Origin of the sequence: Sphingomonas sp. CCH21-G11, from assembly GCF_001555965.1 — a bacterium.
GTDB lineage: Bacteria > Pseudomonadota > Alphaproteobacteria > Sphingomonadales > Sphingomonadaceae > Sphingomonas.
The window spans coordinates 111,220-167,897 of sequence record NZ_LSHX01000036.1; the positions used below are offsets into that span (position 1 = coordinate 111,220).

Here is a 56,678-nt window from a genome sequence, read left to right on the forward strand (position 1 = left end):
TGGTCGATCGGTTGACCGACGACATTCGCCTGCTCCTCGCCGAACAGGACGGCTCTGAGATCAGCACGGCCAATCTCGAGGAGAAGATCGAGCTGGCCAAGAAAGTGGAGGAATGCGCTGGGTCCTTCGAAGTCATGCGCGACGTCGCCGCCGCGCACTATATCCGCGAAACCGGCAAGTCCTGGGTGCCATCGTCCGGCAACCGCATATCGCTCGGCGTCACCGCCGGGATCGTCGATGGTCATGCCTTCCTTCGCGCGCGCCGGGAGCGGGCTCTGAACGCCAACACGGCACAGGGGACGCCGGTGGTGTTCGCCGGTGGCCGCCTGACCTTCGCCACTGACGACGACATGAAGACATTTGCCGACAATCTGCTTGCCACCCTCAACAAAGTTCGCGCCCATGTCGGCGATATGTATCTGGTCCATGGCGGCGATATGAAGGGAATCGAGCGGCTCGCGGCATCTTGGGCCGATCAGAACGGAATCCCGCAAGTGCGGTTCGGCCTCGATCGCAAGCTCGGCGATCGCGCGGGCTTCCGCCGCAATGAGCAGATGCTCTCGCTCAAGCCGAGGTTCGTGATCGCTTTTCAAGGTAACGGCGTCACCGAGCGCCTCGTGATCGAGGCCAAAGCCCGCAACATCCGGGTCGTGGATCGTCGTGGTCCGTTGGGCATAGCGCCTGCATCACTCAATGCCGGACGCCAACAGCACTCAAGCTAGGCTCGCTTGGGGGCACCGTATTTCCGGTGCCCCCTACTGCGATATTTGATTGTACGGCAGAACTCGCGGTGGCGATGAAGGGCATGAAACGACCAAGTATTGTCGTTCGCGGTCTCTGGCTCGAATGTCTGAATTTGACAAAAGCGGCCGTCGGCGCGTGGCAAAGCTGCCGGTCGGCAGTCGCCCAGATGTTGCCGTTAAACGGAAATCTCCAGCGCCCTAAGCCTGCCATTCCCACCCAACCGTTGCTCCGCGAATTTTGGCGGTAGCGGACTGGCGGAATTTCGGAATAAATCCACAATCGCAGCCGCTCCTACATTCCGACTCGGACTGGACGCTCACGTTGCCGCAGCAAGGTGAAGCGAGACTTCCCCACGCGAAGGAGACCTCAGTGGCAAAATAAAAATCGCCATAGGTTGCCGTGCGCCAAACACTTTTGTCAGCGATGTCGCCACCTCGGATGGCGATCTGCCGCCCATCTGCCGATCGACCACCAGGCGACAGCCCAAAGCGTGCCGAACGACCATCCGGCAAGGACGTCGCTTGGCCAGTGCACGCCGACATAGACGCGGCTGAACCCTATGAGTCCGACAAGTAAGACCGCTGCTGCGCTTATATACACCCGCCCGATCCGATCGCTCACGGTTCGATTGATCAGAACCGCCATCGTTAGGTAAACGATCGCGCTATTGGCGGCATGCCCGCTGGGAAAACTCAGTGACGATACCTGAACGAGATGATCGGTGAGCGTGGGGCGCGCACGCCCAACCAGATTTTTTATCAGAACGACGACAATCGATCCGCTAACCGTTCCAACAAGCACCAGCGCTAGCGTGAACCAATAATGCCGGATCATCAGGAACCCTGAGACCAGCGTGACAATCAGAACAAGGGCGGTTGTGCCTCCTAGGGCGGTGATGTCCACCATAGCGGCTCTGAACCAAAGCGGGCCTACGGGTGTACCGTTTGCAATGCCTCCTCGGGCCCACAGCAGTATATTCTGGTCGAACGCAAAATGGGCACCGTCTGAAATCATATCGCCCAACCACGCGACCAGCAGGATTGCGCCCGCGAACATACCGGCTGCGGCGATGAGCCAAGGCCTACTCGTTACGTCGGGCTGCATTCCAAGGCTGGCAGGGTCACGCTCGGAACTGCTGTGCATCAATGACATTGTCGGCGTTCGCTTGGGGATAATACGTTAGGTCAGTTTCGATCTCGGATGTCGAGAATGGTCCGGCCGACTTAGCCACCGCTCTAATGGGCATGCTCACTCGCGCGCTGTCGAAACAGCATCAGACAAGCGATGATGAATGCCCCGAGGACGACGGTTGCGATTGGACGACTTAGATCGAGGCCGCCCTTGTCGAGCGGCTTATCCAGAAAGTCGCCAACGGTAGCCCCTAGCGGTCGGGTCAAGATGAACGCCCCCCAGAACAGCGCGACGCGAGATGCATTTGTCCAGAAATACAGGGCGGCAAGGATCAACAACGGGATCGAGAAGACGACCGCGCCGCCGAGATAGCCGACCCCTGGTTGGTCAGCGACCCAATCTCCCAATGCAGTGCCAAGCGTTTGCGAGAAGGTGATGGTGATCCAGTAGAAGATTTCGGCTTTCGGCGTCGCCACACTCTTCACTGAGATCGTGCCAAGCGTTGCGCGCCAGGCGATGAGTGACGCCGCAAGGCAAGCTGCCAGCAGGATTGATCCGCCCGGATATCCAATGCCCAAAGAGCGGTCAGCAAAGTCGGCGAGCGTGGTCCCCGCTGTGGTCGAGGCAATAATCGTCGCCCAATACAGTGGGGGATGGAAGCGCGACGCTCTGATCTGGAGAACGACAAGCACGATGAGCACGGTTGCGAACAGAGCAGTTCCGACGAGATAGCCGAGGCCCATCGACATCGAGACAGTGTCGCCGCCGGTCTCGCCGAGCGTTGTCGCTGCAATCTTGATGATCCAAAACAGCAGCGTGAGTTGCGGCACTTTGGCACCGTTGTCGGTTAGAGCCGGAGATTTCATAGAATTGTTACCTCTGTATGCTGCAACCAAACGCCGGGACGCGGCTTTCGCCCCGCCCCGGCATTTTCAGCAACGCTCGATCAGTCGGGATGGGGACCCTCGGCCTTGTTTTCGAGGACCGCGCCGTTGGCGGCATCGACGCCGACTTCGAAAGTCTTGCCGCCGCTCTTGATGTCGAACGAATAGCGCAGGCCGCTGCCGCCGCCTTCGTTTTCAAGTTCGGCATCGGTAACCTGGCCTGGACGGGCCTTCAGCGCAATGGCTCGAGCCTGGGCCATCGTTACCTTGGCTTTGGGAGCGAGCGACTGGCCCACATAACCATGCGTAGGAGCAGCGAGCGCCACCGAACCGACACCAGCCAACGACAGCGCGAGAATTGCAGATGCAACATATTTCATCAGATTTACTCCTGAGGGGAAAGAGCCTCGACGCCGCTTCTACGCCGCCGATCCTGCGCTGAAGATGAGCCGAACATTGTTTATTGGTTATTTGTAATCCCCGGTCTCCGCGCGTCTAACTGGACGTGACCATAGCTGTCCGCTTTGGTTCGATTGGATACGCTCCTTGAAAATCTTGCTCCTCGAAGACGACAGCGCAACGCGCGACCATATCCGGCGCAGCCTCGAAGCAGCCGGGCATGTCGTGGATGCGTGCGCCGAGGGACGCGATGCCATCTTCCACGCAACCGGCGATGCTTATGGCGTCCTGATCGTCGATAGGATGGTGCCGGGGGTTGATGGCCTCAGTGTCGTCAAGGCTCTCAGGATCAGCGGCGTGACCACGCCCGCTTTATTCCTAACCGCGATGGGCGGCGTCGAAGATCGCGTCGAAGGACTTGAAGCCGGTGGCGACGACTATCTGGTCAAGCCGTTCGCCATGACCGAGCTGCTCGCGCGCGTGGCAGCCCTCGGTCGACGGCCACCAATTTCTGAAGCGACCACGCTTTTACGCGTCGCGAATCTCGAAATGGATCTGATCAAGCGGACGGTCACGCGCGCAGGGCAGCGGATCGAGCTTCAGGCGCAGGAGTTCAAGCTCCTCGAATATCTGATGCGCCACGAAGGGCAGGTCGTCACGCGGACGATGCTGCTCGAAAATGTCTGGTCGTTTCACTTCGATCCGCAAACCAACGTGATCGAAAGCCATGTGAGCCGACTGCGCGCCAAGGTCGATCGCGGGTTCGGCGTCGAATTGATCCACACGCTGCGCGGTTCGGGTTACCGTCTCGATGCCACTGTTTAGGACCATTCGCAGCGGTCCGTTTCGGCTCGCACTGCTGTTCGCCGCGATCTTCGCGGTCGGCTCGATCGGACTTGTCATCGCGGTCGAGACGGCGGTCGCGTCCTATGCGCAGCAGGTGACGTCGGATACATTGATCACCGAGGCTGGCAGACTTGCAATCATCGCGCGGCGATCCGGGACGCGCGGCGTCACCAATGCCATCCGCGACCGCGCCGCATCGCACCAGCGCGCTTTTCGATATCTGCTGATCGACAAGGCAGGTAAGCAACTTGCAGGCGATCTGCCCCGGTCCGCAGACAGGATCGGCTGGGCGACGATCAGCATCGCCGAGCCAGAGACCGGGGGTGATCCGCCTGACGAGCCTGCACCGATGAAAACATTTGGCGTCACCCTGTCGGGTGGCGGTCAGCTCGTTGTCGGCTCGGATATCTATGAAATCCAGGAATTGCGTGAGTGGCTCGATACCGTCGCCTTGTGGAGCGGGATCGGGATCACGTTCCTCGCGCTGATCGCTGGCTATGTGATTGCAGCGACTTTCACGCGGCGGCTCGAACGGCTTAACACGTCGATCAACACGATCATGGGCGGCAGGCTCGATGAGCGAGTGCCAGTCATCGGCATGGGTGGCGAGTTCGACCGGCTGTCAGCTAACCTCAATCGTATGCTCGACCGTATCGAAGCGCTGATGATGGGGGTGCGGCAGGTCTCGACCGACATCGCGCACGATCTGCGGACCCCTATAACGCGACTTCGGCAGCATCTCGAAAGTGCTGTCACCGACGAGGGTGTCCCCGTGCCACAGCACGTCATCGAAGAGGCACTGACGCAAATCGACGGCATCATGACGATCTTCGGTGCGCTCCTTCGGATCGGCACGATCGAAGCCGGTGCCGGGCGTGCACGGTTCAAGCCTGTTGATCTGAGCGAGATCATGGAGCGGGTTTTGCTCGCCTATCAGCCGGTCGCCGAAGACAGCGGCAAGACGATCACCGGCGCAATCGATCCTCGAACCCTGGTCGATGGCGATGCCGACTTGCTCGCTCAGATGTTCACCAACCTGGTCGAAAATGCGCTGACGCATACGCCGTCCGGCACGGCGATTACGATGACACTTCGCAAAGGCTCCCACGATGTCATCGCTTCAGTGAGTGACAACGGATTGGGCATACCGGCGGAAGAGCGCGAAAACGTACTGAAGCGGCTCTACCGCCTCGATAACAGCCGCTCGAATATGGGTGCTGGACTCGGATTGGCACTTGCGGCTGCCATTGCCGATTTGCATGGTGCAGACTTCATAATCGGCGATGCCGGCCCGGGATTGCGGGTCGGGATCGTTTGGAAAACGGCAAGCTTCTCCGAAAGCTCCTACAAGTGACGACGGCTCGCCCCGGCAACGAGATCCGCATCGGCCTGCGCGTCAGTCTACAACGCTATCTGCGCCACTGATGGCAACCGCGCGCCCTCCTATACCAAGGACGGTCTGGGCGCTCGGACTGGTGAGCCTGTTCATGGACCTGTCGTCGGAGACGATCCATGCGCTGCTGCCACTGTTCCTGACGGTGACGTTGGGCGCAAGCGTTGCACTCGTCGGGCTGATCGACGGAATGGCTGAGGCAACGGCCTCGATTGCCAAAGTGTTTTCAGGTTATCTCTCGGACCGGCTACGCAAGCGCAAGGCACTGATCCTGATCGGCTATGGCCTGGGTGCCGTCACCAAGCCGCTGTTTGCGCTGGCAGGGGCGCCCGCCGTGGTCTTCGGCGCGCGTTTTGCCGACCGCATCGGCAAAGGCTTGCGCGGCGCACCGCGCGACGCACTCGTCGCCGACGTCACCCCACCCGAAATACGTGGGCGAGCATTCGGGCTGCGCCAGTCGCTCGATACCGTCGGAGCGTTCGCTGGGCCGCTGCTCGCGATCGGGCTGATGGTGCTGTTCGCCAATGACATTCGGATGGTGTTCTGGATCGCAACATTCCCGGCGGTGCTCGCGGTGGCGTGCGTCGTGTTCGGCGTGAAGGATGCGCCTGCCGCGATCTCACCGGTGGCCGCGCCGCCCGTCCAGCTCAACGACCTGAAGCGCCTGCCCCGAGCGTTCTGGATGGTCACGTTGATTGGCGTCGTCTTTACGCTCGCCCGGTTCAGCGAGGCGTTTCTGATTCTGAAAGCAAGCGCCGAGGGGCTGCCGCTGGTGCTTGCACCGCTCGTGCTCGTCGTGATGAACATCGTCTACGCGCTCGGTGCTTATCCGGCGGGAATATGGTCGGACCGCGTGCCCGCGCAGCGGCTGTTCGGATGGGGCTTAGTCGCGCTGATCGCGGCCGACTTGTCGCTCGGACTGCTGCCGGGCCTCGGTGGCGCGTTCCTCGGCATTGCGCTTTGGGGTGTTCACATGGCGCTGACCCAAGGGTTGCTCGCGAAACTCGTCGCCGACCACGCCCCGGCGGACCTGCGCGGCTCGGCGTTCGGCGCGTTTAACCTGGTGACCGGCGTCGCGATGCTGTTCGCTAGCGTCATCGCCGGACTGGTCTGGGATTGCTTCGGCGCTGATGTGACCTTTCTGGTCAGTGCCGGGTTTGCGGCTGTCGCAATGCTAATAGCTGCTCGGTTGACGGCAGTCGCTAAAGTGGTCTGATCAGAACAGCATCTTTCGGTGTCCGCGATGTAATTTGCTGCGTCAGGAAGCGGGGCGACAGCGATTGGCCCAATGCTTGTCATCACGGCAAAGTCCGCTTTCGTCGATGGCGGCCCAATTGCAGACAGTCCGGAATCCACCAGACCAGGGGGTAGGAGGCGAAAATGGCTCCAGCCGGTGAACGTCCGCTTCCGTTCAGACCTGCCGTACGGCGCTCGCTGCCGCTAAGGCCGCTTCGTCCCATCGGCCGTCGTTTAGCCGTCGCCGCAAGAACGCTGATCGCCATTACGCACGTGGTCGTTTCCCCAACCGTATCGACCGGCCGGTCGGCTGATGGTAACAGGGCAGTCTTCTTCTCAGCCGCTGGCTCGCAGTCGGTTTCGCCCAGATCATGCCGTGTCGAATGCCCGAGGAAACCCACTTTCTGCGTTGTCAGCCAATCGGCTCGAAACTGCCACCGCGTGGTTGGCGGCCGGTCTCCACAGTGTCCTCCGCCGAAGCCGGAGGCAATCCAGATGACGAGCGCTCGGTCTTCGCCCGGAGGTTGGCAGGACATGGGGAGCTGGTGCCCGTGTCTCGAATTCCGGGGCGCCGGCCAGGCGAGGGTAGATTACCGAACTGCATAGTTTCCCGTCGTCATGACGGCACAACGAGATAATCCCTTCTCTTTCACCTGACCCCTAAGTCGGCCGTCCGCTGCCTCCAACCCGCGATCCTACGGGCCGAGTTGCCGTGTTCCACAGCTGCCCGCACCACCCCTTGTCTCGGGGTTCCCCTTGCGCGCTCGCGCGCGCTGCGGTGGAGGCACCGTCCTGGCCGCCCTTTTCGGGGATCAGTCGAAGGGATCATCCCTCGGCCGATAGATAAGGAAACCTCGACATGCAGAACATCGTCATCCTCGCCGGCAACGTCGGCGCAACCCCGGAAGTCCGCACCACGCAGGGCGGCACCAAGATCACCCACTTCTCCCTCGCCACCTCACGGCCCAAGCGCGACAGCGACGGCAAGGTCATCAAGGATCGCGACGGCTACCGCGTCGAGGACACCGAGTGGCACCGGATCACCTGCTTCAACGGCGTCGGCAAGACCGTCGAGGAGTATGTCGCCAAGGGCATGAAGGTGATGGTCCGCGGCCGCATCCACTACACCAGCTGGACCGACCAGGACGACGTCAAGCGCTACGGCACCGAGATCATCGCCGACGAGGTCACCTTCCTCACCCGCGCGCGCCAGGCATCCGAACAGTCGGGCAACGGCAACGACACGACCGAAGACGACGACATCCCCTTCTGAGGCGGGATGGCCCGGTGGCGATAGCTACCGGGCCTTTTCGCATGTTCGCGGCCGGATTTCTCAATGCGAACTCGACAGGGTGCCAGGGAGTGGCCTCGCTAGCATGCCGCAATGTCACGTTCGGATCGGCAGTAGCGAAGCGCTCGCGCGCATTGCGAAGTGATGGCAATTCTGCCATCTTGCTATCAACAATTTCAATCACCGCGGGAGTGCTATCAACCATGGCTGCCGTCACAATCCGCAACCTGTCCGATGAGACATACCGCGCCTTGAAGGTGAGAGCGGCCAATCACGGTCGCAGCGCTGAGGCCGAAATGCGCGAAATCCTCGAGCTGGCCGCGCGGCCGACAGATCGTGTCAGGCTGGGATCTTTGCTGGCCGCCATCGGTCGCGAGGCTACTATGAGCGATGCAGAAGCAGAGCATTTCGCGCAGCTACGGGACAAGACGCTCGCCGCGCCGATGCGCTTCGAGTGATCCTGCTCGACACCAACGTGATATCGGAGCCTTGGAAACCCTTGCCGGACCCGCGTGTCCTGGCATGGATCGATGCTCAAGCGATCGACACGCTCTACCTTTCGGCCGTAACCGTGGCCGAGCTTCGTTTCGGCATTGCCGCCATGCCGGCCGGCAAGCGACGCGACACGCTCGATCTGCGGTTGGAGCAGGACGTATTGCCCCTGTTCGATAATCGCATCCTGCCGTTCGACCTCAGTGCCTCACGCGCATTTGCCAAAGTGATGGTCCTGGCGAAGGAGGCAGGAAGAGCGATTGCAACGGCCGATGGCTATATCGCCGCCACCGCGGCCGCACATGGCCTGATGGTTGCCACCCGTGACACGAGCCCGTTCGAGGCCGCCGGGCTGGGCATCATCAATCCCTGGAACACAGCGCTCTGATTTCGGACAATCGCCAAGCGCGGCGCGCTGCGTGTTCCAGCTTCTTCTGGCGCCGACCAAGCTTCATCGCAGGGTTCGTCAATGATGCCCCTGAGAGGCAGACAAGCCTCAGTGCGCGGTAAGCGCTGATCCGGGCCGGGCTCCGTCAACACGGGGGAGCATCGTTCCGACCAACCCGGCAGCTTCACCCGCTCTTTGAGGCGCAATCCTTGGTCGCTCCCGCGGCCTTATACGATCAACCCGTAAAGGGTCCGTACGCTCGCGCTACGGCCTTTTGCCGTGCCGCCAAAAGATGATCGCGGCCACGAGATCGAAACTTCGGGCGCCAGTCGAGCGGGATGAACCCGCCGGCTTAGCCAAGGAGCCTCGATATGTTTACCGACATCTGGACCGCCCGCCGCAGCGCACTCAGCCTCTCGAAGAACCTCATGGTCGCAACGATGGTCATCGCCATCGGAACCCAGTTTGGCGTCATCACCGCGGACGATTGCGACGGCGACGTTTCGATCGTCAACGAATATGATCCCTTCGCCTGACCTCAAGGCGGGGGCTTCGCCCCCGCCCCTTCTCGTGTGAGATTGCCCTTGGATGATGTAACCGACCAAGCCAGCGCACATTTTATCAACTCGACCCCTTCGGGAACGCACTGTCGAACATGTTTTCGTTGGGGAAGCGCTGCCGCGGCTCTGGCAGTTGGGCGTGCCCTGCGTCGAGGTGCTGCGATCCGAGTGCGATGCCGGCGGCTAGCCCCAAGTGATGGGCTATCGAAACGTCACGCGGCATATCCAGTTTAAGACCAAGACGGTGGACGGCCAGACCGATGCCGTAAGGATCAACGTCAGGCTAATGGACAAGCCGAGCGGGTGTGTCCTGTGGATCGTCGTGACGCCAGACCTCGTATTCGACCATTATCTCTGGTTCGGGGGTGAGCCGGGTGAACCGCTGCCCGATATCAGCGCGAACATGATCGCCAAACACAGCAAGGGGACGTCGCTGGGCAAGAAAAACGAACGGCCGATGCACCGGGTGATCGCAAGGGGGAAATTCGAGAGGATCCAGGCGCTCGACCTGATCCTGGGCAAGCTGTTCGGACAATTGCCTTAAGGGCGTTCGGGCACCGGCTGCGCCGGACCGGGCTCTAGGCTGGCGCCCCGAGCCCCGTGCCGGGTCTCGGCCCTGCGGGTAACGATCCCTTGCTGAAAAGGTACGAGCGCCTCCGCGGTGACCGGCGCCGGACCTTCGGCGAGCGTCTCCTTCAACGCTTCGTCACCCAGCAGCACGCGCCACGGCGCGCCGTACGTGCGGGATGCGAGATAGAAGACCGCGCCGTCACAAGCGACCATTCGGCACCTTTCCTGGGCATCGATCAGCGACCATCCAGCCCCCTGCCGCGCGACGAGGTCCACCGGATCGACCCGCATCAGGGCTCCGCACCGCCGGCATTGGCTGCGGACAAGGACGTTGCGTCGCTGCATGGCGCCGACGGTTCTCACCCAGATCGGCCAGAGGGTGTGGAGCGCTGCGGTCATCACAAGCGGAGGATAGTCTTTCTGCGCAGCACCGGTCCAGCAATCCCGAACGGCCCCGCGACAGCCTGACGTTCAGGGTCGCCGAATGGATGGGGTCATCACCATGCCCGGTTCTTGCCGAGGCGTAGGCTCGCGCAAACCCGTGACCGGGTTTCTCCTCTGCGTTCCGACCCTGCGGGTGCGCGCGCCCACTGTGCCCCGGCGCGCCGGTCCTTGTTGAAAGACCCCGATCGGCGGGGTTTGGAACAGCACAGGATATTCGCTTATGTCCGACAACCAAGCTGCCCCTGCCCCAGCTGCAGATCGCACTTCCACCATCGCGCATTTGAACGACGCGCTTCGGCAGCATCTCACCCAGCCCGGCCACAATCGGGTCGTTATGACCATCGGTGTCCAGGAGCTGATTGGCGACGTCAGCCTCTTTCGCAACTTTCGTGCCCAGGCCGAATTGCTGCGGAGCATCCGCGACTATGACGCATTCGGCCCCGACGTCGATCCGCACGGCGAGCACGACTTTGGCCGCTTCGAGTTTCGCGGTGCCGCGCTCTATTGGAAGATCGACTATTATGATCGCGCGCTGGACTTTGGCTCTCCCGATCCCGCGGACCCGGATGTCACCGCCCGGGTGCTAACGATCCTCCTCACCAGCGAATACTGAAATGTACTGGCCCCGACCCTGGTCGGGGCCACCTGCTTGTGTGGGGGTCAGATAGGACCCAGCAGCCTGTCTGCGCGGCGCCGGTCGAACCCTGACGCTCGCCCACTGTCCGAACGCAAAAGTCTGCTCAAGCAGACTTGAGCCCGCGCGTGTCGTCGCAGATCCCCATCCACTCATCGCCTCTGTATTGAATTCAATACGATGCGGCGATAGTTTTCGAGCCGTCATGTGAGAGGAGAGGTCGCCCGTGGCGGGGGAAGGGCAGGGGAGTGACGTTAGGCGTTCGGCCTTTTTGCAGCTTCGGGTAACCCCGACGATGCACACGGCCATCACGCGTCTCGCACTCGATCAAGATAATCTGACCGTGCGCGCACTGGTGATGAACGCGCTCAAGCAAACCTATGGTCTCGATGTTCCCGACGAGGAGCTTCGTGACCGACGCGGCCGCCAGCCACGACCCGCGAACCAGAAGGAGACAGATCATGGCTGAGTATTTTTCGCGCCATCCCGATCATGCGCTCGTGTTTGCGTTCGCGTGCTTCGCGCTCACCGTCTATCTCTTCCGCTATGTCGGACCCAGAGTCGGCGCGCGCGGCGACTGGTCGGCGCGGGACCATTATGAACGCAACCTCCGCAATGGCGCCGACGACTATTGAGCGCGGTTGCACGATACGAAAGACAGACGTGAAGACCATCGTGATCAGCCTCCTCAAAGGGGGCGTCGGCAAGACCTTCTTCGCGACCCATCTCGCTTGGTATCTCGCCGAGCAGGCGGGCCGGCGCGTCGCGTTCCTCGATCTGGATCCGCAGGGCTCCTCGACGCGGCGGCTCGCCAAGGAACGGACCGGCCTGTTCTCGGCCGACCTGTTCGATCCCGACGAAAAGCTCGTTCTCGAGGACGCGCCCGGCATCACGGTGTTCGGCGCTGATCCGCGCCTCCAGATGGTCAAGGCGGCGCAGGACGTGCACGATTTCATCGTGCGCTTTCGGGGCTTGTCCGCGCATTTCGATTATTGCGTCATCGACACTGGCCCCAAGTGGGACGAGCTCACCTTGAGCGCGATGGCGGTCGCCGATGAGGTGATCGCGCCGGTCCAGGTGGCCGAGGATTCGCTCGAATGCGCCAAGATGCTGCTGACCGCGCTCAAAAAGGCCGAGGCCGCGCGTGGCGGGCGCAAGGTCAATTTTCTTGGGCTTCTGCCGTCGATGGTCAACGCGTTCGACAAGCGTGACATGGACAATGCGGTGAAGCTCACCCAGGCGGTCGGGCCGGCGATGATGTTTCCGGCGTTCGTCAAGGCGCGCCCGACCTACAAGCATTCGGCCGAGAACCATCATGCGGTCTGGCATGAAAAGGGAAGCGGCGCGAAGGCCGCCGCAGACGAGATCCGCTCGATCCTCGCCGAAGTGGAACGGCGGGTCGAAGCGCGTGCCAAGGAGACCGCTTGATGGGTAAGTTTGACCAGCGGGCCGAGGAGTTCGGGATGCTGATGGGTGCGCACGACAGTGCGCGCCGCGTCGAGGACTTGCCGCTCGACTGGCTGATGCCCGATCCCGGCAATCCACGCACGCATTTCGATGAGGCTGAGCTGGCCGAATTGGCGGCGTCGATCGAAGCGCGCGGCGTTCTGCAGCCGATCATCGTTGGCCCCAAGAATGGCGACGGCAAGCATGTTATCCGCATGGGCGAGCGGCGCTATCGAGCCTCGCTTGCGGCGGGTAAGAAAACCATCCCAGCGATCATCGAGGCGGGGGAGGGGGGTGACACGCTCGCCGACCAGATCGTCGAGAACGATCAGCGTGCCGGCCTGTCCGCCAAAGAGCTGGCGCGTGGCGTCGAGCGAATGCTGGGCGAGGGAAAAAGTCAGGCCGAGATCGCCACGGCGCTCGGCCGGTCAAAGCAGTTTGTCTCGCTCTACGCGGCTTATGGCGAGATGGAGCCCTATCTGAGGGACGCGATCGACAAGGCCCCGATCCGCGTTCTTTACGACCTCCATCGTGCAGCTCGCACGCATCCGCTTGAGGTTCGTGCGTTCGTCGGCGAGTTCGGCGACAAAGGCGTCACCCTTGCTGAGGGATCGAAATTCGTTGCGTCGTTAAAGGCTCCTGCCGAAAGCGCGCCGCCTGTTGCCAAGATCGAGCCGGCCTCCGCGCCTGTGAATGTGACACCAACGGTCGCCAAGGGCAGGGGAGGGCGGGCTGCTTCGTCTGTTCAGGCGAGCCCGTTCAAGGTCATGTTCGCAGGCCGCCCCGGTCGGCTTGTCCTGCCCGATCGGGTGCGCGTGGTGTTCGATGATGGCGAGGAGGGCGAGGTTGCATCGACCGACCTTTCGTTCGGGTAAGCGCTCGCCCACACTGACCCCTCACTCCGCGTCCATATTTAGATCTTTTCAGATCATGTAATGGCGGCATCCCTTCTTCCAGGGATGCCGCCATTTTCATTTCAACGCGAATTCCGGCTTGCTTGCGGAACGGACGAGGCGTTTTTTGAGACAGGGCCCAAGTCTGCTTGAGCAGACTTTAAGACGAGTGGTTTTAGGTGAGGGCCGGATAGGCTTGGCGCCGGGATTGTTTAACAATATGATTGGGCATGGCTTTTTTCGGCCTTCGCCTGCCGGACGATCTCGCGGCGCGCTTCGATGCGATGGCGGCCTCCCATGGCGGTCGGTCCGCTGTGCTGCGTCAACTCGTCGATCGGGCGCTAAGGGCGGGGGATGAGAGTGTCGTCATTGCCGAACCGCGCGAACGCACAACGGCCCGCGTCGAGGTTAGGCTTACCGCCAGCGATATCGAGCGGCTGGATGCTGCGGCGAGCGAACGCGGTCTCAAGCGCACCGAATGGATCGTCGCGCTTCTACGGCGTCGGCTCTATGGCAGGTCGCCGCCGCCGCGCGCCGACCGCGCGCTGATCGCGCAATCCTGGCGCGAGCTCAACCGGATCGGCATCAACCTCAACCAGGCGGTGCATGCGCTCAACGCCGCGACGATGGTGGATTCCCGTCTCGACCTGGCACGCGAGGCCAAGCGTGTCGCATCATTCCAACAGGAGATCGACGCTCAGTTGCGTGCGCTGGGTCGCGCCCTCGCCGGCGATGTCGCCTATTGGGATACACCGTTGTGAGTGACGACGACATCCTGCCGCTGCCCAGTCTGATGGAAGCCTGGCGACCGCCGACTGGCGGTAAGCGCACGCTGAAGGGGGCAACGCTGCGGGTTCGATCAGGCGGGCGGGGTAGGGGAGGGGGCGAGACCGCGCCGGCTTTGTCGCAGGCCGAAGCGCGCGCGAAGCTGGAGCGGATCGTACGCAAGGCGCCAGAGGTCATGGTCAAGATCTCAGGCAAGCAGCGCGGGGCGGCGCATCTGGGCGAGCATTTTGGTTATATCTCGCGGCACGGAAAGCTCGAGGTGCGCAGCAGCGAGGGTGAGATCATCACCGATGAGAAGCGGTTGAAGACGATCGCCGCGGACTGGGACATGCTCGACCAGGCGATGAACCCGACCGGCCGGGATCGTCCGACCTCGATGTCGATGGTGCTATCGATGCCGGGCGGCACGACCGACGCGGCGACCGTCCATGACGCCGTGCAAGCGTTCGCGCGGGTCGAGTTCGAGGGTCAGTTCGCCTATATGGTGGCGCTTCACACGGACACCGACCATCCGCACGTTCACCTGACCGTCGCCACCCAAGGGGAGGACGGGTCGCGGTTCAATCCGCGCAAGGCCGATCTCCATTATTGGCGCGAGAGCTTCGCGCACGAACTGCGCCAGCGCGGGGTCGCGGCAGAGGCGACCCCGCGCCGCGCGCGCGGTCACGTCCAGAAGCGGGTGCGCTCGTCGGCCCGGCATCTCGAGGCGCGGACGGCGGGGCAGGGGAGGGGGCTGGATATCACTCGCCTGAACGAAGAACGCGCTGCCGAATTCGCGCGCTCGGTCGATCCGGAACGCCGGCCGGAAGACGTGGCGGCGCTCGGCCGCCAGAGGTTCATTCGCGGCGCCTACGCGCAGGCGGCCGCTGCGCTCGCGGCGACGGGCAAGGAAGACGATCTTGAACTCGCCAACGACGTCGCCAGTTTCGTAGCCGCCATGCCGCCCGCTGTGTCGCGACGGCTGGAGCGTGCACGCGAGATCATGATGGCGGAACGGGCATCTGGGGGCGGAGTCGAGCGCGCGCGCGAGGGTGAGGAGGGCGCTGCGACCCCCGACCGTCAGAAGTCCAAGCCGCGCGATCGCGATCGTTAGCGAGGTCGGCTGCGTTCCAACGGCCGATCAGTTCTTGTCGTGACGAGCGCTCGCCAGTTCGTGCAGACCCAATACCCACTGCGCGATGACGGCGGCCTGTTCGGGATCGGTCTCGTTGGTCGCAGCGCCATAGATACTAAGGGCGCCGGCAAGCTCGTCGATCGTCGCAATGTTCGCGCGCTCGAGAAACGCGCCGACAATGCCGAGCGTGCCACCGATGGCCCCGATCACAGGATCGCTTTCAGACCGATCCATCAGTACCAGACACGATCGGCTAGATATCCGGCGGTGGGAGACCCCACCATGTTGATGCACCCGCTCATCCGTCAATCCGTTCGCTCAGTACAGCATCCGTCGATCTGCTGCAGACAGCCGGCGGCACGCCCAGGATTGTGAGGCGTGCCGGCGTTGGAACCGGGTGTTCGAAACCTGAAACGAGACAGGCGCGGCCGCCTTTGGGCCGGGTGGCCTTGGACATACGCGTCCGCCACCCGGTCTCCACAGCTGGGACCGGCTCTCGTTTCGAAGGTTTCGACGCCTCCGCCCACGTCTCCGCAGGCAGGGCCAGTTAGGCCAGATTTGGCCAGTAACGCAATCGCGAAGGCGATATCGTCAAAGCACTGTCCGTGCTTTGGGACGCTGCCTCCCCTCCCCGAGCGAATCGCTTCCGGATTTTGGCTTCGTTGTCCGCAAGAATCAGGCGAAAGGCACAACGAGTGCGGTGGCTGGCGGCGCCATATCTTGTTGATTGACTCGACCTCGCCGGCCTTTCCAGCCCAGCGAAAGCTGAAACTGACTTTGTCGCCAACCTTTAAACCGTTGAGCTGATTTCCGATTGCATCGAAACCCATGGTCATCGCGGTCCAGTGAAGTTCGGCAACGGGACCGTGCGCGTGGTCAGCACGGGGAATAGCCCCGCAAGGATCATTGCGACCGTCATCGCCTTGGGGCGAACGGCAACAATGCGCCCAGACGGACGGCCATCTCAACACCGGCGGGCGACAGATCGTTGCCGCGAACGGCAGGCGCGTGCTTGCGATAGATGAGCATCACCACCAAACTCCGCCGCGACGCCTGCCAGCGCAATGAACCCGACGGCGGTCGCCACCGATTGGTTATATTCCAGCAGCCAGTGCAACCAGAACCCGCCGGTCAGCGCGAAGGGCAAGGTCGCCATGACCAGCAACGCCTCGTCGAACCGGCCGAACCTGACATAGAGCAGTACGAAGATGATCAGCAGTGTCGCGGGCACCACCGTCAACCGTTCACCGGCGCGTTGGCGGGATTTGAACTATTGCGCTAACTTACGGATATGTTGAAATATGAGAAATGGGGTTTTATGAAATTCCTCGTTTTGCACCCCGTCGCTTCCCGCACTTTCTTTATTATGATTTCAACGAGCGATTGACGGTTCTGAGATATAGCCGAGGCTAGCAACGCATATGCGTCCCTCGAACCCAATCAAATGAGCGACGGCTGGATGTCGAAATCTACCGTCCGCGGGGCGTCTACAAGCGCACCCGATTCAGTCGCAGTGCATTCGCCACCACCGTAAACGACGAAAGCGCCATCGCCGCGCCTGCAAACATTGGCGACATCAGCAACCCGGTCACTGGATAAAGCACGCCGGCGGCGATGGGCACGCCGATACCGTTGAACAAGAACGAGAAGAACAGGTTTTGGCGAATATTACCCATCGTTGCCTTAGCTAGCTTGCGCGCGCGTACGACCGCAGCCAGATCCCCCTTGGTGAGCGTGATCCCGGCGCTTTCGATGGCGACGTCGGTTCCCGTTCCCATTGCGAGTCCGACATCGGCGGCAGCCAGCGCAGGGGCATCGTTAATGCCGTCGCCAGCCATCGCGACCTTTGCGCCCTTGGCCTTCAACTCGCCGACGATGCGCGCCTTGTCTTCGGGTTTGAGTTCGGCATGAACACCATCGAGGCCGCCGACCGCATCAGCCACGATCTGCGCGGTCGTTGGGTTGTCGCCCGTTAGCATGATGACCCGCAAACCCTGTTCGCGGAGCGCCACGATCGACTCGCGTGCGTTTGCCCGGATCGGGTCGGCGACCGCAATGAAGCCTGCCAGCGCGCCGTCGATGGCGACGAACATAATGCCAGCGCCTTCGCGGCGCTTGGCTTCCGACGCGTCGAAGAGCGGCTGTGGATCGGTATCGACCCGTTTCATCTGTGCGGTGTTGCCAATAACGACGGTGCGACCATTTACCTTGGCGCTGATACCCATCCCGACCTGAACCTCGAAGTCGAGTGGTTCACCAAGCGACAGTTTGCGTTCGGTGGCGGCGGTGACGATGGCGTGCGCCAGAGGATGCTCGGATCGAGCCTCGACCGCAGCAGTCAACGCCAGCAATTCGTCTTCGGCAACGGCACCGAGCGTTTCGATGCCGACCAGTTTGGGTTTGCCTTCGGTCAGCGTGCCGGTCTTGTCGATGAGAAGCGTATCGACACGCTCGAAGCCTTGCAGCGCCTCGGCGCTTTTGACCAGCACGCCCGCCTGCGCGCCGCGCCCGGTGCCGACCATGATCGACATCGGTGTCGCCAGGCCGAGCGCGCAGGGGCAGGCAATGATCAGCACCGCAATCGCGTTGAGCAGCGCGTGACCGATGCGCGGCTCGGGGCCAACCAGGCTCCAAACCATGAAGGTGATGATCGCGACGGCAATAACGAGCGGCACGAACCAGCCCGAGATTTGATCGGCCACCGCCTGGATCGGCGCGCGGCTTCGCTGTGCCTCGGCGACCATCTTGACGATCCGCGCGAGCATCGTGTCGCTGCCGACCGCTTGCGCTTCCATGATCAAGCTGCCGGTCCCGTTGACGGTGCCGCCCGTTAGCGCGCTCGCTGCCTCCTTGGCGATGGGCAAAGGCTCACCAGTCAACATCGACTCATCGACCGATGAGGAGCCGTCGAGGACGATGCCATCGACCGGCACCGCTTCGCCCGGGCGAATGCGCAAATGGTTTCCGGTAACGACATCGGTGAGCGGGATTTCGGTTTCGGTGCCGTCCGCCGCGATACGCCGCGCTGTCTTGGGCGCAAGATTAAGCAGCGCACGTATCGCCTTGCCGGTTGCTGCACGCGCGCGCAATTCGAGCACCTGGCCGAGCAGCACCAACGCGACGACGACGCCCGCCGCCTCATAATAGACCGGCACCATGCCGTGCATTTTGAATGCTTCGGGGAACAGGCCGGGCGCGAGCGTCGCGACCAGACTGTAGAGAAATGCCGCCCCCACGCCGATAGAGATCAACGTGAACATATTGAGGTGCCGCGTCTTGAGCGACGTCCAGCCGCGCGCGAAGAAGGGCGCACCAGCCCAAAGGACTATCGGCGCCGCGAGCGCGAGTTGAATCCAGGGCGAGATGGCAGCGTTGACCAGGTAGAGGCCGAGCAGGTCGGTGCCCATCGTCAGGACAAGCAGCGGCACCGCGAGCGCCGCGGACACCCAGAACCGTCGGGTGAAATCGATCAGTTCGGGATTGGGCGCATCGTCGAGCGAAGGCTCTTCGGGTTCGAGCGCCATACCGCAGATGGGGCAAGTTCCCGGCCCTTCCTGACGGATTTGATGGTGCATCGGACAAGTCCAGATCGCGCCCGGCGTAGCTTCTGGTTCTGGACGCGGTGCATCGGACAGATAGTGCGCCGGATCGGCAACGAATTTCGTCCGGCACCCGGTCGAGCAAAAATGATAGGCGCGACCGTCATGGTCAGCATGGTGCAAGGTCTTCTCGGGATCGACGGTCATGCCGCATACCGGGTCGATCACGCTGACAGAATGATGAGGGGCTTTTACCCCGTCGTCACGAGGTGCTTCGGAATGTCGGATCATATCGGCCATGAGGTCGCCTCTCTTGAGTCGCTTGTTGTCTGGTGCTGTGGTGGGTTTCAGGTAAAACGCGCTTGACTGTGCTAAGACGCATTCGTCCTCATAATTTGTTCGAAGTTGCCATCAGTTCTCGGAGCCGTTGCCGCGCTCGGCTGATCCTTGTCTCGACCGCCTTTTCGCTGATCCCCAGGAAATCCCCAATCGCCGCCTGCGGCCAACCATCGAGGGCGCTCAAAATCAACGGCTCTTTGAGGTTGGCGGGCAAGGAGGCGAGGGCAGCAATCGTGAAATTGAGGGCGGCTCGATCTGCTACGAGAGTATCTGCACCGGGTGCGTCGTCCGCGATTGAAGCCGCTATGTCGGGTGTCAATGGCAGTGCCATCGAGAAGAACTGACGCACCGTGCGCCGTCGCCGCCAATCGCGTGCCTTGTTGATCGCGACCCGGGCGAGCCAGGGGCGCATCGGCCGTGTCAGATCGAGCTGGCCGAGGCTCGCAAAAGCCGCGACGAAACAGTCCTGAAGGACATCGACGGACTCGTCATTGGCGCCGGTATGCGCGCGGATCAGGCGAAGCAGCGGTTCACGGTGACGCCGCATGATCTCGCCATAGGCAGCTTGACGTCCTGCCAGCGCGAGACTCGCCAGCTCTCCATCAGAAGCGGTAGCGAGATCAATCGTCACCGACGCTCTTCGGTCAGCGCCCGAACGACCGCCGCATCGAAGCGCACTGCCTGTGCCGGTCGCAGGATTTTGCGCATGGCAAAGACGTGCGCAAGTGTATCTTTTTGCAGTTCGCCCATCGCGACATGCGCCTGATTCACCGCGGCGGCGACCTTCGGCCCGGCATCATGCTCCTCGGCGATTGCTTCGGCCAGCCGGGCATTGTCACGTCGCAATTCCAGCTCGCGCGCGCGTCGGCGGGCGGCAAAGCGGAGTTCAAGCTGTTCGAGTGCCGAGCGTTGATCGGCGTCGAGATCAAGACCCTCATGGACGAATTGGTGGAAATCGATGATGGCAGGAGCGGCTGTTGGCAGAAGTGCGCGCCCGATCACAACACCAGCGATGCCGGCGAGCAGGGCAATCCCGGCGATGGCCAGCCACTGGCGAAGCCGCAAGGAGATCATGCGCCGAACAGCGTGGACAGGGCATAGGGCGGCTCGCCGAACAGCCCTGCCACGTCCTGGCGTGCTACCTCGCGACGAGGTAGGTCTGCCCCCATCGTTACGCCGAGGATGAGGGCGAATATTGCCGCGCCGCCGCCTGCCATCATCAGTGACGGGGCACGCGTGCTGCCGATCGCGCCAATACGCGCCAGCACACGGTCTTCCAGGCCATCGAGCGATGCCGGGATAGGCGCGTGTGCCAGCCTGGCCAGTGCCATGTCGAGGTCGTCCATCTTCATTCTCCTCGTTCGACTGTGACCGTCAGGGTGCAACATTTGCCGTAAACGGGACGATCGTCTCCCGTCCATTGGCTCGGACTTGCGCAAACAATTTAAGAGTGCCCGATTGCTCGGGCTGGATGTGGAAGTTGATCGCCGGGCCACTCCGCTCGCCTTCCGACTTCGGTTCTTCTCCGAGCGGGTGGACATGCTCGATCGAGTCCCAGTTCCCCGCAAACGCGACGATATGGCCAAATGCGCCCATGATCGGTTGCAGTGCGGCGAAGGGCTTGCCCGTCTTGGTATCGACGATCGCAATGCTGCCCTGCGCGGCCTGCCCGACCTTCAGCGGCGTTGAGAAGGACAGCGAGAATTTGAGACCGTCCTTTTCAGCCGTCATGACCGTCGCCGCGCTCGGTAGAGGCGCCTTCTCGGCACCGGCCACAAGCTCGGCGCCGATATATTCTTGCGTGCCGTCAGGGAGCGTCGCGTCCGCCCAGACCTTGTACGTGCGCCCTAATAGAGGCGTGAAATCGAAGCGCCACTGGCCGGGTTTTGCCGGATCGACGACAGGATGGATATGCTGGTAGTCGGTCAAGCTGCCATCGACGATCAGCAGATGGAGCCGCTTGGTATGCGCGAGCGCAAGGTCGCTCGGTCCGAGCGGCTTGCCGCTGGCGATATTGGTCAAGGTGAGCGTTACGCCTTGCGCACGCCCTGGCGCCAACGGGCCATTGGGCGACAGCGCAAGCTTCATCGTTGGCGCGTGAGTTTCATCGTCGTGGCCACCCATCGCCATGCCTGCATGCTTATCAGCGACGCTGGTGGCGGTTTTAGCGGTGTCGACCTTGGTCGCCGGGCCGCACCCGACGAGCGCCAGCGAGAGCGCGGCGGCGGTGAGAAGAGATGTTTTCATGCGGGCTCCTTTGGGATTGGTCATTTCAAAAGGCTTCGGTCGAACCGGTTGCGCGGGCATCGGCAACGAGACGGTCGAGGGGTTTGCGGCCATAGAGCCGGAACAGGATCGGCGTGACGAGCGCATCGAGCAGCGTCGCCGAGAGCAAGCCGCCGAAGATCGTGACCGCGACCGGGTGAAGGATTTCCTTGCCGGGTTCGTCGGCACCGATCAGCAACGGCGTAAGTGCCAGACCTGCGCCCAGCGCAGTCATCAGCACGGGCGTCAGGCGTTCGAGCGTGCCGCGCACGATCATCGCATCGCCCCAAGTCTCGCCTTCATGGAGCACGAGGTTGATGTAATGGCTGACCTTGAGGATTCCGTTGCGCGCGGCGATTCCGGTCAGCGTCACGAACCCGATCAGGCTGGCAACCGACAGTGGTAACCCGAACAACCACAGCGCCAGCACCGACCCGACCAGCGCCATCGGCACGCCCGCCATGATGATCAGCGCCAGCCGTACCGAACGGTAGCGCGTGAAGAGCAATGCGAAGATCATCGCGAACGAGATCAGTGACAGGCCGCCGATCGTCAGCGTCGCTTCCTGCTGGGCCTGGAATTGACCTTCGACGCGGACGAACCCGCCATCGGGCAGTTTGAGCTTCGCAACCTCGCCGTTGATGACCGCGATGATGTCGCCGAGATTGGCGCCCGGCGCCCCATTGGCGGATAGTACGATCCGGCGACGGCCGTCTTCGCGCAGAATTTGGTTAGGTCCTTCGGTTTCCTTGACGTCGGCTAGGTTGCGCAGCGGCACCGGCCCCTGCGGTGTTTCGATCAACAGATCAGCGAGGCCAGTCGTGGAGCGTTCCTGATCGGGCAGCCGCAGCACCACGTCATAGCGCTTGAGACCATCGACGATGGTGCTGACGATCTTGCCGTTCGATAGTGTCTCGACCGCCTCGGCAATCGCGGCAGGCGCGACGCCATAGGATGCGGCGCGGTCGTAATCGATGTTGAGATCGAGCTGCGGCACGCGCACCTGCCGTTCGACTCGCAGATCGACGATCCCAGGTGCCTTGGCGATCCGGCCTTGAAGCGTTTCGGCGGTCGTGCGTAGCGCATCGAGATCCTCGGCGAAGATCTTGACGACGATCTGTGCGGTCACCCCGGAAAGCAGGTGGTCGATGCGGTGCCCAATCGGCGCGCCGACCGTGACAGAGCCGGGCAGGATTGCGAGGCGTTCGCGGATGGCGCGCGCCACGATTTCGCGATTGGCCGTGTCGGGCTTCAAAGCGACGTCGATCTCGCTCGAATGGACGCCTTCGGCGTGCTCATCGAGCTCGGCGCGGCCGGTGCGGCGGCTGACGCTGGCGACGTCGGGGATTTGCAGCAGCAGTTTTTCGGCGGTGCTTCCAAGCTTGCTCGATTGTTCGAGCGAAATCCCCGGCTGGAACGCGAGGCTGACGACGAAACTGCCTTCGTTGAAGGTCGGCAGGAATGCCTTGGGCAAGTTCGCCGCACCAAGGACCGCGATCGCGGTGGCGATTCCACCGGCGATAAGAATGCCCTTTGCGTGGCGGAAACCCCAGCCGAGCAGCCGACTGTTACCGTTTTTGAGCCTTCGGACGAGCCCCGATTCCGCCGCTTCGCCGCGCGTCGCCGCCAATTTGGGCAGCAGATAATAGCAGAGCACCGGCGTCAGGGTGATCGAGGTGACAAGACTGGCGAGGATCGAAATGACATAAGCGACGCCGAGCGGCTGGAAGAGGCGGCCCTCGACCCCGCCGAGGAAGAACAACGGCAGAAAGACGAGAATGATGATCGCGGTGGCATAGATGATCCCGGACCGGACTTCGCCGGTCGCGTGCGCAATGACGGCCAGCGCGGGCTTGGGTTCCGCGTCGAGTGCATTTTCGCGCAGGCGACGATAAACATTCTCGACGCCGACCACCGCATCATCGACCAGTTCGCCAATCGCGATCGCCAGCCCGCCGAGCGTCATCGTGTTGATCGATAGCCCGAACGCTTCGAAGACGACGGCGGTTATAAGGATCGATACCGGCAGCGCCACAAGCGAAATCGCGGTCGTGCGCCAGTTGAGCAGGAACACGAACAGCACGATCGAGACGACGATCCCTGCCTCGATGAGCGCGCGTTCCAGGGTCCCGATCGAAGTCTGGATGAAATTCGCCTGACGGAACTGTACGCGATCGGCGCGCAGCCCGTTGGGCAGCGTGGCGGTAATTTCCTTGAGCGCCTTCTCGACCTCGTCGGTCACGGCCACAGTCGCGGCGTCTGGCTGTTTCTGGATCGCGATGACTACGGCGGGTTGGCCGTCATAACCCGCATCGCCGCGCCGGAACGCGGCGGCGAAGTCGACCTTGGCAATCTGCGACAAACGGACTGGACCATTGGCGTTGCTGGCGACAACGAGCTGCTGCAGATCCTCGATCCGCGTCGTCCGAGCAACGTTGCGGATAAGAAACTCGCGTTCATATTGATCGACGAAGCCGCCGCCGGTGTTGGTCCCAAAGGCACGAAGCGCGTCCTCCATGTCCTTCAATTTGACGCCGACGGCATTCATCGCCGCGAGATCGGGCGAAACGCGGTACTGCCGAACCTCGCCACCGATCGGAATGACCTGCGCGACGCCGGGGATCGCGAGCAGGCGCGGCCGTATCTGGAAATCGGCGATCTCGCGGGCCTGCATCGGACTTGCCCGCCCATAGGGGATCGCGACCAGCATGATCTCGCCCATGATCGAGGTGACCGGCCCCATTTGTGGGACGACAGCGGGCGGTATCTGTTCGCGCACCAGCGTCAGTCGTTCGGCGACCTGCTGGCGCGCGCGGTAGACATCTTCCTTCCAGCCAAACTCGACATAGACGATAGACAGACCGATGCCCGAGACCGAACGGACCCGCTCGACCCCGGGGACACCGCTCATCGACGTCTCGATTGGGCGTGTCACCAGCGTTTCGACTTCGGGCGGGGCGAGACCGGGGGACTCTGTTAGGATCGTAACGACCGGCCGATTGAGATTGGGCAGCACATCGACGGGCAGCCGGCTCACCGACAGCCCGCCAAACGCCATCAGCGCGAACGCGAGAAACAGTGTAAGGACACGGTTACGGAGTGAAAAGGCGACGAGCCGGTCGAACATCGCCTAGCGCACCTGACCGAGCAGTTCGGCTCCCGCCGTCACGACGCGCTCGCCGGGCTTCACGTTCGAGAGGAGCGCAACGCGACCCGCATCGACGGGTGCAGATTTCACGCTGCGTTGCTCGAACAGCTCGGCGTGGGTTTTGACGAAAACGGAAGGGAGTCCGTTGGCGCTCGACAGCAAGGCAGTTCGCGGCACGATCACCCCCGCGACGGTGCCACCGAGTGGCGCGTCGATCGTAATCGGCTCACCGATCCGGAGATTGGCGGGAACACCGATTACCCGAAACAACGCGGGCGCGGCACGTCCGCGATCGATGAGCCCCGCCCCTTGGAACACGAGATCGAAGGTCGTGCCGTCGGCGGTCTTGCCAATGGCTTTCGCGCCGGGTCCCAGCGCGCGGCGGTCGAACAAATTGGCCTCGACATAAAGCCGCGAGCGATCAACGATTTCGAACAGCGTGGTTTCAGCACTCACCACCTGCCCGACGCGTACCGAGGATGACGCGATCACACCATCGATCGGCGACACCAGCACTTCGCGCGCGCTGCGCGCTTGACCGAGCGCCGCGCGACGGCGCTGGAGGCCCTGCAGGGTAATTCCGGCCTCTTCGATTTGCCGACGCGGCACGACGCCTTCTAGACGGCGTAAACGCGCTGCACTGTTGGCGGCGAGGGCGATCTGCTGGTCGAGATCGCTGAGCTCGCGTGCCAGGTCAGCGCGATCGATTGCCTGCAAGGGCGGCGCGACAAAGCCCAGCACCTGCCCGGCACGCACCGCCTGCCCGATAATCGGTAGTCCCGATGCTGGCGCACCGATTCGCCCGCCAGTTGCGCTCTGAATGAGCCCGCCGCGCTGCGGATCGGCTACGATCTTGCCGGTCAGGCTCGTCGTCGGCTGCGCTTCGCCCGCCGCCGCGAGCACGGTTCGGATGCCGATGATCCGCTGCACCGATTTCGGGCAGAACAGCTTGCCGTCTGACGTTTTCACAGCAGCTTCGCCCGATCCGGCAGGGACAGCAGGTGCCGCACCATGATCTTCGTCACCATGCGCGGCAACTGGGGCAGGCCCAACGGGCACGCCGAACAGCAACTGCACGCCAACAAGCACGGCCAACCCAGTGGCGATCAGTCGGCGCGAGCGCCAATACCAAGCACCGGCCAGCACAATCACCACCAATGCCGCGATCAATAACCATCGCCAGATTGGTGGTCCCGCCGTCGTGTCCGCGGCGGATGTAGGAACCGTCAAAGTGCCGGAAAGTGATTCGAACGCCCCGTCATGGCTCACCAGAAATGACAGTTCATGCGCGCCCGGCTTTTGAAGGCCATCGTCAGAATAGGTATAGATGCCGTTCGCCGCCTTCGCCTGCCCGGTCTTACCATCGACGGTGACGCTGACAGTCGCGCCTGTCACCGGTACGTTGTCGGCAAAGCCGTCGATCCAGATCGTCAGATCGTCCGCCTTGGCGGCCGCGACCAGTTCGAGCGCATCGGTTGCCGCTTCCATGCGCGGCGCGATCGACACGCCGACCGGCGTAGCGGCAGCACCGTGATCTTCATCCCCGTGAGCCATCGCCAAAGAGGAGCTCGCGACCATCGCCAGCGCGGCCAGCGCCATCCAGATGCGTTTGATCATGGCAGAACGCCCATCGCTTGATTGAAGGAAGATATTGCCGCGAACCGGGCGACCTTCGCGGCCGCAAGGTCGCGTTCGGCCTCGGACAACGCCTGTCGCGCGCGAAGCGCCTCGATGAAACCGATTTCGCCCTCGCGACGGCCACGTTCGGTGAGTGACAGCGCCTCGGCGAGCGCATCCCGGCGCGACCGTGCCTGGTCGAGCGAGCGAGTTGTGGCATCCAGTCGAGCCCGTGCGGCGCGTTGCTCGGCAACAAGACGAAGCCGCAAGCGGTTTGCCTCAGCACTAGCGCCGAGCGCAGTGGACCGCGCCGACGCCGCATCGGCCACCGCCGACTGATTGCGCCCGAGCGGCACCCGAATGCCCAGGAGCAGTGCGTTACGAAATGGCTCTGTCGGCACGTTCGGATCGCCGACCCCGCCACGTTCGCGCCTGATCCCGACCGTCCCTTCCAGGCGCAGACGCGCGCCATAAGTCAGGCTGGTCGCGCGCGCATCGGCGAGTGCTGCGCGATCAAGGGCGGCGCGCAGGGCCGGGCTATTTTCCGGATCGGTGACGTTGGCTTGGCTTTCCGGCGGTAACTCGTCGGGCGGTGGCCCAGCAAGCGCGGCATAGGCAGCTTCGGCCCGCGCCAGTTCGGCTTGCGCTTGCGACAGCCGCGATTCCGCTGCCGACGCCTCGGCTTGGGCGAGCAACATATCGCGCCGCGCCTGCTCGCCGGCACCCACCAGCCGTGCCACCTGGCTGGCGGTGGTCGCGGCGATGCCGACCTGATCGCGATCGACCGCGACCGATGCGCGCGCCGCCGCCAGCGACCACCAAGCGTCGCGCACGTCGCCCGCGATCCGCAGGCGGGCCGCCTCGATGCCCGATTGTGCGGCATCGCCTGCGCGACCGGCATAGCTGCGGATGGCCTTGCCTTCTCCGGGCCAGCGAATGCCGGCCGAGACCGACGTCTCCTCCTCGATGATGCCTTGAGACCGGGTCAAAAGATCTGCGGAGAGGACGGGCGGGCCGACGAACGGCCCGCGGCCGCTTCGGCGCAGTGCTTCGGCCTGCGCGCGAAGCGCGGGCAGGCCGGCAGCCTCGGAAGATTGCGCAACGGCCACCTCGACCGCATCGCGCAAAGTCCTCACTGCAATCGGGGCCGCCGCTTCCTGAGCATCGGCCATCGTGGGTGCTGACATTACTGCCATAACCAATATCGCAGCCGCCCGGAGGCCAGTGTGGTGCATTGAGGGTGATCTTCCAGGTTCTCAAAGCCATTACGCAGCCCGACGACCCAGCCCTCAATATTTTTTGTAAAAATGTGAATGGCGTTGCGCAAGAAGTGAGGGATAGGCTGTTGCGCTGCGTATTGCGTTGTAGAGCAGCTCTTCAAAGGATCTCCGAAATGCGGTATTTCAATGCATCGCTCATCGCCATCGCAATTGCGGGGGGATCGCTTTCAGCAGCGTCCGCGAATGCCCACGCCAAACTGACGGCGTCAAGTCCTGCCGCCAATGCGACCGTCGCAGGGCCGACCAAGCTCCAGCTACGGTTCGACGAGAAGCTGGTCGCGAAGGGGTCGTCGCTTCAGTTGTTCATCACCGTCCGGCCGGGCTCCAAGCTCGCAGCCCCGATGCCTGTAAGTGTTGCCACGGCCCTTGGCCCCGACGGGCAAACGCTCATCGCGCCGCTCAAGCGACCTTTGACGACTGGTTCTTATCTCGTTGCCTGGCACGCCAAGACCAGCGACGGCGAACGCAAGGACGGTACATTTAACTTCAAGGTCCGATAACGGGCTGGTTTTCGAGATTGCCTGATGGCGCGTGTTGCAACCGAGCCGCGCTCGCTGGGTTTCCGACAGGCGGGGGCCAACGCAGCTAAGGACCGAACCGATGATATTGAAGAGGACATTCGCCGCGATGGCGCTCACGCTCGCTGTTCCCGCACTCGCGCACGAACACAAGCCGACGAAGCCGGGCATGGATCACGGCATGATGATGAACGATCCGTCGAACCCTTACCGCAAGGCAGAGATGGACATGCACATGAAGATGATGAGCGCCAAGGCTGGCGACGCGTCGGAGAAATGGACGCGCAAGATGATCGAGCATCATCGCGGTGCGATCGCCATGTCGCGCGTCGCGCTCGCGCAGGCACAGAATGCCGAGACAAAGCGTATGGCGCAGATGACCATCGACATGCAGAAGAAGGACATCGGCGAGCTGCAAGGCTGGCTGCGCAGCCACGGCAAGCCGGCGCAATAACTAGGAACCTAGGAGCGCCTGTCGTGCCCATGCGCGACGGGCGTCCCTGTCGGGAGATTACCCGTGAACATGAACGGTGCCTACCGGAGCCTCGCTATCCAGACCGCGATCGGCGGCGTGATCATGTATATGGTGATGTTCGTCATGATCGACCGGTTGTCGAGCTTCTACAACAATCTGAACATGGTCTACATGACGTTGATGATGGTCGCGCCGATGGTCGTGTTGATGATCGTCTTCATGCCCGGCATGTTCAAATCCAAAACGGTGAACACCGTCCTGATTGGTGGCTCGCTCGTGACCTTTTTCGGATGCTTCGCCCTGATCCGCACGCAGACGACGATCGCCGACAGCGCTTTCCTCCGCTCGATGATCCCGCATCATTCGGGTGCGATCCTGATGTGCGAACAGGCAAAGCTCAGCGATCCGCAGGTCGCTGCGCTTTGCACTAACATCATCAAGTCGCAGCGCGAGGAGATCGCGCAGATGAAGGCGATGCTGGCACGGCGTTAACCGGGCATCGAAGCGATACCCCTGTGCCCCAGGCCAATGCGTTCCAGATGGGGCGGCGGCGCGCGGTCGCGGCCGAGATCAAGACGGCGGTCGGCAACCACTCGTTCCGCGCGCCCGACCGGGATGACCGCCTGTCTGAAAAATGGCGGGACGCTGGAGCGCGCCGCGACGATGGCGAACCATACCTCCACCCGCACCACCGAGCTCTATGACGCCCGCCGGATGACGTGACGCTCGATGGGGTAGAGCGGGTGATGATTTAGCTCACGCACCGCCTGTTGGATGAACGCAGCATAAAACGTTTGTTCAGCACGGATGCACAGCGGATCTGCAATGTCCTCGCCAGAGTATGGCGAGAGGACAGTGAGATGAAGAATGGAGCGATAATTTCTGCGTTTGGCATTGTTGTGTTTGCTGCGATGCTGCCGTCAGCAGCATCGGCGCAAAGCGCCTATGGTTATGGCTATAGCCAGCACGACCAACGGCATGAACGCCTTGAGGATGAGCATGACGACAATCACGATGAACTCGACGAGGTGCATGCTGATGCCCACGATCAGGGGCTGAGCCGCCGCGAGCATCGACAGCTCCATCAGGAATTGCAGTACGAACACGCGCAGTCCGATTATCAGCTTGCACGTCAGCATCAGCGCCAGGACCGGCGGGCATGGCAGCGCCGCTATTATAACCGCGGCTATTATAATCGCGGCAATAACGGATATTACGGGTACTGAATCGAGCGCCTCTCAGGCCCGGGCCGTGCTGGACGGTCCGGGCCACAGCAGTCGCGAGATAAGGGCCGGGTGATCGGGCCGGTTCAAGATTCCGTCCGTATGGTCAGCCGGACGTTGACCGGTGCTCCAGTTGAGATGTTGTTGTTGTCGTACGCATCGGAGAAATAGAGGCATTCGTCAAATTCTCGACATTAACTTGGATTTGGGTACGCTCCGAGACGCGGCAGGACAGCGCCGCATCGAGCCGGGTGAAGGCCGGCAGCAATGTGGTAGTGGGCTCGGTAAGGATAGCAGACAACTGGGTCGATTGGTGAACCACGCCTGCGGCAAGTCCGAGGCGTGGGGTTGCCTGCCAGCGTGCCCAGATGGAGGCGCGCGCGCGGCGTTTGCGCTAGACGAACGACATCGCGCAGGCGGGCATCGAGCCAGGTGTAACTGGCGCTCACGTTCAGGGTCGGCAACAGTCGCCCCGTTACCTCGGCCTCGACCCCCTCGGTCCTGGTCGCGGCGATGTTGAGCAGCAGCGGATTGTTTGGAGCGGGCCTGGTCGCATTGGTGCGGTCGAGGCGAAACGCCGCCACCGTTGCAATCAGCGCGGGGGTGGGCTGCCATTTCGCGCCGACTTCGTAGTTCTGATAAGATTCGGGTTCGAGATTGCGCTCGTCGGCAGTTTAACCCTCGACAGACTGATCGCCCGAGCGGGGTTGGAACGATCGGGCGTATGACCCGTACAGACTGACTTCGTCCGTCGGCTTGAGCACAATGCCGATCCGCGGCGAAAATTTACTGTCTGCGCGCGCGAATGGGCGGATCGGCGAAGTGGTGAGTCGCTGAAGGCCCATGATCTGATCACTAGCCCGGCCAATGTCGTGATCAAGGCTGCCGACCAGTTCCACACCAATCCCAACCGAGTGAACGAGATGTGGCAGGGCACTTGGAGCGCAATCACTTTGTCCGATCATGCAACAATCTTCATCAGATAATGCGACCGAAACTTTTTGCCGGATTAGCACAGCGATTAGCACACAAGCACGTAAATCCAATAAATAACTTATATATATGAGCAATTTAGATAAATAAACTATAGAATCAAAAGCGATTCAAAATCCAGTTCCGAGAGGAGTGTGGGTTCGATTCCCACCGCCCGCACCATCAAATTTTGCAGGCTCCTAGAAGCCGACCGCACGGGGGCTGGAGCCTGCATCAGCGGAGCGCTTATTCCTTCGGAGTAAGAATGTTCTCGGCAGCCGGCACAATCCCGCCAAACAGAGGGATTGGGGTGGCGATCTGACAGTCGTTCGAATGGTTAGAGAGCCCGACCGCCCGCACCATTAGATAGACAAGACCTGCGATGAATCGGGCGCGGACAGAAAGGTTCAATTCCCCTCTCGGCAGGTCGGTTGTCCGATTTTAGCCTCCGACAGACCCGGGGCGGTTCAGTCATCGGATTCCGGCCATCCACGAATCACCCCTACATTGCGTTAAGCTTCAGCTCCATCTTGTCGAGCAAGCCCACCGAAACTACGAGCAGCGCGAAGCGGACATAGCGCGGCCGGGTCGAGCTAAGTGCAGTGTGGTTATGAAGGGATATTGATGCGGGTTTTGATCATTTTTGCCCACGCTGAACCGACTAGCTTCAACGGCTCCATGCTGCGCGCTGGTATTGCCGCGCTGACCGCCGCCGGACACGAGGTGGAGGTGTCGGACCTCTACGCTATGGGCTTTGATCCGGTGTCGGATCGGCGCAATTTTGTCACCATCGCCAATCCGGACGAATTGCGCCAGCAGGCCGAAGAGGCGCTGGCCAGTGCCAATGACGGTTTCGTGCCCGATCTTCAGGTCGAGATGGACAAGCTCGCCTGGTGCGATGTGCTGGTGTTCCAGTTCCCGATTTGGTGGCTCGGCCTGCCCGCCATCTTGAAAGGCTGGGTCGACCGGGTCTTCGCTGTTGGCCGGGCCTATGGCGGTGGTCGTTGGTTTGAGGGCGGCTTCTTCGCGGGCAAGCGCGCAATGTGTGCGGTGTCGGTCGGCGGTCTGGAAAATGTCTACTCGGCTGACGGGGTCTATGCGCCGATCGAGGACGTGCTGTACTCCGTCCATCGCGGCATTTTCGCTTTTACGGGATTTAGCGTCATCGAACCGTTCGTGGTCTATGGACCCGGCCGGATCAATGCAGTGGAGCGGGCGGTGTATCTCGAAGACTATGTTGAGCGGCTACTCACGCTCGATACCGCGCCGATTCTCGAAAGGTCGGACACACCTGCCCGTTGACGCGCGGCACGCTCTCTTGCGGGCGTAGCGGCGCAATCCGCTAGCCGGTCGAGGTCGTCGAGTTCAGCGGCGTGATGACGGCCCCAGTCGCACAGCGCGAGCAAGACCGGCTCAAGGCTCAGGCCCAGCGGTGTCGCGCTGTAATCGACCCGGGGAGGCACCTGTCGAAAGACTTCGCGGTGGACGATGCCATGCTCTTCCATCTCGCGCAGCTGTTGGATCAGTACCTTCTGGCTGATCTCCGGCATCTGCCGCTTCAGATCAGACAGGCGTCTTGGGCCATCGAACAGATGATAGAGGATGATCGGTTTCCAGCGACCGGCGATCACCTTCAGCGCCCGCTCTGCCGGCAGGACCGGCAATCGTTTGATGAGATCCGCCATAGTTACCTTTTAGTGTGTATGGTACAAATTAGTCTGTAGAACCATAGGGTGCTTTATTGCCAGATGCAGCCTCACAGCAATCCCATCTGAGAGATTTTCCATGAAAGCCGTTCATCTCACCCGCTTCGGTGGTCCTGACGTACTTCGCCTTGTTGAGCTGCCAACCCCCATTCCAGGCCCAGGCGAAATCCTCGTCCGCGTGCGCGCCGCAGGGATCAATTTCGCAGAAACACTGATGCGCGAGGATCGCTACGCGATGACGCCGCCATTGCCTTCCATCCCCGGCGTGGAAGCGGCCGGTGTGATCGAAGCTTTTGGTGAAGAGGTGCGTGGATTTGAAATCGGTGCGCGCGTCGCAGCGCCATTGTTTGCCGCTGGCCTGCATCTCGGAGGCTATGCCGAGTATGTCGTGATCCCCGCAGAGTTCGTCGTGCCCCTGCCGGATGAGCTGTCCTTCGAAGAGGCGGCAGCATTGATGGTGCAGGGCCTGACGGCGGCATATCTGGTGAAACAGGCGGCACCAGCGGGCAAGACGGTTCTGATCAATGCCGCCGCCGGCGGGGTTGGCTCGCTGCTCGTCCAACTCGCGCGACAGGCTGGGGCGAAGACGATCGTCGCCACGGCTAGCACCGATACCAAGCTCGACTTTGCCAGATCGCTCGGTGCGGATATCGGGATCGATTACACCCAGGCCGATTGGGCGACTGCATTGGACGATGCACTGGGCGGGGCGGGGCCGGACATCGTCTATGAATCGGTCGGCGGCGCGATCACTATGACCAGCCTTGTTGCGCTGGCACCGCTTGGCCAGATGATCGTTTATGGCGCGTTGAACATACAACAGTTCCAGCTCGGCGTCCCCGAACTGCTCGGGCTGATCTTCAAGAATCAGTCGCTAACCGGATTCGCGCTTGCGCCACTTTTGACGCCAGAGAGTCTGAGGACCGATCTCGCCGCCTTGTTCGACCTGGTCGTGTCCGGCGCGCTGCGCGTCACGATCGGCGGTTCCTATCCGCTGGCGCGCGTCGCCGAAGCGCACCGCGATCTCGAGCAACGCGGGACCATGGGAAAGCTGGTCTTGCAGCCTTGAGGGTTCGCTAGTGCTCCAAGTTTCGTCGCGCGACCGCGATCATCTGATATCACGCAAACGCTGATGCTCAAGTCGCTGCGGAGAACGGCGAGAGGGTACAGACCGGAACGCCGCCGATTTGGGCCAATGCCCGTGGCTAGTCGAATAGCAGCTAGGCGCCCCTTACTGTTTCATGCGCATTATAATTTGCGTCGGCGGGAATAAACATCGGCTCACGCCGGTCTTGGCTTCAGACCCACCCTGGAGTGACCGATGGACGACGATATCCGAACAGACCGCCGCGAAGCGCTGAAATGCATGGCCTGGGCCGGGACTGGAGCCCTATGGGCATTGCATGGCGGGATTGCGTCGAGCGCGATCATCGATGTCGCGGTGGCGAGCCCGGCTAAATCGCCGGCCAGCTTTAGCTTCCTGCAGCTAAGCGACAGCCATATCGGTTTTTCCAAGCCGGCCAATCCCGACGCCCGCACCACCTATCGCGAAGCGATCGCCAAAGTGCAGGCGCTAGCCGTTAAACCGGATTTCATCATCCACACCGGCGACATCTCGCAGCTCTCGCGCGACGAGGAATTCGACGACGCCGACCAGATCCTGCGCGAATGCGGCATCCAGACCTATTTCGTACCTGGCGAGCATGACATGGTCGACGAAGGCGGCGGCAAGGCTTTCCTGTCGCGCTACGGCAAGGGCAGCAAGGGCGCGGGCTGGTTCTGCTTCGATCATGGCGGTGTCCATTTCGTCGGGCTGGTCAATGTCGCCGATTTGAAGCCCGGCGGGATGGGCAATCTCGGTGCGGAACAGATGCTGTGGCTCAGGCGCGATCTCGCCGGACTCTCGGCTTCCACGCCGATCGTCGTGTTCGCGCACATTCCGCTATGGACGGTCTATGCCGAATGGGGCTGGGGCACAGATGACGCCCAAAACGCACTTGGTTTGCTGCGCCGGTTTGGGTCGGTGACGATTCTCAACGGCCACATCCATCAGATCGCCCAGAAGGTCGAAGGGCGGATGACGTTCCATACGGCCCGTTCCACCGCATTTCCTCAGCCAATGCCCGGCACGGCTCCCTCGCCCGGCCCGCAACTCGTCCCGCCGGGCCAGTTGCGCAATCTACTGGGGATCACCGACGTTACGTTCGTGCGGGGCGACCATCGTATCGCGCTCGTCGATTCCACGCTCGCCTGAAAGGCCCCTCGATGAATCGTCTAGCCTTTGCGGTCTGTTGTACCGTGCTCGCCGTACCTGCCGCCATCGCACTCTCGGCCCTGGCGCCCGCCCCGGTTCCTGCGGCGGTGCACATCTCGAATTTTACGTTCGGACCCAAGATATTGACCCTAAGGGTCGGCCAAACAATGACCTGGACCAATGATGACGACATTCCGCACACCGTCGTTGCAACCGACAAGAGCTTCCGGTCGAAGGTACTCGACACCGGCCAGTCGTTCAGCGTCACTTTCACCAAGCCGGGCGCGGTCGCCTATTTCTGCTCGCTCCATCCGATGATGACGGGCAAGATCGTGGTTATGGCGCGCTAGTCGAAGGAGCGAAGAGTGATCGGCGGCTTTCGGCCCAGACTGATCGGCGGGCGGGACGGAGCGCCAGATCCTCAACTGCGTTTCCGTGAGCTGATGCTGCCGCACCTCGACGCCGCCTACAACCTTGCCCGTTATTTGGCGGGCGATACGAGCCTTGCCGAGGATGTCGTGCAGGAAGCGTTTCTGCGCGCGTTTAGGGCGATCGATACCTATCGTGACGGATCGGCCCGCGCCTGGCTGTTCGCGATCCTGCGCAATTGCTGGCACGACCGCGTGAACGAACAAGTGCGCCGCGAGCGAGTGGTGATGTCCGAGGTCGCACTATCCGAAACCCAGGCACTCGCCGTGGCGAATGTCGCCGATGATGGCGATACGCCCGAAACCGGGCTGGCGCGCGCGCGTGAGGTCGACACGGTGCGCGGCGTGATCGCCGATCTGCCCGAGCCGTTCCGCGAAACGCTGTTGCTGCGCGAGATGGAAGATTTTTCGTATCGCGAGATTGCGACGATGACCGGTGTCCCGATCGGAACGGTCATGTCGCGGCTCGCCCGCGCGCGCGACATGCTGACGAATCTGCTGCTGCCGCTGCGCGATGAAATCCGGGAGGAGCGCCAGCGATGACATCATGCGCCGATCGGGAGATGCTGTTGCATGCGTTGCTCGACAACGAACTGGACGCGGCCAACGCCGCGGCGATCGAGACGCATTTGCGCGGTTGCAGCGATTGCGCGGCGCGGTTCGAACGGCTGCGCGCGTTGCATGGCGTGCTGCGGGACGAGGCGTTGCGATATAAAGCCCCCATCGGCCTGATCGACCGGATCGAATCCGTCCTGCCGGCGCCCACCCGCGCCAATCCCTGGCGGGCGCGGCTCGGTTGGGCAGGTGGCGGTGCAGGAGTGGCAATGGCGGCTAGCCTCGCGTTGATGCTGACAACCGCGCAGCCCGTTTCCCCGGAGTTGGAGCAGCAGCTCGTTGCGAGCCATGTCCGCTCGCTCCTGGCGGATCATCTGGTCGATATCCCGACGTCCGACCGGCATCTCGTCAAACCCTGGTTCAACGGCAAGATCAATTTCTCGCCCCCGACACCAAATTTGGCAGCTCAGGGATTTCCGCTGGTCGGCGGGCGACTGGATTATATCGGGGACCGGACGGTTGCCGCGATCATCTATCGTCGCAGGCTCCACACGATAAACCTTTTCGTGTGGCCGGCCACGTCGGACGATCCTGCGACGACTATGCAGATGGAGGGATATTCGGTTCGCCACTGGATACGGGACGGCCTCTCCTACTACGCGGTCTCTGACGTTGCGCCCGCCGACCTTGCGCTCTTCGAAACGAGCTTCACGCGGGGAGCATAGTATCTGCCCGCTCATTGTAGGCGGCACCGGGGGCAGCTCAATAACGCCGCACTTGAACGCACGCCGTCGGCACGAGCGGCGCGACGATCACCTACTCCGCGTCAGTCCGATCGTCTCTGAGGCGCGGCCGTATGCGGCCATGCAGCGAACAGGCGGTGGGACTGCAAATGATGTCTTCCAGGTCTGGTGTTGCAACCGGCCGGCATCATATTGAAAGCCGATAGCCCGCCGTTACGCTATCGCTCTAACCCGGCCTGTGACTTGCGCGCGCCCACCGGGCGTAGAGGAAGCATTGGCGTAAAGCTGGCAGGGCACTCCCATATCTTCACCTTGAATCACTTCGATCGTTTCATCGCTAATAATGGCTAGGTGACGAAGATAGGCCACGAGCGCCGCTGCGGCTGCTCCGGTGGCTGGATCTTCGTAAACACCGCCAGCCGCGAACGGGTTGCGAGCATGAAAACGCGAAGTGCTTTCGGCTTGGACCAAACTGATCGTCGCGAGGTCCCATTCGCGCATCAACTGCGCGCCCATCAGCATATCGTACCTCATCGCAGCGAGGCGCTCACGATCGCGAAGCGCAAGCAATAAATGGCGCGCCCCTGCATCAATAATCGCGGGCGGAATATTATCGTCAAGGTCAGTTTTTGTCAGCGAGAAAAGCTCTAGTGATCGATTAATTAGTACGCTTGACGCTGGTTCATTCCGTGTTGGCGCGGAAGTTAAAATAGCGCTCAATTGAGTCCCGTCCCCGAAACCCTCTACGGTTGCTTCACCTTCGTTCAATTCCAGGTTGATCGGTCCATTCTCACCGCAGTTGAACAGCGCAGCACCCAAAGCAATCGTAGCATGACCACAGAAAGAAACCTCTGCTTCTGGCGCAAAGTATCTGACGCGATAGCCGGTGACAGTTGGCGCAGCGAAAACAGTCTCAGAATATCCGACGTCCGAGGCGATCCTCTGCATTTCATCAGAATCCGGCAACTTGTCGCAGATCACTACGCCAGCAGGATTTCCACCAGAGCCATTGCACGTGAATGCCGCAAACCTTTGAACCTTCAGAACACACTCCTTCGGCAATTCCTGTACAAGTCCGCTTTTAGACGATCTGCCGGCTATCTCGCAGGCCGTTTCGCGTCAGAAAATTACAGCTCCGTCCGATCGGCGCGGGATGAAAATATTTCCAAAAATCGTTACGCTTTGTTATGTTGAGTTGATGACGATACACAAATTAAATTTGCCTCTCAAAGGGGGCTGTCGGTGCGGTCGAACGCGGTTCCAAATTGATGCTCGACCCCTTATGACCCACGCATGTCATTGCCGAGGTTGTCAGATTATGACGGCCAGCGCTTTTTCCCTAACTGTTGCCGTTCCATCGGCTGCCTTCAACATTGTCGAAGGAAATCCAGTGCCTGGCGGTTTGCGAAACCCCAAGGAACCTTACATGCATTGCGACTGGTGCAAAGCGTGGGTTTTTACCAAAAAGGAGCCTGACGCAGGCTATATAAATGTCCGCGCCATGATGCTTGATGACCCGTCTTGGTTTGAGCCCTTTATAGAAGTCTGGACCAGCGAGAAACTGTCCTGGGCATCAACACCTGCAAAGCACGGGTTCGCGAAAGAGCCGGATATGAGCGCCTACCCGTCCTTGCTGCGGGAGTTCGCAGCTTCTGACATAGGCTCATCTTTTATCTGAAAAGGGTTCTTATCAGCGTCCAGAGTAATTGTAGCCACCAGATGACGCTAGCGGCGATGGCCGCCGGGATGTTTTAATGTTGCGATCGAAGCGCGTTGCGACCCTTCACGCGGCAGAACATGCGCTCGATGACAATGCGCTGCTGGTAGATTTTCGTGTCTCGTCTCCTGGCCGATGACTTTCTGCGATCGCGGTTACCTTTTCGACAATGTCGGCACGAGCGCTTTTACCCAAGGCAGCGAACGCGGGCGCGGCCAAACCGATGTTGCGGAAAAAATCTACAGCGTCGCTGACGGGGTCTCGGCCTGCGCCGGCAAGTTAGTTCCAGTCGACGAGTTCGAACGCGATGTTGTCCCGTCCTGCATTCGCTAGAATGCCGCTCACGCGCTCTGGTCGGCAAATGCGAAAGGCCCAGAAGCCGAGCAGACCGGCCAATTCCTGACCGAGCAGCGCGCCTATCTCGACCTTCACATTCGAGACCGGAACGGTTTTCCATCGGGTTGGGGCTTTTTCGAGGTCGACCGCAACAAGCCTGCGCGGGTGCTGCCAACTTCGGCAGCTGCTATTCGTGTCACCAGCAGCATGCCGCGACGCAAACGACGTTTGTTCAATTCTATCCGACGGCAAACCCGATCGCGATCAAGGCGGGCAATTTCGATGCCAAAGAATAACAGCCAACATCAATCCCGGCCCGTCGGTCTACGCCTTTGGCACCGGCTCGTTTGGTCTAACACTTACACAAATCCTTACACACTTTGCGGTTTCGCCACAAATTATAACGTATTCTCAATAATATACGGTTGCCTCGTCCCACTCAAGATCGCGCGTCAGACAATGATGATCGACGGTCGCCCATCCCGCGCAATAGGGATCAACGGCACTGTGCCTGGGCCCCTGATCCGCCTGCGAGAGGGTCAGAATGTTCGCCTCAATGTCATCAACGATCTCGACGAGGACAGCTCGATCCACTGGCACGGCCTGCTCGTGCCGATGCAGTTCGATGGCGTGCCCGGCATCTCGTTTCCCGGCATCAAGCCGCGATCAAAATTCGTGTATGAATTCCCGATCAAGCAGGCTGGCACCTATTGGTATCACAGCCATTCGGGGATGCAGGAGCAGCTCGGCCATTACGGTCCGATCGTGATCGATCCCGCGGGCACCGATCCGGTCGGGTTCGACCGCGAGCATGTCATCGTGCTGTCCGATCACAGCCAGATGTCGCCGGAAGCGATCTTCCGGAAAATGAAGCTGATGCCGGGCTATTTCAATTACCAGAAGCAGACGCTCTCTGGACTGTTGGCCGGCAAGAACCAGTCGCTCGACCAACGCGTCATGTGGGGCGGGATGCGGATGGACCCGACCGACATTTCCGACGCCAACGGATCGACCTACAATTTCCTCGTCAACGGGCACGGGCCACAGGATAACTGGACCGCGTTGTTCAAACCTGGCGAGCGCGTGCGGCTGCGGATCATCAACGCGTCGTCGATGACGACCTTCAACGTCCGCATTCCGGGGCTGAAGCTCACCATCGTCCAGGCCGACGGCCAGAACGTCCGCCCGGTCACGGTCGACGAATTCCAGATCGGGGTCGCGGAGACCTACGACGCCGTCGTCGAGCCGACCGACGACCGGGCCTACACCTTCGTTGGCGAGGCGGTCGATCGTTCGGGCATGGCGCGCGCGACGCTAGCCCCCCGCGCCGGTATGGCCGCAGAGGTGCCGCCGCTGCGCAAGCGGCCGCTTGCGACCATGAAGGACATGGGCATGGGCGGTATGGGATCGATGGGCGGCATGTCGGGCATGGACATGTCGGGTTCAGGCGGCAGGCATGGCCTGGCCGACGGCGCGATGGCCGGCATGGATATGGGCAAGAAGGACGTCGCGACGCCGGGCATGGCTCGCGACGACAAGATGCAGGGCATGAGCATGTCCGGCATGGACATGAAGATGCGCGACTTCTCCAACGCGCCCAAGATCGAGAAGAATCCGGGCGTGCAAACGGTCGCGATGAGCCCGGTCGATCGCACCAGCGAGCCCGGTCAGGTGCTGGAGAATGTCGGTCACCGCGTGCTGGTCTACCGCGATCTGATGGCGCTGGCGCGCAACCCCGACGTACGTGCGCCGACCCGTTCGCTCGACATCCACCTGACTGGCAACATGGAACGGTTCATGTGGTCGTTCGACGGGGTGAAGATGTCGGACACGATGGAACCGTTCCCGTTCATCGAGGGCGAGCGGGTGCGGGTAACGCTCATCAACGACACGATGATGGCGCATCCCATCCACCTGCACGGTCACTTCTTCGAGCTGGTCACCGGGCACGGCGAGCATTCGCCGCGCAAGCACACGGTCATCGTCCAGCCGGGCGGCAAGGTGAGTTGGGACCTGACTGCGGACGCCGTTGGCGACTGGGCGTTCCACTGCCATCTGCTCTACCACATGATGGCGGGGATGATGCGTGTCGTCTGCGTGCGCCCACGCGGAGAGGCCGCATGAACCGCGTCGTCGTCGCCGCGCTTTCTGCTGGTGCCGCGGTGATCGTTGCGGTCCCGGCCACGGCGCAGGTGTCGATGCAGGGCATGGACATGAAGGGCATGAAGATGCCGATGAAGCCGCCTGCGAAGAAAAAGGCACCGCCGACCACGCTAGCGAAAAGGCCGACGACCAGACGGCCTGCGGCGAAACCGGTGGCCGTTCAAAAACCGCCAGCGAAGGCGATGGAAAGCATGGCGATGCCCGGGATGGATATGTCGGATGCCGCCAAGGCGTCGACCGATCAGCCGATGTCGGGCATGGATATGTCAGGTGAAAAGGCGTCGGCCGACTCCTCATCTGGGAAGGCGATGTCAGGTATGACGATGCCCGACATGCAGGCGAGCGGTACTGCTCTGCCAGCCGGGAACGCCCCGGCACCAATGCCTCCCACCGATCATTACGCCGACCGCTTCTTCCCACCCGCCGAAATCCACAAGGCGCACGAGGCGATGATGCGGCAGGAAGGCGGCCGCAATTTCTCCAAGATCATGTTCAATCTGGCCGAATATCAGATCCGCGACGGCAAGGACGGCTATCGCTGGGACGGCGAGGGCTGGTTCGGGGGCGACATCAATCGGCTGGTAATCAAGACCGAGGGCGAAGGCACATTCCGCGAGGGCATCGACAGCGCCGAGGTCCAGGCGCTCTACAGCCGCGCGATCGGTCCTTATTTCAATCTTCAGGCGGGCGTCCGTCATGACTTCCAGCCGTCGCCGACGCGCACCTACGCGACAGTCGGCTTCGAGGGTCTCGCGCCGTATCTGTTCGAGGTCGAGGGCGCAGCGTTCCTTTCGGACAAGGGTGATCTCCTCGGGCGCCTCGAAGGCTATTACGATCAGCGCATCACTCAGCGGCTGATCCTCCAGCCGCGCGTCGAGCTCAATCTGTCGGCGCAGGATGTGCCCGAGAACAGGTTGGGCGCCGGTCTGACCAACGCCGAACTGGGCTTGCGGCTCCGCTACGAGTTCGTACGCGAGTTCGCGCCCTATATCGGTGTTTCCGACGACGCGAAAACCGGGCGAACCGCTGAGTTCGCGCGTGCGGACGGCAAGGATGCGACATCGACCAGCTTCGTGGCTGGCGTGCATTTCTGGTTCTGACGCGCGACGGACGAACGCCAAAGGAGAAGCGACATGCAGGGTAGCGATGAAAAGATGAAGATGGGTTACGGCCGGTTCGCAGCGATGATCGCGACGTCTACGGTCGTCATGTTCGGGCTGATGTATCTCAACACCTACGCTTTGAGCCACGTTTTCTACAGCCAGACGCGCACATGGATGGCGATCTATATGGGCGCGGTGATGGCGATCATCATGCTCGGCTTCATGTGGTCGATGTATCCGAACAAGCGCGCCAATCTGGCGATCATGGCGGGCAGCGTCGTCGTTTTCGCAGGAGCGCTATACTTGGTGCGCAGTCAGGAAACCGTCGACGATGTTTCCTGGATGAAGGCGATGATTCCGCACCACTCGATCGCGATCATGACCAGCGAGCGGGCGCACATCAAGGATCCCGAAGTCCGCAAACTGGCGGATGGCATCATCGATGCGCAAGTCCGCGAGATCGCCGAGATGAAGGCGATGATCGCCCGGCTGGAGGCGAGGCCGACACCGAATGGTGCGCCCGATCTGCCATCCTACCGCGATACAGGTGCGACTCCGCCGCCGCCGCAGACGGACGAGAGCGAAGGTATCAATACCTTTCAGCCTATCCGTTGAGTTTGGTTGGCTCCCCAACCTCAAAGGGGGGGCATAATTCGCCATGCCGCTGATGCCGTTGCCGAACCCGGGTCGCCGAACGTCTGCTTGTCCGCTTCAAGGCACGGACAGTGCTTTGGGAACTTGGCTACCCACCCAGAGCCAATTGCTTGCGGATCTTGGCCTCTTCACCCTCGACAATCAGGCGAAGGGCATAACGAGTGCTGTGGCTGGCGGCGCTATATCTTGTCGATCGACTCGATCTCTCCGGCCTTTCCATCCCAGCGAAAGCTGAACTTGACCTTGTCGCCAACCTTTAAACCGTTGAGCTGATTTCCATTTGCATCGAAACCCATGGTCATCGCGGGCCAGTGAAGTTCGGCGACGGGACCGTGCGCGAGGGTGATTTTGCCGGTACTGGAATCGATCGCCATGATCGTTCCTTCGCCGTTGCCGACCCTGGGATCTGCTTGCGCCGTTGCAGCAATGCCGTTGCCTTTGGCATCAACACCGGGATTGTCGCAGGCAGCGAGCAGCAGCGGCGCGATCACAAGAATTGGCTTTTTCATACGGTAACTCCTTCTTTTGCACCTTGGGTATGGGATCGACGCCGTCGCATCAGCAGATACCCGGCGGGAATGACCAGCATCGACAGCAGCGGTGCGGTCAGCATCCCGCCGATCATCGGCGCCGCGATGCGGCTGGTAACCTCCGAACCCGTGCCGGTGCCGATTAGCACGGGGAACAGCCCCGCCAGGATCACCGCGACCGTCATCGCTTTGGGGCGAACGCGCAGCAACGCGCCCTCGCGCACCGCTGCCTCGACCTCGGTCGGGGACGGGTCGATGCCGCGATCGGCGAGCGCGTGTTTGAGATAGATCAGCATCACCACGCCAAACTCCGCCGCGACGCCCGCCAGCGCGATGAACCCGACGGCCGTCGCCACTGATTGGTTATAGCCAAGCAGCCAGAGCAACCAGAATCCACCAGTCAACGCGAAGGGCAACGTCGCCATCACCAGCAACGCCTCGTCGAATCGTCCGAACGTGACATAGAGCAGCACGAAGATGATCAGCAGCGTCGCCGGCACTACCACCGTCAGCCGCTCGCGGGCGCGCTGGAGATATTCGAACTGACCGGTAAAACTGACGCTGATGCCGGGCGGCAGCTTTACATCGCGCGAGATGACCCGCTGCAGATCGGCGACGATCGAGGTCAGGTCGCGACCCCGCGCATCGACATAGATCCACGTCACCGGGCGCCCGTTTTCGCTTCGCAGCATCGGCGGGCCTTCGCTGGTGCTGATCGAGGCGACGGTGCCGAGCGTCACCTGCTGTCCACCGGGTGCCAGAAAGCGCAGGTTGCGTAGCGCGTCGGCACTGTCGCGCAGCTCGCGCGGGTAGCGCACGCTGATCGGATAGCGTGCGAGCCCCTCGACCGTCTGCCCGACGGTCTCGCCGCCGATCGCGCTGGAAACGATCGACTGGACATCGGCGATGTTCATGCCGAACCGTGAGGCGGCAAAACGATCGATATCGACATCGATGTAACGCCCGCCGGTCAGTCGCTCGGCGAGCACTGACGACACATTAGGCACGGTTTTCGCGACGGTTTCGATCCGCTTGGCGGTCGCGTCGATCTGGGCGATGTCGGCGCCCGCGACCTTGATCCCGATCGCGCTCTTGATGCCGGTGGCGAGCATGTCGATCCGGTTGCGGATCGGCGGTATCCAGAAATTGGCGAGACCAGGGACTTTCACCGCGTGGTCGAGCGCATCGATCAGCTTGTCGGGCGTCATCCCCGGACGCCATTGGTCACGTGGCTTGAACCGGATCGTCGTCTCGAACATCTCCATCGGCGCGGGATCGGTCGCGGTCTCAGCGCGCCCCGCCTTGCCGAACACGCTGTCGACCTCGGGAACCGTCTTGATCAGCCTGTCGGTCTGCTGGAGCAGTTGCGCGGCCTTGGCGGTCGAGATACCGGGCAGCGCGGAGGGCATATAGAGCAGGTCGCCTTCGTCGATTTGCGGCATGAACTCGCCACCAAGCTGCGATAGCGGGAACAGGCTGGTCGCAAAGACGAGGCCCGCAATCACCAGCGTCCGCTTCGGATGGACCAGCACCCAGTCGAGCGCTGGCCGATAGAGTGCGGTCAGCACGCGGTTGATCGGGTTGGCGCTTTCAGCCGGAATGCGCCCCCGGATCAGATAGCCCATCAGCACCGGCACCAGCGTCACCGACAGGATCGCGGCCGCTGCCATCGCATAGGTTTTGGTGAAGGCAAGCGGCGCGAACAGCCGGCCTTCCTGCCCCTGCAGCGCGAAGACGGGGATGAACGACAGCGCGATGATCATCAGGCTGAGAAACAGTGCAGGGCCGACCTCTGCCGCCGCCTCGGCGATCACCGCCCAGCGGGCAGCACCCTTCAGTTCGGCGTCCGGGTTGTCCCTTGTCCAATGCTCCAGATGCTTGTGGGCGTTCTCGATCATCACCACGGCGGCGTCCACCATCGCGCCGATGGCAATCGCGATCCCACCGAGCGACATGATGTTGGCGTTGATGCCTTGCGTGCGCATAACGATGAACGCCGCGAGAATGCCGAGCGGCAACGTCACCACAGCGACCAGCGCCGAGCGGACGTGCCACAGAAACAGCGCGCAAACGACCGCGACGACGATGAACTCCTCGATTAGCTTGCTGGTGAGATTGTCGACCGATCGACCGATCAACGCCGAGCGGTCATAGGTCGGGACGATCTCGACCCCCGGCGGCAGGCTTGCTTTCAATGTTTCGAGCTTTGCCTTGACCGCAGCGATCGCCGCACGGGCATTGGCACCCGATCTGAGAATGATGATGCCGCCTGCAACCTCGCCTTCGCCGTTGAGCTCGGCGACGCCGCGCCGCATGTCGGGTCCAACCTGTACCGTCGCGACATCGGCCAATGTGACGGGCACACCGCCCGCCGTCGTCTTGATCGGCAGCGCGCGGAAGTCATCGAGATTGGCGAGATAGCCGTTCGCGCGGACGATATATTCGGTCTCGGCTTGCTCGATCACCGAGCCGCCGGCCTCCTGATTGCCGCGCTTGATGGCGTCGATCACCGCTTCGTGCGTGACGCCGTAAGCAATCAGTTTGTCCGGATCGAGCACGACCTGATACTGCCGCACCATCCCGCCGACCGCGGCGACTTCGCTGACGCCCGGGATGGTCTTCAGTTCATAGCGCAAGAACCAGTCCTGCAGGCTGCGCAACTGCGACAAATCGTTGCGACCGCTCCGGTCGACCAGCGCATATTCGTAGATCCAGCCGACCCCGGTCGCGTCCGGGCCGAGTTCGGTCTTTGCGCCCGCTGGCAATTGTGTCTGCACCTGGCTCAGATATTCGAGCACGCGGCTGCGCGCCCAATAAAGGTCGGTGCCATCCTCGAACAGCACGTACACAAGGCTGTAGCCGACGAACGAATAGCCCCGCACGACGCGCGCGCCGGGCACCGACAGCATCGTCGTCGCCAGCGGATAGGTGACCTGATTCTCGACGATGCGCGGTGCTTGGCCGGGGTAGTTGGTGCGGATGATGACCTGCACGTCGGACAGGTCGGGCAGTGCGTCGATGGCGGTCGATCGGACCGCGATGACGCCTGCTGCGACCACCAACAGGGCGGCCAGCAAGACGAACAGGCGCTGGGCGATTGACCAGCGAATGACGGCGGCGATCACTTGGCGCCACTCGCTGGGGCAGCCTCGATCGCCCTGACGGGAATGCCCGTCAGGCTCGCTTCGGAATCGAGCAGGAACTGACCCGAGGCGACGACCTTTTCCCCCTCGGCGAGGCCGGCGAGGATTTCAGTACGACCGCCGCTTTCGCGCCCGATCTGCACTTCGGCAGGGTGATAGCGGCCATCGCCCGCCGACAGCATGACGATTGTGCGCTTGCCGGTGCGGATCACGGCTTCGGTCGGGATAAGGAGCGCCGACTTGCTGCCCTGTCCCAGCGACACGCGCGCGAACATGCCCGGTCGCAGCCGTAACCCCCTGTTCTGCAGTTCGACACGGACCGTGACCGTCCGGCTTTCGCTTTGCGCGGTCGGCAGGATCGCCTGGACGCGCCCGGGGAAATGCTCGCCGGGAAAGGCGGTCAGATCGGCCGTCACGGCGGCGCCAGGCCGGACATCGCCGATCCGCGCTTCGGGCACGGCGGCATCGAGCCAGACCGATCCGAGACCCACGATACGCGCAAGTGGCTGGCCCATCGCCAGCGTCATCCCGGGACGCACGTCGAGCGTGTCGATGACTCCGCCCGAGGGGGTCGTCAGCGTCGTCACGTCATGCACGCGCCCGCTGCGCGCCACTGCATTCACTAGCCCAGGCGGCATGCCGAGCAGCATCAGCCGCTGCCGGGCGGCGCTCGCCAGCGCGGCATTACCCGTCCGCTGCACCGCCAGAAATTCGCGCTGCGCGCCGCCCCATTCGGGCACCAGCACACCCGCGAGCGGCGCGCCGGCCGCAATCACATCGCCCGGTGCACGGGCGTAGCCGCGCTGCACGAACCCGGCCGCGCGCGCCTGCACCACCGCAACGTTACGCTCGTTGAAGGCGATGACGCCGGTCACGTCGAGGCCGGTTGCCAGCGTATCGCGTTTTGCCGCGGCGATACGCACCCCCAGATTCTGCATCGCCGCCGGATTGATCGTCACCGCCGGCGGTCCACCCGCGCTTGCGCCACCAGCGCCTTCGTCGGCGAATTTGGGGACCAGCTCCATGTCCATGAAGGGCGACTTGCCGGGCTTGTCGAACTTCTGGTTCGGGAACATCGGGTCGTAATAATAAAGCGGCTGCTTGCCTGACGTTGCAGCAGCAGACGATGTCGACCCTCCTGAGGGCGACACATAGCGACCCGCGACAAAGCCGATGAGCGCCACACCGGCTAGGGCTGCGGCAAGTTGCGAGGCCTGGAGCGACGTCATCTTCATGGCCGTTCCCCCTCATAGGTAAGCGTGATCCGCACGCCGTCGCGTGCGACATCGGCTTCGCGGTCGAGCAGGTCGATCGCTGCTTCGGCCAAGCCGATCGCCGATTGCAGCGCGGTGCCAAGGTCGATCCGCCCTGCCGCATAGCTCGCACGGTCGAGCTCGGCCCGCTCGCGGGCCAGCGGCAGCAACGTCGTCTGTGCCCGCTCGAACCGCTCATGATGCATCCGGTGATCGGCAAGATCGGTATCGAGGGCGGCAACCAGCTCGCGTTCGGCATCGATCCGGTCGAGCCGCGCGCGCGTCATCTCGCTTGCCTTGGCGGCGATGACCGGGTTCTGGCGCTTGCCCGCGAACAGCGGCAGGTCGATCTTGACGCCGAGGGAAAAGAGATTGCCATAACGCGGCTCGCGGTTGCCGATCGACCCACTCACCTCCCAATCGGGATGTTTTGCTGCCTCAGCGAGCCGAACATCGGCGGTGGCTTGACCGACCAAAGCATCCTTGACCTGGAGCGCAGGGAGCGAGGCAAGTCCGGCATGCAGCTTGGCTGCGTCGGGCGAAAGGTCTGGCGGCGGACCGGTCACTTCCGGGTCGGGGTCGCCGGTCCACCGCGTCAACTTGGCACGCGCGGTGGCAATCTCGGCGACCCGGTCGCTGCGGCGGTCGGCGAGTTCTGCCTTCAATCGCTGGGGTTCGATCGCTTCCGATGGTCGGGCAGTGCCGCTCGCCAGCCGGGCGGGCGCAGTCACGCCGAGATCGTCCAGACGCTTTTCGAGCTGGTTCAGTATCTCCAGGCGACGTTCGGCAAAATAGAGATCGATCCACGCCATGCCCGCTGCGATGCGAACACGGCGACGTTCGGCAGCTGCTTCTGCGTCGGCAGCGCCGATATCAGCGGTCGCGCGGGACGCCCGGGCATGACGCTTGGCGAGATTAGGCACTTCCTGGCTGATGCCGAGGACCCCCATCGTGAAGTTGTCGCTGTTGAATTTGCCGGCGTCGGGCCCGGTGAAGGGAAAGTCCTGTAGCTTCACCTCCAGCTTGGGATCGGGCAGCCGGTCAGCGGCAATCGCAGTCGAGCGCGCGGCATCGGCTTGCGCCGCGCGGGCCGCGATGCTCGGGGCGTCCTCATCGGCGCGCGTGAGCGCCTGCTCGAAGGTAAGCGGTCCGGCCAACGCCGGGGTCGCCAGAAACATCACGGTCGGCAATATTAGATAGCGCATGCTGTGTCCCCCAGACATGATCCTAGCCAGAAGCCTGGCCATCACGGAAGCGGGGACCATGCCGGTGGCAGGTCCCCGAACCCGATAAGGACGACGCCTCCCCCGTCGATGTTCGGGGGAGGCATCGAGCTTGATCAACTGGCTTTGGTCATCGGTACGTCACTCGCCATCCGTTCGATTGGTATCCGGTTGTCAGCGCGATCGGCGGGGATCCAGGTCGCGGTACCACGCGGCCCAAATGGCAAACGCCAATGGCCGGTTTCGCTCGCCACCGTGGCGGGCTTGGCGGGACGGTCGGCAACACGCCGTGCCGTGCCGCGCGGGCCGGGGGTATATTCCCAGTGATACCCGTCACCGGCGTGGTCGGCGGCGAACGATGGCGCAGCGCCGGTGAAAGCTGCCACGACGGCGGTGGCGACAAAAGCGATTTTGGAAAAACGGTTCATGATAAAATCCTCGAATGGATGCCGGTCCCGCCGCTCAAGGGTCGGGCCGGTCGATGTCTTGATCCATGCGCAGCCCGGCCAATGCCTGCGGCGTGCGCATCCGAAATTGGGAGCCCGATAGCGGGCATGGGTCAGACGATGGTTCGAGGAGGTCGGTCGAGGCCGCTGACGATCTTGGCGATCGTCAAGCTGGCGGGACTGGTGGTTGGCAGGCTGGAAGGCGCGAGGCTCAAGCGAATAGGCATTTGGGGCGGCGTAACCATCGCAGTGGCACAGGTCGCATCGCATGCCAGAAGGCACGCCTTGTGCTTCTCGTCGCAGCATGAGCCCTTTTTCATGCCGTGGTCCATCGACGCCATCATCGGCATCGAATCAGCGCACATCGCCTGCGTTGCGAGCGCCGGGATCGGCGCCGCAAGGGCGAACATGGCCAAGACGAGGATGAGCAAGCGCTTCATATAGTCGGTTACGTAGCACACACTGCAGCGGTTACACCAGCGGAGGGCTTCCGCTTGCCAGACCGACCCATCCGGAAACGCCCATATAGAGGGCAATGACAATCATGACCGCCGCCGAGGCATAGGGTGCGCGCCGCGCAAACGCGCCAAAGCCCGACCAGCGCTTCTGGATATGCCGCACACTCAGCGACGCAGCGACGCCCATCAGATTTGCGGACATGTGTGTCTCGTTACGTCGCCAAGGGACCTCCCCCGACGAGGGGTGCGTCACGTTGATATATACTCTTGGTCCAGCCCGAACTGTGGTCGTTGGTGCCTTCGACCGCGCCACCGGGACGCCCACGCCGTGATCGCTGGCAGCACCAGCAGCGTCAGCGCGGTTGAGGTAATCAGCCCACCGATCACCACCGTCGCCAGCGGTCGCTGCACCTCGGCACCCGTGCCGGTCGCCAGCGCCATCGGCACAAAGCCCAGGCTGGCGACCAGTGCGGTCATCAGCACGGGGCGCACGCGTTCCATCGCGCCGTCAATGATCGCCGTTTCGTCATCGGCCCCGTCCTCGCGGTGCTTGCGGATCGCGCTCATCATCACGAGCCCGTTGAGCACGGCTACGCCAGACAACGCGATGAAGCCGACCGCGGCTGTGATCGAGAACGGGATACCGCGCAGCAGCAACGCGAATACACCGCCCGCCAGCGCCATGGGGACCGCGCTGAACACGATCGCCGCCGGCACGAAGCCGCCGAGCGCCATATAGAGCAGGCCGTAAATGGCGAGAAAACAGATCGGCACGACGATCATCAATCGCAGACGCGCCGATTGCAGGCTCTCGAATGTCCCGCCCCACGCCGTATACATGCCCGGTGGCAGATCGAGCTTGCCGATCTTGTCCTGCGCCTCGGTGACGAACCCGCCGAGATCGCGCCCGCGCACATTGACCTGGACGACGACCATGCGCTTGCCGTTCTCGCGGCTGATCTGGTTCAGCCCCTGCGTATAGCTGAACTTCGCTACTTCGCGCAGCGGGATCGAGCGCGCCATCTGGCCGTCCATCGTCGGCAGCATCACCGGGATGGCGCCCAGCGTCTCCAGATCGTCGCGCTGCGCGTCGGCAAGGCGGACGACGACCGAGAACCGCCGGTCGCCCTCGAACAGCAACCCCGCCTCGCGCCCGCCAAGCGCGGCGGCAACGGTGTTCGCCACCTCCTCGACCGACAGGCCGTAGCGCGCGACCGAGGGCCGATCGATCTTCACGTCGAAGGTCGGCGCGCCGTCGGTCTGTTCGGCGCTGACATCGGCCGCACCGGGGATCGCGCGGAGCGTCGATGCAATGCGCTGCGCCTGCTGCGTCATCTGGTCGAGGTCGTCGCCATAGAGCTTCACCGCGACGTCCGACCGGACGCCCGCGATCAGCTCGTTGAAGCGCATCTGGATCGGCTGCTGGATTTCGGTGCGATTGCCGATCAGCGGCTTCATCTTGGCTTCGATCCGGGTCAGGATGTCGGCCTTGCTGCGCACGTCGGCCGGCCATTCATGCTCCGGCTTGGGGATCACGTAAGTGTCCGACGCGTTTGGTGGCATCGGATCGGTGCCGAGGTCAGCATTGCCGTTCTTGGAAAAGACCAGCTCCACCTCGGGCAGCGTCTTCAGCGCATCCTCGATCCGCAGCTGCATCTGCGTCGACTGGTCGATCGACGCCGAGGGTACGCGGAAGTTGGTGACGGTGATGTCCTTCTCGTCGAGCTGCGGCATGAATTCCTCACCGAGCAAGCCGAAGCACAGCACCGCCGCCGCGAACACACCTGCGCCAGTCGCGATAAACGGCAAGGGCCGCGCCACTGCCTGCGCCAGCAGCGGCGCATAGCGATCCTTGAACCAGCGGATCGGCTTGACTTCGGTCTCGCTCACCTTGCCGGTAATGACGAGCGCGATCATCGCCGGGACGAAGGTCAAGGACAGCACGAAGGCGGCGGCAAGTGCCAGCATCAGCGTGATCGCCATCGGCGCAAAGGTCTTGCCCTCGACGCCCTGGAAGGTGAGCAACGGCACGAACACCAAAAAGATGATGAGCTGCCCATACAGGGTCGGCTTCACCATCTCCTGCGCGGCGAGCGTCGTCTCCGCCATCCGCTCCTCGCGCGTGAGCAGGCGGCCTTCATGCTCTTGTCGTTCGGCGAGGCGCCTGAGCGCATTCTCGACGATGATGACGGCCCCATCGACGATCAGCCCGAAATCGAGTGCGCCGAGACTCATCAGATTGCCCGATACGCCGAGGCCGTTCATCCCCGCCGCGGTCATCAACATCGTGATCGGGATCACGGCCGCCGTGATCAGCGCCGCCCGGATGTTACCGAGTAGCAGGAACAACACGACGATGACGAGCAGCGCGCCTTCGACGAGGTTTTTTTCGACCGTCGCGATCGTCGCGTTGACGAGCTTGGAGCGATTATAGACGGGTTCTGCGAACACATCAGGTGGCAGCGACCGGTTGACCTCGGTCAGCTTGTCGCCCGCCGCATTGGCGACGATCCGGCTATTGCTGCCGACGAGCATCAGCACGGTCGAGATCACCGCCTCCGATCCCATGCGGCTGCCAGAACCGGTGCGGACGGCACCGCCGATGACGACCTCGCCAACGTCGCGCACGCGCACCGGCGTGCCGGCGCGTGTCGCCACCACCGCGTCCTGAATGTCCTCAATCGATTTCAGCCGCGCGTCGGCACGGACCAGGAAGCTCTCGCCCGCGCGGCGGACGTAGTTCGAGCCGGCCGACATGTTCGCGCGTTCGAGCGCATCGGCGAGTTCGGTGATCGACAGGCCGTAAGCGGCGAGCGCGCCCAGATTGGGCTCGACCAGATATTGCTTCACATAGCCGCCGTTGGAATCGACGCCTGCAACGCCCTTCACGGTGCGCATCTGGGGGCGGATAATCCAGTCCTGCACGGTGCGCAGATACGCCGCCTTGGCGAGTTCGGTCGTCAGCCGCTCGCGCTCGGGCGTCAGATAGCTGCCGTCCGATTGCCAGCCGGGCTTGCCATCGACCGGCTTGATGCCCTTGCCGTCAGGATGCCGGAACGCGACCGAATAGAAGAAGATTTCGCCAAGCCCCGTGCTCAGCGGCGCGAGATTCGGCTGGATGCCGGCGGGTAGACTATCCTTCGCCTGCGCGAGGCGTTCGGTCACCTGCTGGCGCGCGAAGAACACGTCGGTCGAATCGGTGAACACCGCCGTCACCTGACTGAAGCCGTTGCGCGAGAAGGAGCGGGTCATTTCCAGCCCCGGAATGCCCGCCAGCGCGGTCTCGACCGGGAACGTCACCTGCTTTTCGATATCGACCGGGCCCAGCGTCGGCGCAAAGGTGCTGATCTGGACCTGGCGGTTGGTCACGTCGGGCACGGCGTCGATCGGCAGCATGGTGATCTGCCACGCGCCAAAGGCAATGACCACCAGCGTCAGTGAGGCCACGAGCCATCGCATGCGGACCGAGAGCGAGAGGATGCGCGCGATCATTCTGCCTGCTCCTTCTCGATCTCGGCCTTGAGGAGGAAGGCATTGGTGGTGGCGATTGGCGTTGCGGGATTGATGCCCGACGCAATCGCGACCATCCCGCCGCTGCGGCTGCCGACCTGAACCGTCTGCGCCTTGAAACCGCTCCGCGTGCGGACGAACACCACGCGGCGATCACCGATCGTCTGGACCGCGTCCTGCGGCACCATCACGCCCGACTTGGCAGCCCCGCCGCTGGCGAAGACGCGCGCCTGAACCAATTGCCCCGGCACGAGCAGGCTGGCGCCCGCGCCCGGCTCGATCACGATCGTCGCACCGCGCGTCTCGCGGTCGACCACGCCCGTGGTCGAGCGCACCCGCCCTGTGATCATCTGTCCGTCGCTGGTGGTCAGTTCCACCCGGTCGCCGGTGCGGACGCGGGGCGCGTCGGCTTGCGGCAAACTGGCGGTGATCTGCAGGCGCGACGGATCGGCGACGCGGAACAGCTCGGTCTCGGCCGCAATGAACTGACCGAGACTCGCAGTCGCGGCGGTGACGCGACCCGTCACTGGGCTGACGACCGCGATCGACCGGCCATCTCGCGCCAGCCGCACCGCGCCAGCCGCTGCGCTGGCGCGTCCTGCATCGGCTTGTGCGACCGCAAGTGCTGCCTGCGCGGTCTCATAATCGGCCCGTGCGGAAACGCCTTGCGCGAGCAATGACCGCTCACGCGCCAGCTGCTTCGAGGCCAGCGACACGCGCGCCGCAGCGGCAGCACGGTCGGCGGCGATCGTCGAGGCGTCGCGGCTTTCGACCAGCGCCAGCGTATCGCCCGCTCGGACCGGATCGCCGATCCGCTTGAAGATGCGCATGACGGTGCCGGGCGCGCGCGCGGTCAGCACCGCTTCGGCATCGGGGGTCGCCTCCACCGTGGCGGACGCGGGAATCGCCGCGTCGAGTTCGCCCGATGCGGCGGCCGCGACGGTGATCGCCGAAATGCGGATGCCGTCTGGCGTGATCTCGACCGCGTCAGTAGGCGCGCTCGGCGTCGTCGCCATCGCTTCGGGCGCGGGCGGCGCTGGCTGGGTCAGGCGCGCGGCACCGAACCCGAGCGCGGCGGCCAGGCCGATCGCGGCCCCGGTGTAAAGGCGTGTCTTGTCGTTCATTGGACCGGGTCTCCGGTGATGGCCATGCCGTTCAGGCTGGCGAGTTGGGCACGGGCATCGAAACGGGCAGCGGCAGCATCGGCGACGACGCCACGCGCCAGACCCAGTCCGTGGCGGGCGACGAGCAGTTCGCTCAAGGGCGATTTGCCCGCTTCATAGGCGATGCGGGCAAGCCGATAGGTTTCCTCCGCCGTCGCCATCGTCCGTTCTGCGGCGATGGCGCGGGCGTCGGCGGCTTCTGCCAGCGCGACGGCGCTGCGAACATTGGCGGTCGCTTCAAGCCGTGCCGCCGCCGCCCTTGCCTCCGCCCCGCGCAGCTCGGCGTCGGCTGCGGCGATATTGCCCCGGTTGCGATCGAACAGGCGCAGCGGCAACGAAACGCCGGCGACCAGCGCGGTCGCGCGGTCCTGATCGAGCCTGCGCACGCCGATCTGCCCGGTAATGTCCGGCATGGCACGCTTGCGCTCCGACGCTGCACGTTTTGCAGCAGCCTCCCGATCGGCCAGCGCGGCGAGATAGCCGGTGGTTCGGAGCGGATCGGCCGAGCCGTAAGCGGCGCGTGATTGGGGCAGATCGAGCAGCGAGTCCGAAATACCGGTGAAGGGGGTCTCCACCCCGGCCAGCGCGGAGAGCCGGGCAAGTGCCGCTGTGCGCGCTGCCCGCGTGCTTTCGAGCACGGCACGGGCGGCATTGAGTTCGGTTTCCGCTTGCAGCGCGCGGAGGCGGGCTTCCTTGCCTGCCTCGACCAGCGCGCGGGCGAGTTTCAGGTCGGCTTCGCCCTCTTCGACTTCGTCCTCGGCAATCGCGATGCGCCGATCGGCGAGTTCGACGGCGGCATAGGCCCGCGCAAGATCATAAGCAAAGGCGACGCGACCTTGCAGGCCTCGCGCGCGCGCCGCTGTCACCCCGGCTTCGCCAGCAGCGATGCGCGCAGATCGTTTGCCGCCCAGCTCGAACGGCTGGCTATATTGCAGCGTCGTCTCGGTCCGGTCGAACCCGGCATAGGGCGACGAGCCGGCAAAGTTCTCGGCATAGACGCTCACGGATGGATTGGGGCGTGCGTGCGCCTGGTCCGACAGGCCCGCCGCACGATCGACGTCGGCGGCCAACTCCTGGAGGCGGGGAGATTGCTCGGCTTGCTTGAGCAACAGAGCGAAGGGTGGCGCGGGGTCGGCCCACGCCGGACCCGCCAGCGTCATGCCCGCGAGTCCGCCGAACAGCGCCGCAAGGCGCCGTCGGCTGATAAAGCCAGTCATAGAGATGTGATCCTTGCACGAGTTGGACTCGGGCGCGCCCCCAGCGCGCGGCAGGGATCAGGCCTTTGGTGGTCTCAGTAAAGATGTTGGATCGATGCCAGCTTTAAGGGCTGAACGCGGCACCGACCAGTTGGTCGTGAATGACGCCTCATAGATGTGGGCGACGGCTGTATCAGGCATTGCGAGGCTCTGCCCCACCATGTGCGCTGTAAGGTGCACGGCGCCATCGGGATCGCTCGAATCCTGTTTCTCATGCTCGTGTGCGACAGAAACGGCGTGGACCGCGTCGTCGTCGTGAATGCTGGCATTGTGCCATGTCGATACGGCGCTCATCGTCATCAAGGCGAGGAGAGCGAGCAGGAACCCCCAAGGGGCGGATCGGGATCGGACGAGCGCCACACCGGGTAGTGTATGCGGAGTGCTGCGCTGCGGCAAGGGAAACGCGCTCACGCCTTGGGCCAATCGGGGTGACGCTTGTCGATCACGAAGGCATGATCCCCGCGTTCATGCTCTTTCAGGTGCGGATCGTCGGCCGAAAGGTCGCCATGTTCGTGCGCGACAACGTCGGGATCGTTCGCCGGCCAGAGCCGGACCGCAGCCAGCGTGCCCACACCGGCGATGGCCGCCATCGCGCCAAACGCTGCCGCCATGCCGACCCGCGCGCCGAGCTGCCCAACCAAGGGGTAAGCGAAGAGCCAGCAGACGTGGCTGAGCGCGAACTGCGCCGCGAACAGCGCGGGGCGATCGTCGGCATTGGCCGACCGGCGCAACAGCCGACCCGAAGGCGTAACGCTTGCCGAATAGGCCAGGCCCATGACGATCCATCCTGCGATCAGAATGTACCAATAGCTGTCGGCCGTTCCCATGGTCACGGTGACCAGTGCCATCGCGGCAAGTGTTAGCGTCAGAAGAGCGGCAGCGATCAACATTACGGTGCGGTCGGCGACCCGATCTAGGATGCGCGGCAAGGTCAGTGCCGCCGTGATCGAGCCCGCGCCGAACGCCGCCATCGTCAGCGCGACGTCGCGCTGGCTGAGGCCGAGCCCTTTGACGATCACGACTGTGTTCACGATCACCATCGCGCTCGCCGCTGCCGCCGCCAGGGTCAGCGCAAGCAGGCCGCGCAGGCGTGGCGTCTTGAGGTAGATGCGCGTGCCCCGCGTCGTCTTGTCGTAGATGCCACCCGCGTCCTCGACCAGCTTGGGTCGCGGCAAGGTGGTCGACACTACCAATAGTGCCGAAGCGACGAAGCCGATCGCGGTCCCGGCGAACAGCCAGTGGAAGCTGATGACCGTGAGCAACGCCGCCGCGAGGATCGGGCTGGTCAGGCTTTCCATGTCATAGGCAAGCCGTGACAGCGACAGCGCCCGCGTATAGTCGCGCTCTTCGGGCAGCACGTCAGGGATGGTCGCCTGGAATGTCGGTGTAAACGCCGCCGACGCCGACTGT

General features: G+C 62.8%; 58 protein-coding genes and 3 pseudogenes (2 of these 61 only partly in view). 31 read left to right on the top strand and 30 right to left on the bottom strand.

Features of this window, described 5'->3' with window-relative positions:
• On the top strand, positions 1–722 hold the 3' portion of the coding sequence (locus AX676_RS10960; RefSeq protein ID WP_066478151.1) for a DUF2493 domain-containing protein. 238 nt of this gene lie to the left of the window's left edge; the window shows 722 of its 960 coding nt (coding positions 239–960); its start codon lies beyond the left edge, outside the window; it ends in the stop codon at positions 720–722.
• Positions 723–1,161: 439 nt separating this feature from the next.
• On the opposite strand, the gene AX676_RS10965 is transcribed toward AX676_RS10960, so the two are convergent.
• The 3 genes from AX676_RS10965 to AX676_RS10975 all read right to left on the bottom strand — a co-directional run bounded on the left by AX676_RS10965 (position 1,162) and on the right by AX676_RS10975 (position 3,139).
• The gene (locus tag AX676_RS10965) at positions 1,162–1,896 is read right to left on the bottom strand and encodes a phosphatase PAP2 family protein (RefSeq protein WP_231725998.1); all 735 of its coding nucleotides are present in this window, start codon (positions 1,894–1,896) and stop codon (positions 1,162–1,164) included.
• Between the two features lie 83 nt (positions 1,897–1,979).
• Entirely contained in the window at positions 1,980–2,741 is a 762-nt protein-coding gene (locus AX676_RS10970; protein ID WP_066478153.1) for a COG4705 family protein, read from the bottom strand.
• Positions 2,742–2,821: 80 nt separating this feature from the next.
• Positions 2,822–3,139 (bottom strand): PepSY domain-containing protein, encoded by a 318-nt coding sequence (locus AX676_RS10975; RefSeq protein ID WP_066478156.1) that lies wholly within the window; start codon positions 3,137–3,139, stop codon positions 2,822–2,824.
• 166 nt (positions 3,140–3,305) lie between these two features.
• On the opposite strand from AX676_RS10975, the gene AX676_RS10980 reads away from it, so the two are divergent.
• From AX676_RS10980 to AX676_RS11010, 8 genes are all read left to right on the top strand, one after another.
• Positions 3,306–3,983: a winged helix-turn-helix domain-containing protein gene (locus tag AX676_RS10980; RefSeq protein ID WP_066478158.1), complete on the top strand. Its 678-nt coding sequence runs from the start codon at positions 3,306–3,308 to the stop codon at positions 3,981–3,983.
• Complete coding sequence (locus AX676_RS10985; RefSeq protein WP_066478159.1) at positions 3,970–5,358, top strand: ATP-binding protein; 1,389 nt, start codon at positions 3,970–3,972, stop codon at positions 5,356–5,358. Before AX676_RS10980 ends, AX676_RS10985 begins: the two co-directional genes overlap by 14 nt.
• Positions 5,359–5,479: 121 nt before the next feature.
• Positions 5,480–6,613, top strand: coding sequence for an MFS transporter (locus AX676_RS10990; RefSeq protein ID WP_197417040.1), 1,134 nt, complete (start codon positions 5,480–5,482; stop codon positions 6,611–6,613).
• Positions 6,614–7,492: 879 nt separating this feature from the next.
• Entirely contained in the window at positions 7,493–7,906 is a 414-nt protein-coding gene (locus AX676_RS10995; RefSeq protein WP_066478171.1) for a single-stranded DNA-binding protein, read from the top strand.
• Between the two features lie 41 nt (positions 7,907–7,947).
• Complete coding sequence (locus AX676_RS18310) at positions 7,948–8,382, top strand: FitA-like ribbon-helix-helix domain-containing protein (RefSeq protein ID WP_231726585.1); 435 nt, start codon at positions 7,948–7,950, stop codon at positions 8,380–8,382.
• On the top strand, positions 8,379–8,804 hold the full coding sequence (locus tag AX676_RS11005; RefSeq protein ID WP_066478175.1) for a type II toxin-antitoxin system VapC family toxin: 426 nt from the start codon (positions 8,379–8,381) through the stop codon (positions 8,802–8,804). The genes AX676_RS18310 and AX676_RS11005 overlap by 4 nt, the downstream gene beginning before the upstream one ends.
• Positions 8,805–9,175: 371 nt before the next feature.
• Positions 9,176–9,340, top strand: a complete 165-nt coding sequence (locus tag AX676_RS18100; RefSeq protein ID WP_197417041.1) for a hypothetical protein — start codon at positions 9,176–9,178, stop codon at positions 9,338–9,340.
• 217 nt (positions 9,341–9,557) lie between these two features.
• On the top strand, positions 9,558–9,908 hold the full coding sequence (locus tag AX676_RS11010) for a hypothetical protein (RefSeq protein ID WP_231725999.1): 351 nt from the start codon (positions 9,558–9,560) through the stop codon (positions 9,906–9,908).
• On the opposite strand, the gene AX676_RS18315 is transcribed toward AX676_RS11010, so the two are convergent.
• Complete coding sequence (locus tag AX676_RS18315; protein ID WP_231726000.1) at positions 9,905–10,225, bottom strand: hypothetical protein; 321 nt, start codon at positions 10,223–10,225, stop codon at positions 9,905–9,907. The two genes, AX676_RS11010 and AX676_RS18315, sit on opposite strands and share 4 nt — an antisense overlap.
• A gap of 373 nt (positions 10,226–10,598) precedes the next feature.
• On the opposite strand from AX676_RS18315, the gene AX676_RS11020 reads away from it, so the two are divergent.
• The 7 genes from AX676_RS11020 (at position 10,599) to AX676_RS11045 (ending at position 15,230) form a co-directional block, all read left to right on the top strand.
• The gene (locus AX676_RS11020) at positions 10,599–10,991 is read left to right on the top strand and encodes a DUF3768 domain-containing protein (protein WP_066478177.1); all 393 of its coding nucleotides are present in this window, start codon (positions 10,599–10,601) and stop codon (positions 10,989–10,991) included.
• A gap of 316 nt (positions 10,992–11,307) precedes the next feature.
• Complete coding sequence (locus AX676_RS11025; RefSeq protein ID WP_231726001.1) at positions 11,308–11,481, top strand: hypothetical protein; 174 nt, start codon at positions 11,308–11,310, stop codon at positions 11,479–11,481.
• The gene (locus AX676_RS18105; protein WP_197417042.1) at positions 11,474–11,647 is read left to right on the top strand and encodes a hypothetical protein; all 174 of its coding nucleotides are present in this window, start codon (positions 11,474–11,476) and stop codon (positions 11,645–11,647) included. Before AX676_RS11025 ends, AX676_RS18105 begins: the two co-directional genes overlap by 8 nt.
• 28 nt (positions 11,648–11,675) lie before the next feature.
• Positions 11,676–12,440 (top strand): ParA family protein, encoded by a 765-nt coding sequence (locus AX676_RS11030; RefSeq protein ID WP_066478188.1) that lies wholly within the window; start codon positions 11,676–11,678, stop codon positions 12,438–12,440.
• Entirely contained in the window at positions 12,440–13,333 is an 894-nt protein-coding gene (locus tag AX676_RS11035; protein WP_066478191.1) for a ParB/RepB/Spo0J family partition protein, read from the top strand. Before AX676_RS11030 ends, AX676_RS11035 begins: the two co-directional genes overlap by 1 nt.
• A 248-nt stretch (positions 13,334–13,581) precedes the next feature.
• The gene (locus AX676_RS11040; RefSeq protein ID WP_066478192.1) at positions 13,582–14,112 is read left to right on the top strand and encodes a CopG family ribbon-helix-helix protein; all 531 of its coding nucleotides are present in this window, start codon (positions 13,582–13,584) and stop codon (positions 14,110–14,112) included.
• 32 nt (positions 14,113–14,144) lie between these two features.
• On the top strand, positions 14,145–15,230 hold the full coding sequence (locus tag AX676_RS11045; protein WP_066478500.1) for a relaxase/mobilization nuclease domain-containing protein: 1,086 nt from the start codon (positions 14,145–14,147) through the stop codon (positions 15,228–15,230).
• A gap of 27 nt (positions 15,231–15,257) precedes the next feature.
• Here AX676_RS11045 and AX676_RS11050 read toward each other — a convergent pair whose 3' ends face one another.
• The 11 genes and pseudogenes from AX676_RS11050 to AX676_RS11100 form a co-directional block, all read right to left on the bottom strand.
• Positions 15,258–15,461: a hypothetical protein gene (locus tag AX676_RS11050; protein ID WP_156437682.1), complete on the bottom strand. Its 204-nt coding sequence runs from the start codon at positions 15,459–15,461 to the stop codon at positions 15,258–15,260.
• 95 nt (positions 15,462–15,556) lie between these two features.
• Entirely contained in the window at positions 15,557–16,141 is a 585-nt protein-coding gene (locus AX676_RS18545; protein ID WP_369117429.1) for a copper-binding protein, read from the bottom strand.
• Positions 16,129–16,521 (bottom strand): annotated as a pseudogene (locus tag AX676_RS11055) (efflux RND transporter permease subunit); the annotation flags it as partial. The gene AX676_RS18545 and the pseudogene AX676_RS11055, both read right to left, overlap by 13 nt.
• A 217-nt stretch (positions 16,522–16,738) precedes the next feature.
• Complete coding sequence (locus AX676_RS11060) at positions 16,739–19,081, bottom strand: heavy metal translocating P-type ATPase (protein WP_082730905.1); 2,343 nt, start codon at positions 19,079–19,081, stop codon at positions 16,739–16,741.
• 97 nt (positions 19,082–19,178) lie between these two features.
• On the bottom strand, positions 19,179–19,760 hold the full coding sequence (locus tag AX676_RS11070; protein WP_066478202.1) for an RNA polymerase sigma factor: 582 nt from the start codon (positions 19,758–19,760) through the stop codon (positions 19,179–19,181).
• Positions 19,757–20,203, bottom strand: a complete 447-nt coding sequence (locus tag AX676_RS11075) for a periplasmic heavy metal sensor (RefSeq protein ID WP_156437683.1) — start codon at positions 20,201–20,203, stop codon at positions 19,757–19,759. The genes AX676_RS11070 and AX676_RS11075 overlap by 4 nt, the downstream gene beginning before the upstream one ends.
• Positions 20,200–20,475 carry a hypothetical protein gene (locus AX676_RS11080; protein ID WP_082730907.1) on the bottom strand — a complete coding sequence of 92 codons (276 nt, stop codon included), beginning with the start codon at positions 20,473–20,475 and terminating at the stop codon, positions 20,200–20,202. Before AX676_RS11080 ends, AX676_RS11075 begins: the two co-directional genes overlap by 4 nt.
• A gap of 28 nt (positions 20,476–20,503) precedes the next feature.
• Positions 20,504–21,400 carry a hypothetical protein gene (locus AX676_RS11085; protein ID WP_066478208.1) on the bottom strand — a complete coding sequence of 299 codons (897 nt, stop codon included), beginning with the start codon at positions 21,398–21,400 and terminating at the stop codon, positions 20,504–20,506.
• Between the two features lies 1 nt (position 21,401).
• Entirely contained in the window at positions 21,402–24,521 is a 3,120-nt protein-coding gene (locus AX676_RS11090; protein ID WP_066478211.1) for an efflux RND transporter permease subunit, read from the bottom strand.
• Between the two features lie 3 nt (positions 24,522–24,524).
• Positions 24,525–26,159, bottom strand: coding sequence for an efflux RND transporter periplasmic adaptor subunit (locus AX676_RS11095; protein WP_066478215.1), 1,635 nt, complete (start codon positions 26,157–26,159; stop codon positions 24,525–24,527).
• Entirely contained in the window at positions 26,156–27,346 is a 1,191-nt protein-coding gene (locus AX676_RS11100) for a TolC family protein (RefSeq protein ID WP_197417043.1), read from the bottom strand. The genes AX676_RS11095 and AX676_RS11100 overlap by 4 nt, the downstream gene beginning before the upstream one ends.
• Before the next feature lie 206 nt (positions 27,347–27,552).
• On the opposite strand from AX676_RS11100, the gene AX676_RS11105 reads away from it, so the two are divergent.
• From AX676_RS11105 to AX676_RS17860, 5 genes and pseudogenes are all read left to right on the top strand, one after another.
• Positions 27,553–27,939 (top strand): copper resistance protein CopC, encoded by a 387-nt coding sequence (locus AX676_RS11105; RefSeq protein WP_066478226.1) that lies wholly within the window; start codon positions 27,553–27,555, stop codon positions 27,937–27,939.
• A gap of 127 nt (positions 27,940–28,066) precedes the next feature.
• Positions 28,067–28,411, top strand: a complete 345-nt coding sequence (locus AX676_RS11110) for a DUF305 domain-containing protein (protein ID WP_066478228.1) — start codon at positions 28,067–28,069, stop codon at positions 28,409–28,411.
• Between the two features lie 69 nt (positions 28,412–28,480).
• Entirely contained in the window at positions 28,481–28,924 is a 444-nt protein-coding gene (locus AX676_RS11115) for a DUF305 domain-containing protein (protein ID WP_066478230.1), read from the top strand.
• Positions 28,924–29,187 (top strand): annotated as a pseudogene (locus tag AX676_RS17375) (tyrosine-type recombinase/integrase); the annotation flags it as partial. The gene AX676_RS11115 and the pseudogene AX676_RS17375, both read left to right, overlap by 1 nt.
• Before the next feature lie 105 nt (positions 29,188–29,292).
• The gene (locus tag AX676_RS17860) at positions 29,293–29,658 is read left to right on the top strand and encodes a hypothetical protein (protein WP_156437684.1); all 366 of its coding nucleotides are present in this window, start codon (positions 29,293–29,295) and stop codon (positions 29,656–29,658) included.
• Between the two features lie 191 nt (positions 29,659–29,849).
• Here AX676_RS17860 and AX676_RS18550 read toward each other — a convergent pair.
• Positions 29,850–30,500, bottom strand: a pseudogene (locus AX676_RS18550) (TonB-dependent receptor domain-containing protein).
• 751 nt (positions 30,501–31,251) lie between these two features.
• Here AX676_RS18550 and AX676_RS11130 point away from each other — a divergent pair.
• The gene (locus tag AX676_RS11130) at positions 31,252–31,929 is read left to right on the top strand and encodes an NAD(P)H-dependent oxidoreductase (RefSeq protein WP_066478237.1); all 678 of its coding nucleotides are present in this window, start codon (positions 31,252–31,254) and stop codon (positions 31,927–31,929) included.
• On the opposite strand, the gene AX676_RS17385 is transcribed toward AX676_RS11130, so the two are convergent.
• Positions 31,860–32,312, bottom strand: coding sequence for a winged helix-turn-helix transcriptional regulator (locus tag AX676_RS17385; RefSeq protein ID WP_082730899.1), 453 nt, complete (start codon positions 32,310–32,312; stop codon positions 31,860–31,862). The genes AX676_RS11130 and AX676_RS17385 overlap by 70 nt on opposite strands.
• Before the next feature lie 100 nt (positions 32,313–32,412).
• On the opposite strand from AX676_RS17385, the gene AX676_RS11140 reads away from it, so the two are divergent.
• The 5 genes from AX676_RS11140 (at position 32,413) to AX676_RS11160 (ending at position 36,295) form a co-directional block, all read left to right on the top strand.
• Entirely contained in the window at positions 32,413–33,402 is a 990-nt protein-coding gene (locus AX676_RS11140) for a quinone oxidoreductase family protein (protein WP_066478241.1), read from the top strand.
• A gap of 252 nt (positions 33,403–33,654) precedes the next feature.
• Positions 33,655–34,587: a metallophosphoesterase family protein gene (locus tag AX676_RS11145; protein ID WP_066478244.1), complete on the top strand. Its 933-nt coding sequence runs from the start codon at positions 33,655–33,657 to the stop codon at positions 34,585–34,587.
• A gap of 11 nt (positions 34,588–34,598) precedes the next feature.
• Positions 34,599–34,937, top strand: a complete 339-nt coding sequence (locus AX676_RS11150) for a cupredoxin domain-containing protein (protein ID WP_066478247.1) — start codon at positions 34,599–34,601, stop codon at positions 34,935–34,937.
• Between the two features lie 15 nt (positions 34,938–34,952).
• A complete protein-coding gene (locus tag AX676_RS11155; RefSeq protein WP_066478250.1) occupies positions 34,953–35,558 on the top strand; it encodes a sigma-70 family RNA polymerase sigma factor in 606 nt (201 codons plus the stop codon).
• The gene (locus AX676_RS11160) at positions 35,555–36,295 is read left to right on the top strand and encodes an anti-sigma factor family protein (RefSeq protein ID WP_082730901.1); all 741 of its coding nucleotides are present in this window, start codon (positions 35,555–35,557) and stop codon (positions 36,293–36,295) included. The genes AX676_RS11155 and AX676_RS11160 overlap by 4 nt, the downstream gene beginning before the upstream one ends.
• Before the next feature lie 231 nt (positions 36,296–36,526).
• Here AX676_RS11160 and AX676_RS11165 read toward each other — a convergent pair whose 3' ends face one another.
• Positions 36,527–37,375: a PhzF family phenazine biosynthesis protein gene (locus AX676_RS11165; RefSeq protein ID WP_197417044.1), complete on the bottom strand. Its 849-nt coding sequence runs from the start codon at positions 37,373–37,375 to the stop codon at positions 36,527–36,529.
• 136 nt (positions 37,376–37,511) lie between these two features.
• Between AX676_RS11165 and AX676_RS17390 the strand changes: the two genes are divergently transcribed.
• The 4 genes from AX676_RS17390 (at position 37,512) to AX676_RS11185 (ending at position 42,247) form a co-directional block, all read left to right on the top strand.
• Positions 37,512–37,991 carry a GFA family protein gene (locus tag AX676_RS17390; RefSeq protein WP_082730902.1) on the top strand — a complete coding sequence of 160 codons (480 nt, stop codon included), beginning with the start codon at positions 37,512–37,514 and terminating at the stop codon, positions 37,989–37,991.
• 657 nt (positions 37,992–38,648) lie between these two features.
• On the top strand, positions 38,649–40,490 hold the full coding sequence (locus AX676_RS11175) for a copper resistance system multicopper oxidase (protein ID WP_082730903.1): 1,842 nt from the start codon (positions 38,649–38,651) through the stop codon (positions 40,488–40,490).
• A complete protein-coding gene (locus AX676_RS11180; RefSeq protein WP_066478257.1) occupies positions 40,487–41,629 on the top strand; it encodes a copper resistance protein B in 1,143 nt (380 codons plus the stop codon). Before AX676_RS11175 ends, AX676_RS11180 begins: the two co-directional genes overlap by 4 nt.
• 33 nt (positions 41,630–41,662) lie before the next feature.
• Positions 41,663–42,247: a DUF305 domain-containing protein gene (locus tag AX676_RS11185; protein ID WP_197417046.1), complete on the top strand. Its 585-nt coding sequence runs from the start codon at positions 41,663–41,665 to the stop codon at positions 42,245–42,247.
• Positions 42,248–42,465: 218 nt separating this feature from the next.
• On the opposite strand, the gene AX676_RS11190 is transcribed toward AX676_RS11185, so the two are convergent.
• From AX676_RS11190 to AX676_RS11240, 12 genes are all read right to left on the bottom strand, one after another.
• Entirely contained in the window at positions 42,466–42,795 is a 330-nt protein-coding gene (locus AX676_RS11190) for a copper-binding protein (protein WP_066478267.1), read from the bottom strand.
• A complete protein-coding gene (locus AX676_RS11195) occupies positions 42,792–45,941 on the bottom strand; it encodes an efflux RND transporter permease subunit (protein WP_066478271.1) in 3,150 nt (1,049 codons plus the stop codon). The genes AX676_RS11190 and AX676_RS11195 overlap by 4 nt, the downstream gene beginning before the upstream one ends.
• Complete coding sequence (locus tag AX676_RS11200) at positions 45,938–47,194, bottom strand: efflux RND transporter periplasmic adaptor subunit (protein ID WP_197417200.1); 1,257 nt, start codon at positions 47,192–47,194, stop codon at positions 45,938–45,940. The genes AX676_RS11195 and AX676_RS11200 overlap by 4 nt, the downstream gene beginning before the upstream one ends.
• A complete protein-coding gene (locus AX676_RS11205; protein WP_066478273.1) occupies positions 47,191–48,417 on the bottom strand; it encodes a TolC family protein in 1,227 nt (408 codons plus the stop codon). Before AX676_RS11205 ends, AX676_RS11200 begins: the two co-directional genes overlap by 4 nt.
• Before the next feature lie 134 nt (positions 48,418–48,551).
• Complete coding sequence (locus tag AX676_RS11210; protein ID WP_066478276.1) at positions 48,552–48,863, bottom strand: hypothetical protein; 312 nt, start codon at positions 48,861–48,863, stop codon at positions 48,552–48,554.
• Between the two features lie 131 nt (positions 48,864–48,994).
• Positions 48,995–49,321: a hypothetical protein gene (locus AX676_RS17880; RefSeq protein ID WP_156437686.1), complete on the bottom strand. Its 327-nt coding sequence runs from the start codon at positions 49,319–49,321 to the stop codon at positions 48,995–48,997.
• A gap of 31 nt (positions 49,322–49,352) precedes the next feature.
• Positions 49,353–49,541, bottom strand: coding sequence for a hypothetical protein (locus tag AX676_RS11220; RefSeq protein WP_066478280.1), 189 nt, complete (start codon positions 49,539–49,541; stop codon positions 49,353–49,355).
• A gap of 47 nt (positions 49,542–49,588) precedes the next feature.
• Positions 49,589–52,831, bottom strand: a complete 3,243-nt coding sequence (locus AX676_RS11225) for an efflux RND transporter permease subunit (protein ID WP_066478292.1) — start codon at positions 52,829–52,831, stop codon at positions 49,589–49,591.
• Positions 52,828–53,973 (bottom strand): efflux RND transporter periplasmic adaptor subunit, encoded by a 1,146-nt coding sequence (locus AX676_RS11230; protein WP_066478299.1) that lies wholly within the window; start codon positions 53,971–53,973, stop codon positions 52,828–52,830. Before AX676_RS11230 ends, AX676_RS11225 begins: the two co-directional genes overlap by 4 nt.
• Positions 53,970–55,229 carry a TolC family protein gene (locus AX676_RS11235; RefSeq protein ID WP_066478302.1) on the bottom strand — a complete coding sequence of 420 codons (1,260 nt, stop codon included), beginning with the start codon at positions 55,227–55,229 and terminating at the stop codon, positions 53,970–53,972. The genes AX676_RS11230 and AX676_RS11235 overlap by 4 nt, the downstream gene beginning before the upstream one ends.
• A 57-nt stretch (positions 55,230–55,286) precedes the next feature.
• On the bottom strand, positions 55,287–55,562 hold the full coding sequence (locus tag AX676_RS17885) for a hypothetical protein (RefSeq protein ID WP_156437687.1): 276 nt from the start codon (positions 55,560–55,562) through the stop codon (positions 55,287–55,289).
• Between the two features lie 113 nt (positions 55,563–55,675).
• Positions 55,676–56,678: the 3' portion of an MFS transporter gene (locus AX676_RS11240; protein WP_066478305.1), read on the bottom strand. It continues 323 nt past the right edge of the window; only the last 1,003 of its 1,326 coding nucleotides appear in the window; its start codon lies off the right edge, out of view; it ends in the stop codon at positions 55,676–55,678.

Excerpts from the sequence above, each read along its gene's own strand:
- AX676_RS10965 (WP_231725998.1), bottom strand. The coding sequence starts at position 1,896 with ATGTCATTGATGCACAGCAGTTCCGAGCGTGACCCTGCCAGCCTTGGA.
- AX676_RS10970 (WP_066478153.1), bottom strand. The coding sequence starts at position 2,741 with ATGAAATCTCCGGCTCTAACCGACAACGGTGCCAAAGTGCCGCAACTC.
- AX676_RS10975 (WP_066478156.1), bottom strand. The coding sequence starts at position 3,139 with ATGAAATATGTTGCATCTGCAATTCTCGCGCTGTCGTTGGCTGGTGTC.
- AX676_RS10985 (WP_066478159.1), top strand. The coding sequence starts at position 3,970 with ATGCCACTGTTTAGGACCATTCGCAGCGGTCCGTTTCGGCTCGCACTG.
- AX676_RS10995 (WP_066478171.1), top strand. The coding sequence starts at position 7,493 with ATGCAGAACATCGTCATCCTCGCCGGCAACGTCGGCGCAACCCCGGAA.
- AX676_RS18310 (WP_231726585.1), top strand. The coding sequence starts at position 7,948 with ATGTTCGCGGCCGGATTTCTCAATGCGAACTCGACAGGGTGCCAGGGA.
- AX676_RS18100 (WP_197417041.1), top strand. The coding sequence starts at position 9,176 with ATGTTTACCGACATCTGGACCGCCCGCCGCAGCGCACTCAGCCTCTCG.
- AX676_RS18315 (WP_231726000.1), bottom strand. The coding sequence starts at position 10,225 with ATGCGGGTCGATCCGGTGGACCTCGTCGCGCGGCAGGGGGCTGGATGG.
- AX676_RS11020 (WP_066478177.1), top strand. The coding sequence starts at position 10,599 with ATGTCCGACAACCAAGCTGCCCCTGCCCCAGCTGCAGATCGCACTTCC.
- AX676_RS11025 (WP_231726001.1), top strand. The coding sequence starts at position 11,308 with ATGCACACGGCCATCACGCGTCTCGCACTCGATCAAGATAATCTGACC.
- AX676_RS18105 (WP_197417042.1), top strand. The coding sequence starts at position 11,474 with ATGGCTGAGTATTTTTCGCGCCATCCCGATCATGCGCTCGTGTTTGCG.
- AX676_RS11035 (WP_066478191.1), top strand. The coding sequence starts at position 12,440 with ATGGGTAAGTTTGACCAGCGGGCCGAGGAGTTCGGGATGCTGATGGGT.
- AX676_RS11040 (WP_066478192.1), top strand. The coding sequence starts at position 13,582 with ATGGCTTTTTTCGGCCTTCGCCTGCCGGACGATCTCGCGGCGCGCTTC.
- AX676_RS11045 (WP_066478500.1), top strand. The coding sequence starts at position 14,145 with ATGGAAGCCTGGCGACCGCCGACTGGCGGTAAGCGCACGCTGAAGGGG.
- AX676_RS11060 (WP_082730905.1), bottom strand. The coding sequence starts at position 19,081 with ATGATCCGACATTCCGAAGCACCTCGTGACGACGGGGTAAAAGCCCCT.
- AX676_RS11075 (WP_156437683.1), bottom strand. The coding sequence starts at position 20,203 with ATGATCTCCTTGCGGCTTCGCCAGTGGCTGGCCATCGCCGGGATTGCC.
- AX676_RS11080 (WP_082730907.1), bottom strand. The coding sequence starts at position 20,475 with ATGGACGACCTCGACATGGCACTGGCCAGGCTGGCACACGCGCCTATC.
- AX676_RS11085 (WP_066478208.1), bottom strand. The coding sequence starts at position 21,400 with ATGACCAATCCCAAAGGAGCCCGCATGAAAACATCTCTTCTCACCGCC.
- AX676_RS11090 (WP_066478211.1), bottom strand. The coding sequence starts at position 24,521 with ATGTTCGACCGGCTCGTCGCCTTTTCACTCCGTAACCGTGTCCTTACA.
- AX676_RS11095 (WP_066478215.1), bottom strand. The coding sequence starts at position 26,159 with ATGATCAAACGCATCTGGATGGCGCTGGCCGCGCTGGCGATGGTCGCG.
- AX676_RS11100 (WP_197417043.1), bottom strand. The coding sequence starts at position 27,346 with ATGTCAGCACCCACGATGGCCGATGCTCAGGAAGCGGCGGCCCCGATT.
- AX676_RS11105 (WP_066478226.1), top strand. The coding sequence starts at position 27,553 with ATGCGGTATTTCAATGCATCGCTCATCGCCATCGCAATTGCGGGGGGA.
- AX676_RS11110 (WP_066478228.1), top strand. The coding sequence starts at position 28,067 with ATGGCGCTCACGCTCGCTGTTCCCGCACTCGCGCACGAACACAAGCCG.
- AX676_RS11115 (WP_066478230.1), top strand. The coding sequence starts at position 28,481 with ATGAACGGTGCCTACCGGAGCCTCGCTATCCAGACCGCGATCGGCGGC.
- AX676_RS17860 (WP_156437684.1), top strand. The coding sequence starts at position 29,293 with ATGAAGAATGGAGCGATAATTTCTGCGTTTGGCATTGTTGTGTTTGCT.
- AX676_RS11130 (WP_066478237.1), top strand. The coding sequence starts at position 31,252 with ATGCGGGTTTTGATCATTTTTGCCCACGCTGAACCGACTAGCTTCAAC.
- AX676_RS17385 (WP_082730899.1), bottom strand. The coding sequence starts at position 32,312 with ATGGCGGATCTCATCAAACGATTGCCGGTCCTGCCGGCAGAGCGGGCG.
- AX676_RS11140 (WP_066478241.1), top strand. The coding sequence starts at position 32,413 with ATGAAAGCCGTTCATCTCACCCGCTTCGGTGGTCCTGACGTACTTCGC.
- AX676_RS11145 (WP_066478244.1), top strand. The coding sequence starts at position 33,655 with ATGGACGACGATATCCGAACAGACCGCCGCGAAGCGCTGAAATGCATG.
- AX676_RS11150 (WP_066478247.1), top strand. The coding sequence starts at position 34,599 with ATGAATCGTCTAGCCTTTGCGGTCTGTTGTACCGTGCTCGCCGTACCT.
- AX676_RS11160 (WP_082730901.1), top strand. The coding sequence starts at position 35,555 with ATGACATCATGCGCCGATCGGGAGATGCTGTTGCATGCGTTGCTCGAC.
- AX676_RS17390 (WP_082730902.1), top strand. The coding sequence starts at position 37,512 with ATGACGATACACAAATTAAATTTGCCTCTCAAAGGGGGCTGTCGGTGC.
- AX676_RS11175 (WP_082730903.1), top strand. The coding sequence starts at position 38,649 with ATGCCAAAGAATAACAGCCAACATCAATCCCGGCCCGTCGGTCTACGC.
- AX676_RS11180 (WP_066478257.1), top strand. The coding sequence starts at position 40,487 with ATGAACCGCGTCGTCGTCGCCGCGCTTTCTGCTGGTGCCGCGGTGATC.
- AX676_RS11185 (WP_197417046.1), top strand. The coding sequence starts at position 41,663 with ATGCAGGGTAGCGATGAAAAGATGAAGATGGGTTACGGCCGGTTCGCA.
- AX676_RS11190 (WP_066478267.1), bottom strand. The coding sequence starts at position 42,795 with ATGAAAAAGCCAATTCTTGTGATCGCGCCGCTGCTGCTCGCTGCCTGC.
- AX676_RS11200 (WP_197417200.1), bottom strand. The coding sequence starts at position 47,194 with ATGAAGATGACGTCGCTCCAGGCCTCGCAACTTGCCGCAGCCCTAGCC.
- AX676_RS11205 (WP_066478273.1), bottom strand. The coding sequence starts at position 48,417 with ATGCGCTATCTAATATTGCCGACCGTGATGTTTCTGGCGACCCCGGCG.
- AX676_RS11210 (WP_066478276.1), bottom strand. The coding sequence starts at position 48,863 with ATGAACCGTTTTTCCAAAATCGCTTTTGTCGCCACCGCCGTCGTGGCA.
- AX676_RS17880 (WP_156437686.1), bottom strand. The coding sequence starts at position 49,321 with ATGAAGCGCTTGCTCATCCTCGTCTTGGCCATGTTCGCCCTTGCGGCG.
- AX676_RS11220 (WP_066478280.1), bottom strand. The coding sequence starts at position 49,541 with ATGTCCGCAAATCTGATGGGCGTCGCTGCGTCGCTGAGTGTGCGGCAT.
- AX676_RS11225 (WP_066478292.1), bottom strand. The coding sequence starts at position 52,831 with ATGATCGCGCGCATCCTCTCGCTCTCGGTCCGCATGCGATGGCTCGTG.
- AX676_RS11230 (WP_066478299.1), bottom strand. The coding sequence starts at position 53,973 with ATGAACGACAAGACACGCCTTTACACCGGGGCCGCGATCGGCCTGGCC.
- AX676_RS11235 (WP_066478302.1), bottom strand. The coding sequence starts at position 55,229 with ATGACTGGCTTTATCAGCCGACGGCGCCTTGCGGCGCTGTTCGGCGGA.
- AX676_RS17885 (WP_156437687.1), bottom strand. The coding sequence starts at position 55,562 with ATGAGCGCCGTATCGACATGGCACAATGCCAGCATTCACGACGACGAC.